The 57,671-nt window shown below is 63.1% G+C and carries 48 protein-coding genes and 2 riboswitches (1 of these 50 running past the window's edge); of the genes, 25 read left to right on the top strand and 23 right to left on the bottom strand.

Translation table 11 applies throughout. The features are described 5' to 3' along the window. The 3 genes from yidD to rpmH form a co-directional block, all read right to left on the bottom strand. A partial coding sequence (gene yidD, locus ACTHN9_RS18005; protein WP_440538131.1) for a membrane protein insertion efficiency factor YidD occupies positions 1 to 210 on the bottom strand: 210 nt, incomplete at its 3' end. A gap of 94 nt (positions 211 to 304) precedes the next feature. Then, on the bottom strand, positions 305 to 766 hold the full coding sequence (gene rnpA, locus ACTHN9_RS18010) for a ribonuclease P protein component (RefSeq protein WP_440538132.1): 462 nt from the start codon (positions 764 to 766) through the stop codon (positions 305 to 307). Between the two features lie 88 nt (positions 767 to 854). After that, on the bottom strand, positions 855 to 989 hold the full coding sequence (rpmH, locus tag ACTHN9_RS18015; RefSeq protein WP_004198824.1) for a 50S ribosomal protein L34: 135 nt from the start codon (positions 987 to 989) through the stop codon (positions 855 to 857). Between the two features lie 446 nt (positions 990 to 1,435). Between rpmH and dnaA the strand changes: the two genes are divergently transcribed. From dnaA to gyrB, 3 genes are all read left to right on the top strand, one after another. Next, a complete protein-coding gene (gene dnaA, locus ACTHN9_RS18020; protein ID WP_440538133.1) occupies positions 1,436 to 3,049 on the top strand; it encodes a chromosomal replication initiator protein DnaA in 1,614 nt (537 codons plus the stop codon). Positions 3,050 to 3,321: 272 nt separating this feature from the next. Then, complete coding sequence (dnaN, locus tag ACTHN9_RS18025) at positions 3,322 to 4,425, top strand: DNA polymerase III subunit beta (protein WP_440538134.1); 1,104 nt, start codon at positions 3,322 to 3,324, stop codon at positions 4,423 to 4,425. A gap of 194 nt (positions 4,426 to 4,619) precedes the next feature. Then, positions 4,620 to 7,091: a DNA topoisomerase (ATP-hydrolyzing) subunit B gene (gene gyrB / locus ACTHN9_RS18030; protein WP_440538135.1), complete on the top strand. Its 2,472-nt coding sequence runs from the start codon at positions 4,620 to 4,622 to the stop codon at positions 7,089 to 7,091. 1,389 nt (positions 7,092 to 8,480) lie between these two features. Here gyrB and ACTHN9_RS18035 read toward each other — a convergent pair. Both ACTHN9_RS18035 and ACTHN9_RS18040 read right to left on the bottom strand, forming a co-directional pair. After that, entirely contained in the window at positions 8,481 to 8,705 is a 225-nt protein-coding gene (locus tag ACTHN9_RS18035) for a hypothetical protein (protein WP_440538136.1), read from the bottom strand. 94 nt (positions 8,706 to 8,799) lie between these two features. After that, on the bottom strand, positions 8,800 to 9,720 hold the full coding sequence (locus ACTHN9_RS18040) for a LysR substrate-binding domain-containing protein (RefSeq protein ID WP_440538137.1): 921 nt from the start codon (positions 9,718 to 9,720) through the stop codon (positions 8,800 to 8,802). 207 nt (positions 9,721 to 9,927) lie between these two features. On the opposite strand from ACTHN9_RS18040, the gene ACTHN9_RS18045 reads away from it, so the two are divergent. From ACTHN9_RS18045 to ACTHN9_RS18060, 4 genes are all read left to right on the top strand, one after another. Then, positions 9,928 to 11,127 (top strand): CaiB/BaiF CoA transferase family protein, encoded by a 1,200-nt coding sequence (locus ACTHN9_RS18045; protein ID WP_440538138.1) that lies wholly within the window; start codon positions 9,928 to 9,930, stop codon positions 11,125 to 11,127. After that, entirely contained in the window at positions 11,124 to 11,891 is a 768-nt protein-coding gene (locus tag ACTHN9_RS18050) for an enoyl-CoA hydratase/isomerase family protein (protein WP_440538139.1), read from the top strand. The genes ACTHN9_RS18045 and ACTHN9_RS18050 overlap by 4 nt, the downstream gene beginning before the upstream one ends. Before the next feature lie 297 nt (positions 11,892 to 12,188). Continuing rightward, entirely contained in the window at positions 12,189 to 13,325 is a 1,137-nt protein-coding gene (locus ACTHN9_RS18055; RefSeq protein WP_440538140.1) for an AAA family ATPase, read from the top strand. A gap of 23 nt (positions 13,326 to 13,348) precedes the next feature. Continuing rightward, positions 13,349 to 13,840, top strand: a complete 492-nt coding sequence (locus ACTHN9_RS18060; protein WP_440538141.1) for a hypothetical protein — start codon at positions 13,349 to 13,351, stop codon at positions 13,838 to 13,840. A 28-nt stretch (positions 13,841 to 13,868) separates the two neighbouring features. Here ACTHN9_RS18060 and ACTHN9_RS18065 read toward each other — a convergent pair whose 3' ends face one another. From ACTHN9_RS18065 to ACTHN9_RS18085, 5 genes are all read right to left on the bottom strand, one after another. Further along, the gene (locus tag ACTHN9_RS18065; protein ID WP_440538142.1) at positions 13,869 to 14,558 is read right to left on the bottom strand and encodes a hypothetical protein; all 690 of its coding nucleotides are present in this window, start codon (positions 14,556 to 14,558) and stop codon (positions 13,869 to 13,871) included. After that, a complete protein-coding gene (locus ACTHN9_RS18070) occupies positions 14,555 to 15,484 on the bottom strand; it encodes a hypothetical protein (RefSeq protein ID WP_440538143.1) in 930 nt (309 codons plus the stop codon). The genes ACTHN9_RS18065 and ACTHN9_RS18070 overlap by 4 nt, the downstream gene beginning before the upstream one ends. Before the next feature lie 232 nt (positions 15,485 to 15,716). Next, complete coding sequence (locus ACTHN9_RS18075) at positions 15,717 to 16,577, bottom strand: PhzF family phenazine biosynthesis protein (protein WP_440538144.1); 861 nt, start codon at positions 16,575 to 16,577, stop codon at positions 15,717 to 15,719. Between the two features lie 91 nt (positions 16,578 to 16,668). Continuing rightward, entirely contained in the window at positions 16,669 to 17,970 is a 1,302-nt protein-coding gene (locus ACTHN9_RS18080; RefSeq protein ID WP_440538145.1) for an MFS transporter, read from the bottom strand. Between the two features lie 64 nt (positions 17,971 to 18,034). Further along, positions 18,035 to 19,534 (bottom strand): M20 family metallopeptidase, encoded by a 1,500-nt coding sequence (locus tag ACTHN9_RS18085; RefSeq protein ID WP_440538146.1) that lies wholly within the window; start codon positions 19,532 to 19,534, stop codon positions 18,035 to 18,037. A gap of 120 nt (positions 19,535 to 19,654) precedes the next feature. Here ACTHN9_RS18085 and ACTHN9_RS18090 point away from each other — a divergent pair, with 120 nt between their 5' ends. Next, positions 19,655 to 20,551 (top strand): LysR family transcriptional regulator, encoded by an 897-nt coding sequence (locus ACTHN9_RS18090; RefSeq protein WP_440538147.1) that lies wholly within the window; start codon positions 19,655 to 19,657, stop codon positions 20,549 to 20,551. A gap of 136 nt (positions 20,552 to 20,687) precedes the next feature. Beyond that, on the top strand, positions 20,688 to 21,077 hold the full coding sequence (locus ACTHN9_RS18095) for a VOC family protein (RefSeq protein WP_440538148.1): 390 nt from the start codon (positions 20,688 to 20,690) through the stop codon (positions 21,075 to 21,077). Between the two features lie 124 nt (positions 21,078 to 21,201). Here the strand turns inward: ACTHN9_RS18095 and ACTHN9_RS18100 are convergent, their stop codons facing one another. Further along, positions 21,202 to 21,969 carry an SDR family oxidoreductase gene (locus tag ACTHN9_RS18100; RefSeq protein ID WP_440538149.1) on the bottom strand — a complete coding sequence of 256 codons (768 nt, stop codon included), beginning with the start codon at positions 21,967 to 21,969 and terminating at the stop codon, positions 21,202 to 21,204. 111 nt (positions 21,970 to 22,080) lie between these two features. On the opposite strand from ACTHN9_RS18100, the gene ACTHN9_RS18105 reads away from it, so the two are divergent. Then, positions 22,081 to 23,016, top strand: coding sequence for a LysR substrate-binding domain-containing protein (locus ACTHN9_RS18105; protein ID WP_440538150.1), 936 nt, complete (start codon positions 22,081 to 22,083; stop codon positions 23,014 to 23,016). A gap of 69 nt (positions 23,017 to 23,085) precedes the next feature. On the opposite strand, the gene ACTHN9_RS18110 is transcribed toward ACTHN9_RS18105, so the two are convergent. Continuing rightward, positions 23,086 to 23,976, bottom strand: coding sequence for a helix-turn-helix domain-containing protein (locus ACTHN9_RS18110; RefSeq protein ID WP_440538151.1), 891 nt, complete (start codon positions 23,974 to 23,976; stop codon positions 23,086 to 23,088). Between the two features lie 200 nt (positions 23,977 to 24,176). Between ACTHN9_RS18110 and ACTHN9_RS18115 the strand changes: the two genes are divergently transcribed. After that, positions 24,177 to 25,598: a cytochrome P450 gene (locus ACTHN9_RS18115; RefSeq protein ID WP_440538152.1), complete on the top strand. Its 1,422-nt coding sequence runs from the start codon at positions 24,177 to 24,179 to the stop codon at positions 25,596 to 25,598. Between the two features lie 146 nt (positions 25,599 to 25,744). Then, positions 25,745 to 26,797: a hypothetical protein gene (locus ACTHN9_RS18120; RefSeq protein WP_440538153.1), complete on the top strand. Its 1,053-nt coding sequence runs from the start codon at positions 25,745 to 25,747 to the stop codon at positions 26,795 to 26,797. A gap of 29 nt (positions 26,798 to 26,826) precedes the next feature. On the opposite strand, the gene ACTHN9_RS18125 is transcribed toward ACTHN9_RS18120, so the two are convergent. Beyond that, the gene (locus ACTHN9_RS18125; RefSeq protein ID WP_440538154.1) at positions 26,827 to 28,071 is read right to left on the bottom strand and encodes an NAD(P)/FAD-dependent oxidoreductase; all 1,245 of its coding nucleotides are present in this window, start codon (positions 28,069 to 28,071) and stop codon (positions 26,827 to 26,829) included. 49 nt (positions 28,072 to 28,120) lie between these two features. Further along, a complete protein-coding gene (locus ACTHN9_RS18130) occupies positions 28,121 to 28,909 on the bottom strand; it encodes an ABC transporter substrate-binding protein (RefSeq protein WP_440538155.1) in 789 nt (262 codons plus the stop codon). A 140-nt stretch (positions 28,910 to 29,049) separates the two neighbouring features. On the opposite strand from ACTHN9_RS18130, the gene ACTHN9_RS18135 reads away from it, so the two are divergent. The 5 genes from ACTHN9_RS18135 (at position 29,050) to ACTHN9_RS18155 (ending at position 34,761) form a co-directional block, all read left to right on the top strand. Then, entirely contained in the window at positions 29,050 to 30,012 is a 963-nt protein-coding gene (locus ACTHN9_RS18135; protein ID WP_440538156.1) for an ornithine cyclodeaminase family protein, read from the top strand. A gap of 60 nt (positions 30,013 to 30,072) precedes the next feature. Next, the gene (locus tag ACTHN9_RS18140) at positions 30,073 to 30,717 is read left to right on the top strand and encodes a helix-turn-helix transcriptional regulator (RefSeq protein WP_440538231.1); all 645 of its coding nucleotides are present in this window, start codon (positions 30,073 to 30,075) and stop codon (positions 30,715 to 30,717) included. 523 nt (positions 30,718 to 31,240) lie between these two features. After that, complete coding sequence (locus tag ACTHN9_RS18145; RefSeq protein WP_440538157.1) at positions 31,241 to 31,684, top strand: group I truncated hemoglobin; 444 nt, start codon at positions 31,241 to 31,243, stop codon at positions 31,682 to 31,684. 77 nt (positions 31,685 to 31,761) lie between these two features. Then, the gene (locus ACTHN9_RS18150) at positions 31,762 to 32,385 is read left to right on the top strand and encodes a methylamine utilization protein (protein WP_440538158.1); all 624 of its coding nucleotides are present in this window, start codon (positions 31,762 to 31,764) and stop codon (positions 32,383 to 32,385) included. Between the two features lie 9 nt (positions 32,386 to 32,394). Then, positions 32,395 to 34,761 carry a putative bifunctional diguanylate cyclase/phosphodiesterase gene (locus ACTHN9_RS18155; protein ID WP_440538159.1) on the top strand — a complete coding sequence of 789 codons (2,367 nt, stop codon included), beginning with the start codon at positions 32,395 to 32,397 and terminating at the stop codon, positions 34,759 to 34,761. On the opposite strand, the gene ACTHN9_RS18160 is transcribed toward ACTHN9_RS18155, so the two are convergent. After that, positions 34,742 to 37,231, bottom strand: coding sequence for a family 20 glycosylhydrolase (locus ACTHN9_RS18160; RefSeq protein ID WP_440538160.1), 2,490 nt, complete (start codon positions 37,229 to 37,231; stop codon positions 34,742 to 34,744). The genes ACTHN9_RS18155 and ACTHN9_RS18160 overlap by 20 nt on opposite strands. A 359-nt stretch (positions 37,232 to 37,590) precedes the next feature. On the opposite strand from ACTHN9_RS18160, the gene ACTHN9_RS18165 reads away from it, so the two are divergent. From ACTHN9_RS18165 to ACTHN9_RS18175, 3 genes are all read left to right on the top strand, one after another. Continuing rightward, positions 37,591 to 38,424, top strand: a complete 834-nt coding sequence (locus tag ACTHN9_RS18165) for a PAS domain-containing protein (RefSeq protein ID WP_440538161.1) — start codon at positions 37,591 to 37,593, stop codon at positions 38,422 to 38,424. Positions 38,425 to 38,434: 10 nt separating this feature from the next. After that, complete coding sequence (locus ACTHN9_RS18170; RefSeq protein WP_440538162.1) at positions 38,435 to 39,700, top strand: MFS transporter; 1,266 nt, start codon at positions 38,435 to 38,437, stop codon at positions 39,698 to 39,700. Between the two features lie 510 nt (positions 39,701 to 40,210). Next, the gene (locus ACTHN9_RS18175) at positions 40,211 to 41,464 is read left to right on the top strand and encodes an ATP-grasp domain-containing protein (protein WP_440538163.1); all 1,254 of its coding nucleotides are present in this window, start codon (positions 40,211 to 40,213) and stop codon (positions 41,462 to 41,464) included. 237 nt (positions 41,465 to 41,701) lie between these two features. Here ACTHN9_RS18175 and ACTHN9_RS18180 read toward each other — a convergent pair whose 3' ends face one another. The 7 genes from ACTHN9_RS18180 to xylF all read right to left on the bottom strand — a co-directional run bounded on the left by ACTHN9_RS18180 (position 41,702) and on the right by xylF (position 50,350). Then, positions 41,702 to 42,874 carry a fumarylacetoacetate hydrolase family protein gene (locus tag ACTHN9_RS18180; RefSeq protein WP_440538164.1) on the bottom strand — a complete coding sequence of 391 codons (1,173 nt, stop codon included), beginning with the start codon at positions 42,872 to 42,874 and terminating at the stop codon, positions 41,702 to 41,704. Positions 42,875 to 42,913: 39 nt separating this feature from the next. Beyond that, positions 42,914 to 44,698, bottom strand: a complete 1,785-nt coding sequence (locus ACTHN9_RS18185) for an IlvD/Edd family dehydratase (RefSeq protein WP_440538165.1) — start codon at positions 44,696 to 44,698, stop codon at positions 42,914 to 42,916. A gap of 16 nt (positions 44,699 to 44,714) precedes the next feature. Further along, the gene (locus ACTHN9_RS18190) at positions 44,715 to 45,605 is read right to left on the bottom strand and encodes an SMP-30/gluconolactonase/LRE family protein (RefSeq protein ID WP_440538166.1); all 891 of its coding nucleotides are present in this window, start codon (positions 45,603 to 45,605) and stop codon (positions 44,715 to 44,717) included. Beyond that, on the bottom strand, positions 45,602 to 46,375 hold the full coding sequence (locus ACTHN9_RS18195) for an SDR family NAD(P)-dependent oxidoreductase (RefSeq protein ID WP_440538167.1): 774 nt from the start codon (positions 46,373 to 46,375) through the stop codon (positions 45,602 to 45,604). Before ACTHN9_RS18195 ends, ACTHN9_RS18190 begins: the two co-directional genes overlap by 4 nt. A gap of 110 nt (positions 46,376 to 46,485) precedes the next feature. Beyond that, entirely contained in the window at positions 46,486 to 47,676 is a 1,191-nt protein-coding gene (locus ACTHN9_RS18200) for a sugar ABC transporter permease (protein WP_440538168.1), read from the bottom strand. Continuing rightward, positions 47,673 to 49,241 carry a D-xylose ABC transporter ATP-binding protein gene (gene xylG / locus ACTHN9_RS18205; protein WP_440538232.1) on the bottom strand — a complete coding sequence of 523 codons (1,569 nt, stop codon included), beginning with the start codon at positions 49,239 to 49,241 and terminating at the stop codon, positions 47,673 to 47,675. The genes ACTHN9_RS18200 and xylG overlap by 4 nt, the downstream gene beginning before the upstream one ends. 80 nt (positions 49,242 to 49,321) lie before the next feature. Continuing rightward, complete coding sequence (xylF, locus tag ACTHN9_RS18210) at positions 49,322 to 50,350, bottom strand: D-xylose ABC transporter substrate-binding protein (RefSeq protein WP_440538169.1); 1,029 nt, start codon at positions 50,348 to 50,350, stop codon at positions 49,322 to 49,324. Positions 50,351 to 50,786: 436 nt separating this feature from the next. Here xylF and ACTHN9_RS18215 point away from each other — a divergent pair, with 436 nt between their 5' ends. Both ACTHN9_RS18215 and ACTHN9_RS18220 read left to right on the top strand, forming a co-directional pair. After that, positions 50,787 to 52,007, top strand: coding sequence for a XylR family transcriptional regulator (locus ACTHN9_RS18215; RefSeq protein WP_440538170.1), 1,221 nt, complete (start codon positions 50,787 to 50,789; stop codon positions 52,005 to 52,007). 65 nt (positions 52,008 to 52,072) lie between these two features. Continuing rightward, positions 52,073 to 53,155: an aldose epimerase family protein gene (locus ACTHN9_RS18220; RefSeq protein ID WP_440538171.1), complete on the top strand. Its 1,083-nt coding sequence runs from the start codon at positions 52,073 to 52,075 to the stop codon at positions 53,153 to 53,155. 40 nt (positions 53,156 to 53,195) lie between these two features. On the opposite strand, the gene ACTHN9_RS18225 is transcribed toward ACTHN9_RS18220, so the two are convergent. Next, the gene (locus ACTHN9_RS18225) at positions 53,196 to 53,873 is read right to left on the bottom strand and encodes a hypothetical protein (protein ID WP_440538172.1); all 678 of its coding nucleotides are present in this window, start codon (positions 53,871 to 53,873) and stop codon (positions 53,196 to 53,198) included. 119 nt (positions 53,874 to 53,992) lie between these two features. Beyond that, a riboswitch (glycine riboswitch) is annotated at positions 53,993 to 54,100 on the top strand. Between the two features lie 18 nt (positions 54,101 to 54,118). Next, positions 54,119 to 54,284: riboswitch (glycine riboswitch) on the top strand. Between the two features lie 91 nt (positions 54,285 to 54,375). On the opposite strand from ACTHN9_RS18225, the gene gcvT reads away from it, so the two are divergent. The 3 genes from gcvT to gcvP all read left to right on the top strand — a co-directional run. Further along, positions 54,376 to 55,494, top strand: a complete 1,119-nt coding sequence (gene gcvT, locus ACTHN9_RS18230) for a glycine cleavage system aminomethyltransferase GcvT (protein WP_440538173.1) — start codon at positions 54,376 to 54,378, stop codon at positions 55,492 to 55,494. Positions 55,495 to 55,581: 87 nt separating this feature from the next. Beyond that, a complete protein-coding gene (gcvH, locus tag ACTHN9_RS18235; protein WP_440538174.1) occupies positions 55,582 to 55,962 on the top strand; it encodes a glycine cleavage system protein GcvH in 381 nt (126 codons plus the stop codon). Between the two features lie 75 nt (positions 55,963 to 56,037). Beyond that, positions 56,038 to 57,671, top strand: the 5' portion of a protein-coding gene (gcvP, locus tag ACTHN9_RS18240) for an aminomethyl-transferring glycine dehydrogenase (protein WP_440538175.1). It continues 1,324 nt past the right edge of the window; 1,634 of the gene's 2,958 nt are visible here — the first part of the coding sequence; it begins with the start codon at positions 56,038 to 56,040; its stop codon lies beyond the right edge, outside the window.

Here is a 57,671-nt window from a genome sequence, read left to right on the forward strand (position 1 = left end):
GGGCGGAACGAGATCGATCCCGCCCTCGGAAAACGGATGGCAGCGACATAAGCGCTTCACCGCGAGGTAACTCCCGCGCGCGGCGCCATGATACTGGATTGCCTCGCGTGCGTAATCAGAACAGGAGGGATAAAAGCGGCACCGGCTGCCGAGCAGGGGGCTGACGGCAACCTTGTACACACGCAGCAGGGCGATCAGGACCGTTTGCATAGCGTTCGGGAGCCGGGCTCCCGCCGAGCGACGACGCGCGTGAAACCAAGGCGAGACGCCGTCGAACCACGCGCGCGCACGTGGACGACGCGTTTCAATCCGGCACCGATCCCGATGACGGCGCGGATGACGGCGATGACGGCGCGGCCGGCACTGAAGGGGGCGACGCCTGGCGCCGCGCGATCTCGCGCGCCACCTTGCCGAGCAGCATCTCGATTTCCGTTTTGCACAGTGCCCTCAACGACGGCGACACCGCGCTCGGTAGCGCGGTCTTGTCCAGCCGGGCGGACAGGCGCAAGAGTACATCCCAGCCGTCGAACTCGGCGCGACGCAGCCGAAAGCTTTCGCGCGCGATCCGTTTGATGAGATTACGCGTTGCGGCGCGCGGGGCAAATTTTTTGCCGACGACGAGCCCGAGACGGGCCGCCTGTCCGGTCGGCCGCGCATAGACGACGAAATGCGTCGAGCGGCGCCACGGGCGCAAACGAAAAACGGATGAAAATTCATCCGTTTTCAGTAGCCTTGCGGCTTTGGGGAAGGCTGCAGGCGCTTGCAACGGAACCGGACCCGATCAGGACGTGCCGCCGGCCGGCGGCACTCGCTAAAGAGGCGAGCGACGGCTACGGCGCGCGTGGCCTTCGACCTTAGATGGCCAGACGCTTGCGGCCCTTGGCGCGGCGAGCGTTGATCACCTTGCGGCCGCCGGCGGTCTTCATACGCACGCGAAAGCCATGGGTGCGCTTGCGGCGGGTAACGGACGGTTGGTAAGTACGTTTCATGTCGATCTCACTTGAGAATGGACCGCGTACGCATGCATCGGCACTAGGCGCGCTTTAAACAACATTAAACGCTAGGCAGGCAATGGGCCGGGGTCGAAAAAAGAGTGTTCGCTTTCGCGGGAACCCGCTATTTAAACCGCTTTTCTCTTGGCCGTCAATACTTTACGTGTATCGGCCGCTGACGCCGATGGTACCGGGCCATGGCCGTGCGCGCATCCGATGCACGATCCGGCCCTGTGGATAACTTCCTGGGTCCGGGCGTTTGGCGGTAGAATCTCGCCTTACTTCAAGAATCCAGCACGCCGCTCCGCTCGGGCCGGCTCGCCGCAAACCCTTGCGGCGACGGGCCGCGGGGCTCGCTCGCTTTGCCGCATCGGGTCCCTTTGCCGTGCCATGCACGGGGAGGGCGGTGGCGAGCGTTCGTGCCTTAAAAAGATATCGCCTTGATGAACGAATTCTGGCAACACTGTTCCGCACTGCTGGAGCGCGAGCTGACGCCCCAGCAGTACGTGACGTGGATCAAACCGTTGGCCCCGGTCGCCTTCGACGCCGCCGCGAACACGCTGTCCATCGCCGCGCCGAACCGCTTCAAGCTCGATTGGGTCAAAAGCCAGTTTTCGGGCCGTATCGCCGATCTCGCCCGCGACTTTTGGCAGGCCCCCGTCGAAGTGCAATTCGTCCTCGATCCGAAGGCGGGCATGCGTCCGAGCGTCGGGGCGTCGTCTGTGCCGCTGCCGCGCGTGCCGGCGTCGGCGGCTGCCGCGATGAGCGCGGCCGGCATGTCGCACGAAGGCGGTGCCGCGAGCGGCGCATCGAGCGTCGGCGCGATGGCGCCGAGATCCGTCAACGGCCTCGGCCGCGCGCAAGCGGCAAACGGTACGAGCGGCACCAACGGTGCAAGCGGCAACGGCACGCTGGACGACGCGGCCGATCTCGACTTGCCGAGCGTCGACGCGCACGAAGCCGCAGCCGCGCGCCGGACCTGGCGTCCGGGCGCGGGTAGCGGGCCGGGCAGCGCCGAAACCGAATCGATGTACGAGCGCTCGAAGCTCAATCCGGTGTTGACCTTCGACAATTTCGTGACCGGTAAGGCCAACCAACTGGCCCGCGCGGCCGCGATCCAGGTGGCCGACAACCCGGGCATTTCCTACAACCCGCTGTTTCTCTACGGCGGCGTGGGCCTCGGCAAGACGCACCTGATTCACGCGATCGGCAATCAGCTACTGCAAGACAAGGCCGGTGCGCGGATTCGCTATATCCACGCCGAGCAATACGTGTCCGACGTGGTGAAGGCATACCAGCGCAAGGCGTTCGACGACTTCAAGCGCTACTACCATTCGCTCGATTTGCTGCTCATCGACGATATTCAGTTCTTCTCGGGCAAGTCGCGGACGCAGGAAGAATTTTTCTACGCGTTCGAAGCGCTCGTCGCCAACAAGGCGCAGGTCATCATCACGAGCGATACGTACCCGAAGGAGATCTCGGGTATCGACGACCGCCTCATTTCCCGCTTCGATTCGGGCTTGACGGTGGCGATCGAGCCGCCCGAACTCGAAATGCGTGTGGCGATCTTGATGCGCAAAGCGCAATCCGAAGGCGTGAGCCTCTCGGAAGACGTCGCGTTTTTCGTCGCCAAGCACTTGCGTTCCAACGTGCGCGAACTCGAAGGCGCGCTGCGCAAGATCCTCGCGTACTCGAAGTTCCATGGACGCGAGATCTCGATCGAGCTGACCAAGGAAGCGCTCAAGGATTTGCTGACGGTGCAGAACCGCCAGATTTCCGTGGAAAACATCCAAAAGACTGTCGCCGACTTCTACAACATCAAAGTGGCCGACATGTACTCGAAAAAGCGCCCGGCCAACATCGCGCGGCCGCGGCAAATCGCCATGTATCTCGCGAAGGAACTCACGCAAAAGAGCCTGCCCGAGATCGGCGAGTTGTTCGGGGGGCGCGATCACACCACGGTCCTGCATGCCGTGCGCAAGATTGCCGACGAGCGCGGCAAGGATGCGCAGCTCAACCACGAGTTGCACGTGCTGGAGCAAACGCTCAAGGGGTGAGCCGAGCGTGAACCGAGCGCGAGCCGGCCCGGACCGCGGTGAGCCGAGCGCGCCTCCTGGGCCCCCGGTTTTGGCGGGAGCGGGGCATTTTTCAGGCACAATATAGGTTTAGCCCCCCGTGCTTCGCGGCGCGAGCGAGGCGGGGATGAAAGCGCGGGAACAACGCGCGGGCAGGATGGCGAAGGCGCGCAGCAAATGCGGGGTATCGGCGCTTTCGTCGAACGAACTGCCGGGTGAGGCGGAGTTTGCCGTCATATCAACGAAGGAACCCTATGCAACTGGTCAAGACCGAACGAGATAACCTCCTAAGGCCGCTGCAAACCGTGAGCGGCATCGTCGAACGCCGCCATACGTTGCCGATCCTCGCAAACTTGCTGATCACCAAGAACGGCCCCGATGTGTCGTTTCTGTCGACTGACCTCGAGTTGCAAATCACCACGCGCGCCGATTTCGGCGTCGGCGACGAATCGGTGGCCACGACGGTCGCGGCGCGCAAGCTGCTCGATATCCTGCGCGCGATGCCCGACGGCCAGGTGAGCCTCTCGCTGGCGGATAAGCGCTTGACCGTGCAATCGGGCAAGAGCCGTTTCGCGTTGCAAACGCTCGCGGCCGACGAATTTCCCACGGTGGCGCAGGCGAAGGATTACGGCGCGAGCTTGACCGTGCCGCAAAAGACGTTCCGCCAGTTGCTCGGGATGGTCTATTTCGCGATGGCGCAGCAAGACATCCGTTACTACCTGAACGGGATGCTGCTCGTCGTGGATGGCGGCCAGCTCATGGCCGTGGCTACGGACGGCCACCGTCTCGCGTTCTCGTCGATGAAGATCGACGGCGATTTCCCGCGCCAGGAAGTGATCATTCCGCGCAAGACGATTCTTGAGCTGCAACGTCTGCTCGAAGACATCGACGATACGCTCAAGATTGACATCGCCTCGACGCAGGTGAAGTTCACGTTCGGCCAGGTCGAACTCGTCTCGAAGCTCGTCGAGGGCAAGTTCCCCGATTTCCAACGCGTGATTCCGAAGGCGCACAAGAACACGTTCGTGATCGGCCGCGACGAACTGCAGCGTTCGCTGCAACGCGCGGCGATTCTGACGTCGGACAAGTTCAAGGGCGTGCGCTGCGTGATCGAGCCGGGCCAGCTCAAGATCATGTCGACGAACGCCGATCAGGAAGAAGCGCAGGAAGAACTCGAGATCGCCTATCAGGGCGACACGATCGACATGGGCTTTAACGTCACGTATCTGCTCGACGTGCTGGCGAATCTGAAGGTCGACATGCTGCAAGTGAGCGTCGGCGACGCCAGCTCCAGCGCGTTGATCACGATTCCCGAGAACGACGAATTCAAGTACGTCGTCATGCCGATGCGCATCTAAAGCCGATCGACACCAAGAACGAACCAAGGGGCGCAGCGCCCCTTTGGCGTTTCTTAAAGGGCGAGCGAAACCCGCCGCCCGTTGCCCGCACCGCTTGCCCGGTGCAAGAAAACCAGCGCCGCTGCCTGGTTTTTCTCGGGCTTTCGACGTATCGCGCGGCACAACCGCAGTGAATGCAGAACCGGAACATATCCATGAGTGAACAGCACAATACGCAACCCGACAACAGCTACGGCGCCTCGTCGATTCAGATCCTCGAGGGTCTGGAGGCGGTGCGCAAGCGCCCCGGGATGTACATCGGCGACACGTCGGACGGCACCGGCCTGCATCACCTCGTTTTCGAAGTACTCGACAACTCCATCGACGAAGCGTTGGCGGGCTACTGCAACGACATCCACGTCATCATCCACGCCGATAACTCCATCTCGGTTACCGATAACGGCCGGGGCATTCCGACCGGCATCAAGCGCGACGACAAGCATGATCCGAAGCGCAGCGCCGCCGAGATCGTGATGACCGAGCTGCACGCGGGCGGCAAGTTCGACCAGAACAGCTACAAGGTGTCGGGCGGCTTGCACGGCGTGGGCGTTTCGTGCGTGAACGCGCTCTCTAGCTGGCTGCGTTTGACGGTGCGCCGCGACGGCAAAAAGCACTTCATGGAGTTTCACCGTGGCGTGCCGCAGAACCGTGTGGTCGAGGAACAAGACGGCGAACGCGTCTCGCCGATGCAGTATGTGGGCGAGACCGAGAACCGCGGCACCGAAGTGCACTTCATGGCCGACGTAGCGATCTTCGGTTCGGTCGAATATCACTACGACATTTTGGCAAAGCGCATTCGGGAGCTTTCGTTCCTGAACAACGGCGTTCGGATTCGCTTGACCGACCAGCGTAGCGGCAAGGAAGACGATTTCGCGCTGGCGGGCGGCGTGAAGGGCTTCGTCGAATTCATCAACAAGACGAAGCAGGTGCTGCACCCGACCATTTTCCACATCAACGGCGAGAAGGACGGCGTGGGCGTGGAAGTGGCGATGCAGTGGAACGACAGCTACAACGAAAGCGTCCTGTGCTTCACGAATAACATTCCGCAGCGCGACGGCGGCACCCACTTGACGGGATTGCGTGCGGCGATGACGCGCGTGATCAACAAGTACATCGGCGATCACGAGATCGCCAAGAAGGCGAAGGTCGAGACGTCGGGCGACGACATGCGCGAAGGCTTGTCTTGCGTGCTGTCGGTGAAGGTGCCTGAGCCGAAGTTCAGCTCGCAGACGAAGGACAAGCTTGTTTCGTCGGAAGTGCGTGCGCCGGTGGAAGAAGTGGTGGCCAAGGCGCTCGAGGAATTCCTGCTGGAAACGCCGAACGACGCGAAGATCATTTGCGGCAAGATCGTGGATGCGGCGCGTGCGCGCGACGCGGCGCGCAAGGCGCGCGAGATGACGCGGCGCAAGGGCGTGCTCGACGGCGTGGGCTTGCCGGGCAAGCTGGCGGATTGCCAAGAGAAGGATCCGGCGAAGTCGGAAATTTACATCGTCGAGGGCGACTCGGCGGGCGGATCGGCGAAGCAGGGGCGCGATCGAAAGTTTCAGGCGATCTTGCCGCTGCGCGGCAAGGTGCTGAACGTGGAGAAGGCGCGCTACGACAAGCTGCTCTCGTCGGAGCAGATCGTCACGTTGATTACGGCGCTGGGCTGCGGGATCGGCAAAGAGGATTACAACCTCGATAAGCTGCGTTATCACCGCATCATCATCATGACCGACGCGGACGTGGACGGCGCGCACATTCGTACGCTGCTGCTCACATTCTTCTATCGGCAGATGCCGGAGATGATCGAGCGTGGCTATATCTATATCGCGCAGCCGCCGCTGTATAAGGTCAAGGCCGGGAAGGACGAGCGGTATCTGAAGGATGGCGCCGAGTTGAACGCGCACATGCTGCGGCTTGCGTTGCAAGGATCGGAACTGACGCCCTCGGAAGGCGCGGCGCCGATCGCCGGCGATGCGCTGGGTGAGCTGGCGCGTTCGTATTTGCTGGCGCAGGGTGTGGTTGAGCGGTTGAGCCGGCTGTATGACTCGCAGGCCCTCGAAGCGGTGATGGACGGCGTGGCGATCGACTTGTCGAGCGAAGCGGCGGCGGAGGCTTCGGCCAAGGCGTTGCAAACCGCGTTGCAGAACAATCCGCTGAAGCCGGAAATCACCGCGTATGCGATGTATGACGCCGTGCGCGAGTTGCGTTCGATCTGTATCGAACGTTGGCATCATGGGAACGTGAAGAAGTCGGTGATCGATGCGGATTTCTTGATCACCGCCGATTATCAGCAGCTTGTGAATACGGCGAATACGTTCAAGGGGTTGATCGGTGCTGGTGCGCTTATCAAGCGCGGCGAGCGGAGTATGGCCGTGTCGGATTTCAAGAACGCGATGCGGTGGTTGATTGCCGATGCCGAGCGCAATGTGTCGAAGCAGCGGTATAAGGGGCTGGGGGAGATGAACCCCGGGCAGCTGTGGGAAACGACGATGGATCCGACCGTGCGGCGGTTGCTGCGGGTGCAGATTGAGGATGCAATTGCGGCGGATGGGATCTTTACGACGCTGATGGGGGATGAGGTGGAGCCTCGGCGAGCGTTTATTGAAAGCAATGCACGGCAGGCGGGGAATATTGATGTTTGAGGTCGATTGTAGATAGCCTCATAACCTGAGAAAAACGGACCCATAAGTTGAGAAACTCATGGGTCCGTTTTTAATGGTGTAGCCATTTGGACGATTCTCAGACATGCAGCGTTCAAGTTGGACGATGCGACCTAGAGGCTCGATGCCCATGCTCGTGAGTCGTTCAATCAGCTCCCCCGAAGATTCCTCCTTGCGCGGACACCACGTCGTCGACTGGCCGCGACGTCGAATCGCCGGTCGTAGGCGTTCCCCGAAGGCGCGCGGTAGCGCGCCGGGGCGGCCACCATCGCCAGGAACATGATGTCGCGCTCACGAGTGGGTGGGCGTTTTTCACCGCAAGGCTCCGGCCCCTTCACGCGCCCCACTCCGATATAAGCAGTCATATATGACCTCTTGGCGCGAATATCGACCCATATTTGACCGTTTTCTACAGCACACTGGTGCCCACCGATGAATGTTATATGGTGGACGAATACGACGCATTAGCCAGTTACGGGTTCAGAACTATGGGCGCGCCGTTTTATGGAAAGATAGACAGAGAGTAGGACCAGTATGTCTATGACGTGAACAAGATCCTTTGCATTGCCCGTGGTCCGCTGCTCCATGAAGCTCATGAGAGGCCAGGTAATGATAGAAACGCTCAACGTCGTTACTTCCCTTAAAGAACTCTGTTCCATCCAGAACCGTTTCGTTCTCCAAAGCCATCGCGTGCAGCGAATGGCAAGAATTCCAAGCGTTACAAAATAGATCGAAGCTAGCACGTCCCTCACCGGTGATGACCCATGACCAAGCATGAGGATAGGCATGCTGATGAACACGATAGCCAAAAATGCACAGCCTAATGCGGCCATACGTAGAAAGAAGGTCGGCATTAACGTTCCCCGATAGTTATCCGCTAGTTTGTGGAGCTGACCACGTAAAGCACGACGAGCGTGTGGACATCCTATCATTGTCAGCGATTCCTGCTCGGTTGTCGAAGGCCCAATCTTGGCCGAGTTCGGAAGCCACCTCCCGCGAATAGTCAAACGCCGCTATGTCGCCGAGGGACAATTCGCTTTAGTCGGCTGGTGAAGCTAGACTGCCAACGACGTAGCGGTTTTGCAGCCGAGCAAACCGACGAGGATCAGGGCGTAAAACAAGCCGCGGCCCGCAGGATCATCCCCAGGTTGTGGCCAGCGCCTCACAGCACGATGCTTTGCTTTAACCAGATGCTCCCCCGTCTCGGCAGGAGCCTCCATTGGCAGAATCGGAAATGTCGGTTTACGGGGTGCTACGCAGCATTAGCGCTCCAGCTGCTGCGAAACGATCTTGAAACCCGGCCCCGCATCGCTACTCGCTGCAACGCATCGAGATCGCACCCGGTGACGGACGCAACGTCCGTCACCAGGCTTAGCCGCGCAGCAATAGGTAGGCAATAAAAGACCCGATAAGCAGGGCGCCGGCACAGTAAAACACGGTCTTATTCCGCAGCACATCAAGCTTGGACGCATACGGTCTATTCTCCCCGTCCAGGTCCCAGTAATCGATACCCGGATCGCCCGTGAGATTGACGACGATCACTGCGGCCGCACTGACGAAGAGCATAAAAAGAACGATCGCTATCGATGTCGCCATATCCCGGTATTCCGCTTAATCATCCACAGATGCATGGCTGCACGCCTTCCACAACCACCCATGCCCCCGCGATTCCGGCCAAAAAACGATGGCATCATTCCGACCTAACCGCCCACTCCCCCCGCCCACCAGCAGCCTTAACCAATTCCACCACCACCGCTTCGACCTTAACCGCTGCATGGCTATGCAACGCCGTATCCCTCGAACACAGCGACAACTCACGCCTAAAGCCACGATGCTCGACCCGAGCGAGCTTAAGCCTCCGCTCATCGAGTTCAACATGCGCCGCAGACCAAGGCAAGACAGTCACACCCAGCCCCGCCATGACGCCCGCAAAAAGCAGCGCCGTCGAACTCGCCTCGAACAGCACGTTACAAGCAAGACCATGCTCACGAAGCGCCCATTCGACCCGTGCCCGTATGCTGTTGGGCGCACTCGGAAGAATCATCGGCATCCGGGCGAGTTCGGCAACTCCGATCGGCTCACTGGGCAAATCGAACGCGGGCCACGCGATGAGATACAGCGCTTCCGAAAGCAAATGTTCCGTCCTAATACCGTGCATCTGAACCGCATCGACAACAACCGCAAGATCGGCGCGCCCACTCGCCACCGCCGCTTGCAAATCGGCACTCGGCATCTCGATTAACTCGAGCACGATGCCGGGATATCGATCGCGTACGGCCCGCGCGAGCGGGATGCCGATCAGGCGAGCGGTGCTCGAGGGAAAACCGACAGCCACCTTACCCCGCGGGTTCTCAGCATCCTGCACCAGTAGATCCCGCGTCCGATCGGCCTCACGCAAGATCTGCAACGCGTGTCGATGCAACGTCCTGCCCGCGGCAGTCGGCGTCACCCCTTGCGCGCTTCGCTCCAGCAGCAGCATGCCAAGCTCGCCTTCCAAATTGCGAATTTGCTGGCTGACCGCCGGTTGCGCGACATGCAACACTTCGCTCGCGCGCGTCACATTTCCGCATTCGACCACTTTGACGAAATATCTCAATTGTCGGAAATTCACGCGATATTTCCTCGGCAGGGCATAAGCAAAAACGATCAGGCGAGCGAAATATCATATTTCAAATCAATGACGCTTCCCATTACTCTGGCCTACACAACCAACGACATTGCTGCGCTTGTCCCACATTTCGTTGGCGTTGGTGCAGAGCCGGTAGCGGAGCAAGGCGACGCGGTGCGCTTTCCGGCTTAACGATAGGGAGTCTTCAACATGCAACGCCCGCTTTCGCAGGATCGCCCGCTTTCCGGCGTCACTGTTTTAGATCTGACTCATGTTCTTTCCGGGCCGTTCTGCACGATGATCCTCGCCGACATGGGCGCTCGGGTCATCAAAGTCGAACGTCCGGGGGAGGGCGACGAGGCGCGCGGATTCGGTCCGTTCATGCAAACGTCGCAAGGGGCATCGTCGGGGTATTTCTTTTCGGTCAATCGCGGCAAGGAGTCCATCGCGCTCGATTTGAAGAATGAACAGGACCGCGACATCCTCGAACGGATGTTGGCCCAAACCGATGTCCTCGTCGAGAACTTCAAGCCCGGCGCGATGGATCGCCTGGGGCTCGGTTGGGAAACGCTTTCGAGTCAGTATCCGCAATTGGTGATGTGCTCGGTGTCGGGCTTCGGCCAAACCGGCCCTTACCGTTCATTGCCTGCCTACGATCTGGTGGTGCAGGCGATGGGCGGCATCATCAGCTTGACCGGGCCCGAAGGTGGGCCGCCGGTTCGCGTCGGGACGTCGGTCGGCGATTTGTGTGCGGGACTTTATGCCGCGATCGGCATCCTAGCCGCGCTGCACGAGCGCGTGCGGACGGGCCGCGGCAGCTACGTGGACATCGCCATGCTCGACGTCCAAGCGGCGATGCTCGAAAATGCCGTCGCACGTTATCAGGTCGACGGCAAGGTGCCGGGACCGGTCGGATTGCGTCATCCGACGGTGAGCCCGTTCGGTGCTTTCCGAGCGAAGGACGGGGCGTTGACGATTGCGGTCGGCAGCGACGCGATGTTCGAACAGCTTTGTCGATCGCTCGGGTGGCCTGAAGGTGGCCGCGATCCCCGGTATTGCACGAATGCCGGCCGTACCGAGCATCTGGCCGAGCTGACGGCGGAAATGGAGCGGCAGTTACAGGCTGCGACCGTCGACGAGTGGCTCGTTCGCTTGAGGGCGGATGGCATCCCCTGCGGACCCGTGAACGACATTGCACAAGTGCTGCGCGATCCGCAACTGCGCGCGCGCGATATGTTTGTCGATTTGCCCGTCGAGGGGGATAGGTCTATGACTGTCGTCGGCACGCCGCTGCGCTTTGTCGGACGAGCCGCGCCCGAGTACCGCCCGGCACCACGGCTCGATCAACATCGCGATGCGTTGATCGCCGAATTCGGCGCGAACAATAACGAAGAAAGGAGTGCAGCATGAGCGAGATTGTCGATACCGGCTGCGTTCGAATCATCCGCCCGGCGCCGCACATTGTGCGCATCGAACTCGACAACCCGCCGATGAACGCGCTCGCGCGCAAGCTGCGAGCGCAATTGCGCGACGCGCTGGCCGCCGTTCGTACCGATGCCGAGGTTCGCTGTCTGATTCTCACCGGTACGGGGCGCGCGTTTTGCGCGGGCGACGATCTCAAGGAGGCCATGGAGCAAGGGCAGGATTTCGCCGATCTGTGCGACTTGTTCAATGCCGTGGAGGATTTTCCGAGCCCTGTGATTGCGGCGGTGAATGGTTGGTGCGTCGGCGGTGGTCTCGAGCTTGCCCTCTGTTGCGACATCCGTATCGCCAGCGAGGAGGCCCGTTTCACCGCGGCGGGCGTCAACGTCGGGCTCATGGCCTCCACGTACCGTTTGCCGCGCATCATTGGGCTAGGTCGCGCCAAGGCCATGCTGTTGACCGGTTCGCCGCACGATGCCCAGACCGCTGAAAGGTGCGGTCTCGTCACGGCCGTGGTGCCTGCGGCGGACCTCGGTACGGCCGCGCTGACATTGGCGAAGACAATCGCATCGCGCGCACCGTTGTCCGAGCGTGCCGTTAAGCGAGCCGCGAACCTGGCGTTCGATGTGTCGCGTGATGAAGCGGACGCCGGCGCGATAGCGGGGTTCGCCGAGTTGGAGCGAAGCGATGATCACCGCGAGGCGCTCGAGGCGTTTTCCAATCGCGGTACCCCGGTCTTTTGGGGGCGGTAGCAGCGCCTGTTTTCGCGGAAGCTTGGTGGCCAGGGGGCTGCGCGGGCGGCACTTAAACGGGTAGCTCGGACGCAACGAGGGCGATTCGCTTCCTATACGGATAGCGCCGTTTGACGCTTGGGCGTAGTCGCTCGAAGAACCGTGTAGTATCAATGGCCGTTTAGGCAAGTCCGCTATAAGCGAGAGACCGAGACAATGCCGGAGAAATCGGATCGTCATCCACGAAGCGCACGACTGGAAGCCGCCGAGGCTGCGAAGAACGCCGCGCGACGCAAAGCGAACGGTTCCGCGAAAACTATGAAGCTTTCCATTCGTCACTTTGCGCATCTCAAAGAGGTCGACCTGACATTCGGCGATCTCACCGTCCTCGTCGGCCCTCAAGGCGCCGGCAAGAGCCTTGCGCTGCAATGGCTCAAGGTAGCCATGGATGGCCGCCAACTCGTCGATGCGCTCCGGGCTGCCGGACATCCGACCGAGCGGCCCGACGTTCTTGTCGATTTGATTTTCGGTACAGGAATGGCGGCGGCCTGGAAAGATGGCAAGACGGAGGTCACCTTCGGTCGCAAGCGACTATCGCCGAAAACCTTTTCGCGTATCGGCGACGGCGGAGAGCGACTCTTTTTCGTGCCTGCGCACCGCTCGATGCTGATTAGCGACGGCTGGGCATCGCCATTTCAGAAGCTCACCTCCGATACACCCGCGGTCGCCCGCATTTTTAGTCAAACCCTATTCGATCGCTTCAGCGGGAAGGATGCCGGCACGCTATTCCCCGTCGACAAAAGGCTCAAACAAGAGATACGAGAGCAAATCGACGCCGCGATTTTCCACGGGGGCAAAGTCGGGATCGAAGAAGATGCGCAACATGCCAGACGGCTGCGGCTAGTTCACGGCGGGATGCACTTACCGTTCATGACGTGGACTGCAGGGCAGCGCGAATTCACGCCGCTACTGCTCGGCCTTTACCATCTCTTGCCGTCCGTTCAATCGCGAAAGCGTGCAGGGACGGACTGGGTGGTCATCGAGGAACCCGAGATGGGGCTTCACCCCCAAGCCGTGACCGCCGTGCTGTTGCTTGTGCTCGATCTGTTATGGCGTGGCTACCGAGTCGTACTGTCGACGCACTCGCCCCATGTGGTGACGATGCTGTGGATGATGCGTCGGATGCAAGAGCACGGTGCGCATGCGCGGCGTGTCTGCGAGGCATTCGGCGTGAGCGGATCGACGACGATGCAGCGTGTGGCGGAGGCCGCGCTGACCAAGGACTATCGCGCGTACCTTATGCACTTCGACCAACAATCGAAAGTTCGCTCGATGGACATTTCTTCTCTCGACCCAGGCTCCGAGGACGAGCGAATTGCAGGGTGGGGAGGATTGACGGAATACTCGTCCCGTTTCGGCGACGCTGTCCGCGAGGCGGTCAACGACTCATGGTAAAAAAAACGACACGCAAGACGCCTGTGAGAAGCGCCCTAGTCGAAACCTCGGAGCTGCTTCCTTCGGTTTTGGATGGACTGGCTGCCGTAGCCGCCGCGCACCGGGAATTATTCGACCACTCGATACGTTCGGCATTCGCCGACAGCCTGGATCTCGATCGCGCCACCAAGCCCGGCCGCGAGGAGGAAAACCGATGGGATTACTTGCTCGGTCATGAGGCGAGTGGCGAGGTAGTAGCGGTCGAGCCTCATTCCGCCAAGGACGGGCATGTCCGTACCGTCGTCAACAAGCAACTCGCTGCGCGAGTTCATCTCAGGAGTCATCTCCGAGACGGCGTGAAAATCCGCAAGTGGATTTGGGTTTCGGCCGGAAAGGTGCACTTCGCCAATACGGAGACGACGACTAGGCTGCTAGATCAGAGCGGCATCGCGTTTGCCGGTACCAAGATCTCGACGAAGCATCTGCCGTCGATCCTTTCGATGACGAATCCGGTGCGGCGTAAAGGCAAGCGGTGATAGACCGCTCGCAAAAACGCCAACCCTATTACCGACGAACTTCCTCGAACGCTTGTTTTTGCGGATTCCAGCCAAACGTCGCCCCCACGCACACACCGTCCTTGACCGCTGGCCCTGCCACGCTTATCCGCGGCGCATCCCCGTCTTTTTCCACCTTCACCGTATCGATTCCCTCTTCGCACAGCATCCCATGAGCGGGGGCGAGACTTTGGACCAGCGCGCCGGTCTTCTTATCCCGCACCTCGATCACCCGGTCGGCCGAGGCGATCGATGGAATGACGAAGTACCAGCGATCCGTGGACGCCGCCTGCGGTATGGGAACCGGCTCGGCGCCATAGGCGCTGTAGGCGACGAGCTTCAAATGGATGGGCAGTTTCTGTCCGGTGCGATAACTGACCCAGGTGCCTCGGTAAGTCTTAGGCGGACTGAGATCGGCCGGCAGCCCGAGCTGAGCCACCGGCAAGCCGCCCGCGTCCAGCTCATCCATGCGGATGTTGTCCGGCTCGTGCGAGATCGTCGGTTTGAGTCGGATGGGAGTACGGTGCCGGTCGTAGAAATACACCCCTGTGGTCACGGTATTGGTGAGGGACAGGTACACCGTGACGGGCTGCTTTCCAATGGTCCCTTGAAACAGGGAGTTGGCATCGGCGATGGACGCATGGAACCCCAGCAGCGTGAGGCCAAACCATGCCACGACGGATTGAGGACGCTTGATCATCGGTTCATCGGTCCTTTAGTGCTGCCGGTGTAGACCAGTTTTGCCGGCGAGGTGAACCGATAGTGGTCCCAGGTCGCAAGACCATTGCGATAGTCGACACCCCACTCCCCGCGAACATCGATCCGGCCACGTGGCAAGAACCAGAGGTCCCCGTTTTCCGCGAGCTTATCGAGTGGGGGAAAGTTGCGGAACTGCCCGTCTAGAAATAGGAAGTAGCTCCGGCTGCCCGTGGTGCGATTGCCGTTGCTATCGGTCTTGAGCCGCGCCGCTCGGAAATCGGTATGCCTATCTCCGTTGTAATTGCCGAATTCCAGCGTATCGGTATAGTCGAACTCCAACTGCAAGTGATCCAAAGTCTGGACCTTCTTCCCCGTCGCGCGATCGTAGACGTCGATCCGATCGACTAGGCCGCCATATTCGCCACGGGCCTTATGCGCGTGTACCCGAAATAGAAATGCACCGCTTTTTCCGGTCTGCAGCAGATCGCCATCGTAGGCCACGTCGGCGACGCTGGGCGCACCGAACATGATCGTCTGCTTGAGTTTGAATGGCGTGCGAACTCGGCTCTTCAGATCCATCCAGTCGCCGGCGAGCTTGCGATCCGTCCAGCTGAAATCGTGCAGCGCCAACATCGCGAACGGCTGGCCCTTCGCGTCTCTTACGTTCAGCGAGAGATCCGACGTCCCCCGCGGACCGTCCGTCAGCGGCGTCTCGTCGAGCGTCAGCAGCAGGCTGCCGTCCGGCTCGAACACGTAGCCGCTCAGGCTGGGACCGTGACTGTCGAGACGCAGGATCAGTTGCACGGCCTCTCCGCCAATGCTGCCTTCTTGCACTTGCGTGTCCACCGCTTGAGCGGATGCCGGGGAGGCCAACCACGGCGCAATACACACCGCCAGCCCGGCGGCCCATTTGGAAATGTTATTCATCGGTAAAGATCGCGGGGGAATGCCCTTAGTTGTAATAGACCGTCTTGTATATCGATTCCGCTCCCTCAAGCAGAACGATTATCGGGTGCCATTATCGTCAACTATGCCGACGACGCAATGCGCGTGTGCAGCTTGAGCGGCCTTTGCGATCGACGAAACGACGTCGTTCACGTTCCGCGTCGATCTTCCCGATCGGGAAGATCACATCCGGGCTTCCCTTCCTAGCATCGCCTCACACATCCACTACCCCGCGCCCCAACTCGATCACACGGCCCCCCACGCTGATCGCGCCACCGACGTCGACCGAAAGGCGCAGGAGGCAAGGCCGGCCGACCGCTTCGCCCTGCGCGACCTGCAAGTTCACCGGCAAATCGCGCTTCTGGGCCTGCAGCCATCCGCCCAGGTTTGCGCAAGCCGAACCCGTGCCCGGGTCTTCCGACACGCCACCGTCCGGCTGTGCAAAGAAATAGCGAGACACCACCTTCCCCTCGTCGGCCGGATCGAAGGCGAACAGGTAGGCGGTTCTCCTGCCGAGGCTGCTTTGCGGCCATTGGTCCAGCCGCGCAGCGTCTAGCCGAGCGCGCCGCACGGCATCGACGCTCTTGAGCGCAACGAGCAGTTGATCCGCACCGGTATCGACCCACATCGGCGACGTCAACAAGTCCTCTTCATCAAGGCCCAACAACGATGCGACCTGCCCATCGGATAACGCACAGGCGGAAGTCTTGGGGGCACCCGTATGCGGAGCCACGAACGTCCACACCTCTGCGTTCGCCCGCACCGGAACGATGCCTGCTTTGAACTCGAGCGTGAGGTCGTCACCCGTCTTCAAGACATCGCGAACCACTTGCGCTGTTCCAAGCGTCGGATGTCCGGCGAAACGCATCTCATAGCCGGTTGTAAAAATGCGCACACGCGCATGCGCTTTATCCGAGGGAAGGACGAACGTCGTCTCGGATAGATTGAATTGGATCGCGAGCGCTTGCATCGTCGCGTCGTCCATCCCGCGCGCATCTTCGAAGACGCAAAGCGGATTACCGCCGAACGTCGATTCGGCGAATACATTCAGCAAGCGAAAAGCGTAGGTTGTCATGGGGGGCGGATCTCGTAGCGATATCGGCGAGGCGATAGGATGCATTAAAACGAGCCGCGCCGCCCAATACCCCGACGCCCTCACTGCCCCGCTACGCCGCGACGCGCCGTTGCACGGTCCCGTGCCTCACCTTGCTAGCCGACGCCAGCGCCGCCAGGCTGATCATCGCGGTCATCATCAAATAGAAGCTCGGCGCACTTCGATTCGCCGTCGCGCTAATGAGCCAGGTGACGACCGTCGGCGTAAATCCGCCGAACACGGTCACGCCGATGTTGTACGCGACGGACATGCCCGTCGAGCGTGTGGCCGTCGGAAAGATCTCCGACATCAATGCGGGCAACGCGCCGAAATAGATCGACTTCAGCAACGCGAGCCACGCCACGAGCGCAAACAGCGTCACAGTGGAAAGATGCGCGATGGTGTAGGCAAACGCCGGATAGACGGTAACGGTCAGCAGCAACCCCACGGCGGTCATCTGCAAGAGCCGCCCGATACGGTCCGACAAGTGTCCCGCCACCGGTGTCACGCACGTCAGAATGACCCCACCCAACATCGTCGCCGCGAAGCTCGTCGATGCGGGCAAATGCAATTCTCGAATCGCAAAGGTCGGCAGGTACTGCAGCAGATAGTTGACCGATGTCGACACGGCAAGCGCACCGGTTGCCACGAGCACCATCCGTTTTTGCGAGCGGAACACGTCGCGAACCGGCGTCTCGGTGCGCACGGCCTCGGTGAAGTCCGGCGCATCTTCGAGAAAGCGCCGCAAGTACAAGCCCACCGGACCGATCAATAAGCCGATAAAAAACGGCACCCGCCATCCCCACGACGCCAACGCCTCATGAGACAGCCCCTTTGCCAGCGCAAAGCCGCACGTCGCGGCCATCAGCGTCGAGAGCCCCTGCGTGGCGAACTGCCAGCTCGCGAGAAAGCCGCGCCGATGCGGCGCATGTTCGATCAGCATGGCGGTCGATGCCCCGAACTCGCCTCCCGCCGAGAACCCCTGAATCAAGCGCGCCGCAAAAACCCCCAGCGGGGCGGCGATCCCGATGCTCGCATACGTCGGCATGAACGCGACGAGCGCCGTGCCGATCATCATGAGGCTAACGGACATCACCAAGGCCGCTTTGCGTCCATGTTTGTCGGCATAGGCACCGAGCACGACGCCGCCGATCGGCCGCACGAGGTACGACGCGCCGAACGTCCCGAACGTGAGCAGCAACGAAGCGGTCTGATTCGTCGTGGGGAAAAAGTGCTTGCCGATGTAGAGCGCGAAAAAGCCGTAAATCGCAATGTCGAACCATTCCAGCGCATTGCCGGCCGAGGTCGCGACGACGATTTGTACAAGGCTCGGCGGCTTGCGTGCCGGGGAGCCCGAAGAAGGACGGGGACTCATCGGGATCCTCGATCGGTGGGCGAGCGATAGGGATTCGGGCGTCGAAGCGCCCGAACGTTCGAACTCAGTGACTGAGCGCGGCGGCGGCAAAGGCGGTCTTCGTCGCCGATGCAGGGGTGCAGGCTTCGCCGCGTGCGCGACGCGCGGCCGCGATGCGCCGGGCGTCTTCGCCTAGATCCCACCAAATGCCCGCCATCACGCCGAGCGCCTCGCGTGCGACGGAGCCGAGCAGATGTTCGTTCGGCGCATGCTGTGAGCAGGCGGGGTAGGAATGCGGGACCCACAGCGTGGGGAGCCCGAGTGTGTCGGCGAACACGTCGTTCGGAACGGTGCCGCCCAGGTTCGGCAGCAACGCCGGCTTTTTACCGGACGTCGTTGCGATCGATGCCAGCACCCAATCGACCCACGGGTCTTCCGGGTCGAGGCGTGTCGCGGCGGCCGTGCGCGTGACGGACACTTGCACATCCGAAAAACCATGACGCACCAAATGCGCGGTCAGATGTTCGGCGGCACGCGCGCTATCGGTGCCGACGACGAAACGCAGTTGGCACGTGGCGCGCGCGACAGGCGGGATCGCGTTGACGGGGGCATCGGGGTTGCCGGCTTTGAACGCCAGAACTTCGAGCGAATTCCATGCGATGACGCGCTCGGTCGGCGTGATGCCGGGCTCGCCCCACTCGGGATCGATGGCCGGGGCGTTTTCGTCGCCGCCGAGTTCGATGTCGGCGAGCGCACGGCGCACCGCATCGGATATCGGTGGCGGGCGTAGCCCATCGACGGCGATCGCGCCGCGGCGGTCGACAAGGCATGCGATCGCGTGCGCGAGCACGATCGCCGGGTTGCGCAGCACGCCGCCCCAATTGCCCGAGTGGTGCGCGCCTTCGCGCAGATCGACGGTCAAATCGAAGTTCACGCCGCCCCGCGAGCCGAGGAAGACGGTCGGACGTTCCGCGCTCACACGCGGGCCGTCGGAGGCGATGAAGACATCCGCCGCGAGCGCTTCGCGCTCGGCTGCGCAGATTTCGTCGAGCCCGGGCGAGCCGATTTCCTCGCCCATTTCGAAGATGACTTTGACGTTGTAGCCGAGCTTGCCGCCGCGCGCGTCGAGCACGGCGCCTAGCGCCGCGAAGTTGATCGAATGTTGGCCTTTGTTGTCGGCGCTGCCGCGGCCGTACCAGCGATCCTTTTGCACCGTGACGCGCCACGGCGCGAGGCTCGCGCGCCATTGGTCGTCGTAGCCGCGCACGACGTCGCCGTGCCCGTAGGTCAGCACTGTCGGCAACGCAGGATCTTCGATTCGCTCCGCGATCAAGAACGGCACGCGCTCGGCGACGCCGTTCGCGACGATTCGGCTCGTAAAACCGAGCCGCGAGAGCGTCGGCGCGATTTCTTCGGCGAGGTAGGCGCGCAGTGCCGCGGCCTGCGCGTCGTTCTGACTTTCGGTGCGAAATGCGATGCGTCGTGCAAGATCGTCGAGGAACTGCCCCGAATCGTAGACCGCATGGGCGCGATCGATCGCCGCTTGGCGTGCTTGAGCAAGATCGGTTGAGGGGCTGGCTGTCATGGCGTGAAGGGCGTGACCTGGGCTGGCTGATGAGACCAGCTTATGAACGCCAAAAATTCGCAGCAATTTCAATTTTTTGGATTAGGCTTGCCGAAACGGCAATGCAACAAGGATCGCCTTATGCTGCATGGAATCGCTTTGGGGTACTTCGTCGAAGTCGCGCGCACAGGCTCGCTGGCGGCTGCCTCGGAGAACTTGCATATCGCGGTGTCGGCAATCAGCCGCCAAATCAGCAAGCTCGAACGGGACGTTGGCGCACCGCTATTCGAGCGGCTGCCGCGAGGGATGGTGTTGACCGAGGCGGGGGAACGGCTAGCCGAGCACGCGCGGCGCACGCTGCTCGAAGCACAGGCCGTGCTCGGCGAAATCTCGGCCGGCGAGGCGGTAGGGGGCGCTCTTGTGCGGATCGGCTGTACCGAGGGCTTCACGCGCTCGCTGCTGCCCGCCGCGCTTGCTCGCCATCGTCAGACGGTGCCGGGCGCGCGCTACGTGCTGCGCTCGGGTACGCCGGCGCAAGTGGAACATTGGGTGTCGATGGGCGAGGTCGATATTGGCGTCGCGTTCTCTAGCGACAGTCATTCGCCACTGCATGTCGCGCATTCGGTTCAGATGCCGGTGCGTGCGCTGCTTAGCGCCGATCACCCACTCGCGTCGCACGCGAGCCTGACGCTCGCGGATCTGCAGCGCTTTCCGCTCGCGCTGCTCGAGCGCGGAACGACGGTTCGGCAATTGTTCGATTTGTGCTGTTCGACCCGAGCAGTCAGGATCGAACCGATATTGAGCAGCAACAATTCGGCGGCGCTGCATGCGTTTGCCGCGCTGACGGGGGCGATTACGCTGGGCAGTTCGGTCGCGCTAAAAGGAATGATGACCGAGTTGTCGCTCGTATGGAGGCCGATCGACGAGCCGATCCTGAACCAGAGAGTGCTGCAGGTCACGACGATGCGCGAAAGGCGGTTGCCGGCGGGTGTGCGCAGCGTGCTAGAAACCATCGTGGCAATGACTGGCGAGGCCTGACCGATGCGCAAGCGTTTGCAGCCCTCGGGCGATCGGTCGAGGGCGAACGGCGCGCGTCGCCGGGCGATTGCAGTCCCCGCCGCATCCACCCTATGATTGGCGTCGCCTTCACCGTTTCACTTCGAGGAAGAAGACGATGATTTCACACGTATGCGTCGGCGTGAACGAGTTCGATCGCGCCTTTGCCTTTTACTCGCCCATCATGGCCGCGTTGGGGCACGAACTGAAATTTTGCGAGAGCGAACATTGGGCCGGCTGGAAGCCAAAGGATCAGCCCCGGCCGCTATTCGTCGTCAACCGGCCGTACGACGGCCATGCCGCGCAAGCCGGGAACGGGCAGATGGTGGGTTTGCTGGCGGCCAGCCGCCAGGCTGTCGACGACGCTTACCACAGCGCACTCGCGAACGGCGGCACATGCGAGGGCGCGCCCGGGCTAAGACCTCAATATCACCCCGACTACTACGGGGCGTACTTCCGCGATCCCGAGGGCAACAAGATCTGCGTTTGCTGTCACGAGCCGGAGTAACCGCAAGCGCTCGCCCCCTCGGCGCGATCGAACGTCATAGGGCATCTGCTGCGGGCGCCGATTGGCCGGCCGTCGCCCCGTTGCGGACAAACGGTGCGAACGCCCGAACCCGTCCAGGCCATCGTTACACCAGCCGTCCGCCACCGTCCACATGCAGGACCTCGCCCGTGATGAAGCCACCGGCAAGTAGCAAACCGACCGCCTGTGCGATGTCGTCGGGACGCCCGATACGCCCCGTCGGCAGCGCCGCGGCGGCCGTTGCCAGGGCCTCGGTCTTGGTGTCGCCGAAGAAGCTATCGAGCAGCGGCGTATCGACGAGCCCGGGCGATACGGCATTCACGCGAATCGGCGCGAGTTCGAGGGCGAGCGAGCGCACGATCGCTTCGATCGCCGCCACGGTACCCGCTAGGATCGCCCCGGTGCGAATGGGCCGCTCGGCCAGCAACCCGGAAGTCAGCACGATGGAGCCCGTCGGGCGCAGCCGGTCCAGGGCCGCGCGCACGATCGATAGCGGCCCGACCAGCCGTTCCTCGACGGCCCGGCGCAGATCGTCGGGCGTACTCTCGCGCAGCGTCTTCAGCGATGCGGTGCCGGCTGTGATCACCAAGTGATCGATATCGGGCAGCGCGTCGAACAGCGCCGTGAACGATGCACTGTCGTGCAAATCGCCGATGCATTGTCGAGCGCCGCCGATCTCGTCGGCCGCTCGTCGCAAGCGCTCCGCATCGCGCCCGACGAGCGTGACTTCCGCGCCCTCGTGCGCAACGTGCCGAGCCACCGCCAGCCCGATGCCGGAAGTACCGCCGACCACCATCACATGACGCCCCGCAAGCAGGGCGTGCCCCGTGGCCTCGGGCGCCGCGGCCGTATGACGAACTATCGTTTCATTCATCGCATTCTCCGATCTGTAGAAAGAGGAGTCGCCATATTCGCGGTGATTCGACGCGAGGTGAACGGGCCTCGGCATGATGATGCTCATCGAATAATTTGATAAATTGCGCGCATGGATCTTCTTCTTGCCATGCGCGTGTTCGTGCGCGTCGTCGAATGCGGCGGGCTCTCCGCCGCCGGCCGCGATCTCGGGTTGGGGCAACCCGCCGTCAGCGAGCGGCTGCGCCAGCTCGAACGGCACTTGGGCGCGCGTTTGCTCGACCGCAATACGCGTTCCGTCAACGTGACCGATGTCGGCGCGATGTTCTACGCGCGCGCGAAAACGGCAATCGAAGCGGCCGACGAGGCGGCCGCGAGCGTGGCGACGTTCAGTCGCCAGTTGCGCGGCACGCTGCGTGTGGCCGCCCCGCACGCGCTCGGCGAATGGCTCGTGCCGCCGCTGCTGGCGACGCTGCAGCAACGGCACCCGGAGTTGTCGATCGATTTGATCCTGAACGATCGTTTCGTCGATCCCGTCATCGAGGGTGTCGATGTGTCGATCCGCGTCGGCCGGTTAGGCGAAGGCGGCTTCGTCGCTCGTCCGCTCGGGCGAGTACGCCGAGCGCTGTTGGCTTCGCCCGCCTATTTGGCCCGGGCCGGCGTACCGGCATCGGCCGCTGCGCTCGGCGCCCACCCTTTCATCCATATCGACGGTCTCGCGCGAGACGGCAAGCTCCATCTCGACGGGCCGGACGGTGCCCCCGTGACGGCGCCGGTGCGTTCGGCCTGGCGCTGCAATCATTGGCGGCCGTTGCTTGCCGCATTGCTCGCGGGCAATGGGATTGGCGTGTTGCACCGGCCGGTGTGCCGAAACGAGTGGGCGACGGGGCAACTCGTGCCCGTGCTGCCCGATCATCGGCTGCCCGACTTGCCCGTGCACGCGATCTATCCGGCATCGCGCCGGGTGCCGGCGAAGACGGGCGCCGTCGTGGCTTGGTTGCAGACGCAACTGCCGGCGTTGCTGGACCAGGACGAGGACGAAGACGATACGGCGCCGGAAACGGCTTAGCGAAAGGCAAGGGCGGCGAGCAAGGCGCGTCGCTTCGATCGCCGGGCGAGGGCGCTCGGTATGCCCGCGTCACACCCAGAGTCGATACGCCCAGAACGATTCGTCTTCGAGGAAACGCTGCGTGAACTCGCTCGGCGAAAAACCCGTGGTGCGTTTCACCGCGCGGCTTAGGTGCGCCTGATCGGCAAAGCCTTCGTCTTGCGCCAGCGCCGCCCAATCCAAAGCTTGCCCCGACTCGAAGCGATCGCGTGCGCTGAAGAACAGGCTTTCGGTCTTGACGAGCGATTGCCACTCGCGCAATGAGCGTCCGCTGTACGCCTTGATGCGTCGCTCGACCTGTCGGGAGCCGTGCGTGCGGCGCCATTCGTGCGCTTGCCAAGCCAGGCGCTCGACCCAATAGCGCCCCGCTTCGCGCAGCGGCGCGAGGACCGAATCGCGGCCCGTGAGTGCGCGCCAGCGCGCGGCCAGATGCCGCTCCAACACGCAGAGCGCCATCGCATCGCTATCGGCGGCGAGGAGCGCGTCGAGAAAGGGCTGCCAGGCGGGTCCCAGGAGCGGTTCGGCCGGCACGATGCGATCTTGAATCGCGCTGAGGTCGAGATCGAATAGCGCCCGCGCCGCATCGGCCTCGAAACAGATCATGCCGCCGCGGCCGCTCTCGCGCCCCCAACTGACCATCGGTCGCGCTTGGCTACCCGACAGCATGAATGCCGACTCGTAGGGGCGCCAGACGGTATGTCCCGCGTTGCATTCGACGATCCCCGCGTCGACCCCATCGAACCATGACAGGCAGACGAGCGGCGAGGCGGGAAAGTGCGAAAGGCGCTGCGCGTCGGTGAGCGCGAAGCCCGTCGTATCGCGGCAGACGAGGGCGAGCATCGCGCCTTGCAAACCGGGCGGTGCGAGGTAAAGCCGCGAATGCGGACGCCGTCCGTCGATCGATGCGAGCGGTGCGCGCATCGAGGGATCGGGGCACGGGGGCGGCTGGGTTCGCGTAGCGGCAGGGAGCATGAGCGCCGAGTATAGGCAAGGGGCCGCCTGTCTGTCGATGTCGTTTGCGTTCAAGACACGGACGTGCCGATCGCCAATGATGCGAAACGAACCACGACACGCTGTGAAGCGCGACTCAGGACACTTTCACACGAAACCGATCGACGCCTATGAACTCGCCCTCCGCGACCCGTTGCCCCTTTCACCGCGATGCTGCACCGCCGGCGCCGCAGCAGCATCCCGCTGGCGTATGGCCGCCCGGGCCGCGTAGTTTCACGGGTTGGCGCCACCTAAGGCGGATGTCGCGCGACATCCTCGGGACGCTGGCCGAATGGCAACGCCAGTTCGGCGATGTCGTGCATCTGCGCCTATGGCCCGAGCATGACGTTATCGTGGCCGATCCCGAACTCGTGCGCGAGTTGCTCGTGACGCACCACGATGCGCTCGTGCGCTGGGAGCGCGCCATCGACGTATTCGCGCAAATCCACGGCAACAGCGTGCTGATTGCCGAGCGCGAGGCATGGCGAGCCAAGCGGCACACGCTGCAGCCGAATTTTTCTCCGAAGGCGGTGCAAGCCTTTTCGCCGACCATCGCCGTGGCCGTCGACGAAGCGCTCGCGCGTTGGCCCGCCGCCGAGAGCGAGGCGCTTTGGCCGATCGAGAGCGCGCTGACGTCGCTCGCGATGGAAGTCATCTTGCGGATGACGTTTTCGAGCGGCGTGGGCGGCGATGCGCACGTGGCCGAACAGGCGATCCGCGTGACGAGCGCGGCGGCGAACGGCGAGTTCTATTGGCCGGCCAGCTGGCCCGACTGGATGCCGTGGAAACGTGCGAAACGCCAAGCGCTTGCCGATCTGAACCGCTTGGTCGAACGGCATCTGCAGGCGCGGTTGGGTATGCCGCTCGATCGCAGGCCCGACGATTTGCTCGGCCGTCTGCTTCGTCTGCACGAAGAAGACCCATCGGCGTGGCCATTGCAGGCCGTGCGCGACGAATGCATGACCACGTTCCTCGCCGGACACGAAACGACGGCGGCGACGCTGAACTGGTGGGCTTGGTGCATGGCGTCGAATCCGGCGGTGCAAAGCGCCGCTCGCGAGGAGGTGCGGCGCGTGTTGCAAGGCGGGGCGCCGACGGCGCAGGCACTGGCCTCGTTGGGTTATCTGACGCAGACGATCAAGGAGACGATGCGGCTCTATCCCGTCGCACCGGTGCTCATCAGCCGGCGCTGCAAGACGCCGTTGAACCTGGGGGGATGGCAATTACCCGCCCGCACGCTCTTCATGCTGCCCGTTTATTTAATGCATCGCGATCCACGGTGGTTCCCCGAGCCGGAAGCGTTCTGCCCGGAGCGCTTTGCACCGGATGCGCCCGAGCTGCCGCGCGGGGCGTACATGCCGTTCGGGACGGGGCCGCGCGTGTGCCTCGGGCAACATTTGGCGATGGCCGAGATGACGGCGATTGCCGCCATGGTGTTGCAGCGCTTCGAGTTATCCGTTTCCGAAGGGATGGCGGCGCCGCGTCCCGTTTGGCAGGTGACGCTTAGGCCCGAGCATCCGTTGCATTTAACGGTCGCACGGATAGGCGACTAATTGGTCTGGCCCGCGCCGTAGAAAGCATGCTGGTTTCAAAATCGACCGATTTCCCGCGCTCGATTAGAATCGCCTCAATCAACAATAAGCGTCCGAGGGCCAGCCGCGCGAACACGACGCGGCTGTTCTTTTTCGCGCATCCAAAAATGAAGCGTAGATATCAAGCCGCGTGTTTCATCCCGCTTTGCCTGGCCTCGGGCCTTTGCATGGCGGGCTACGGAGACGATAGCGAGGCGGCCGAACTCTTGGTCGACCTCGCGACGTTCGAACTGATCTGGGCAGGGATCACGCTCGTCTTCTTTGTGTTTTTGCCGCTCATCTTGCGGCGCAAGTTGTCGTTCGATAGACGATTCGGCTATACGTTGCTCTTTTGGATCGCGCAGATCGCCTATCCGTTCGTTAAAGGCCCCGCTATCGATCTTTTCGGCAAGCCGGGCTCGAGCGTCATCGTCACTGCGTCGAAAACGCCGCTCGTTCTACAAGGCGTCACCTTTCCGGCAGGTAGCCGGGCCGAATACGAACTCCTCGGCTGGGGCTTTTGGCGGCGCAAGCTTGTGGGCGTGACGTCGACGAAGCCCGTCAAGCTCGGGCCGTTGGATATCACGGCGCTGAGCGTGAGAGGCTCGTACGAAGGCGCCGGTACGATCGCCAGTGCTACCTTGGTTCGCCCGACAGTCATCGACGGATGGCCGTGCGATGTCGATGTGACGCTCGAATTGGACGCCGGGGCGCCGCGGCTAGGCGCGTGCGACCTCCATGCTTCGAGGACGCTGGGCAATTTGACTTGGCCCGAAGGCACGGGCGTCCTCAACTTGGATGAACGGGGCTGGTCGCTGAGCTGGCGCGGCAATGAGCCATACCCCAAGCTGCTCGGATTTTCCGTCTCCTCCATGACTGCGGACTACGGTGCCTCGCTGCAATTGGCCGAGTGGAAGGCGCAGGCTTCCGGGCAAGGCGCGAAGCTCGGCGACTATGCGTTCGACGGCGACGTGGGCCTTCGCGTGACATGGGAGGCCCCGCAGGAAATCCGTGTCGCGGGATACGGCAAGAACGTCAAGACGGGGGCGGAAGCCGACTGCGTGCTGACGCGAATCGAAGACCGAGCCTCGCGGCCATGCGATAGTCGCCCCGACAGTCACACGGACAACCCATCCGCCGACGCGAACGCCGCCGAGACGGTAGGCCATAACGACGAATAGCGGCACAGGTGCGAGCGCCGAACGCGCCCTCAGCGAAACCGGTCGGGACGATACGGCGCCGGATCGGTGAAAGGCGCTTCCCCCGTCATCATTTCCGCGAGCAACCGCCCGGTGACGGGGCCGAGCGTCAGCCCGTGGTGATTGTGGCCGAACGCGAACCACAAACCGCGATGCCGCATGGCCGGTCCGATGACCGGGCGCATATCGGGCGTGCACGGACGCATCCCGAGCCAGGGTTCCCGATCGACACGCTCGCCGATCCCGAACGTCTCGCGCGCCAGCGGCTCGACGCGATCCAGTTGGATCGACGTGGGCGGCGCGTTTCGCTTGGCGATCTCGACGCCCGTCGTGAGCCGCAACCGGTTGCCGCGCATGGGGGCCAAGACGTAGCCGCGTTCGCTGTCGACCACGGGCATCGACAGTATCGGCCGCGCTGGGCGGTAATGCATGTGGTATCCGCGCTTCGCGCGTAGCGGGATGCGATACCCCAGCGGTTCGAAGACGAGATCGGACCACGGGCCGAGCGCCACGACGACCTCCTTCGCATCGATCGCGCCGTGCTCCGTTCGCACGGTCCACGTGCGATCCGAAGCCCGCAACGTCGCCGCCTCGCCGATCAGGATGCGGCCGCCGTCGCATTCGAACAGCGCGGCATAGCCTTTGACGAGCGCGCTCGGGTCGAGCACGCTCTTCGGATCCACCCAATGGATCGCGCCGCAGATATCGGCGCCGATAGCCGGCTCGCGAGCGCGAAGTGCGGCACCGTCGAGAACGTCGGCGCGTAGGCCGTGTTCGGCGGCGGCCTTCCGCGCATCTTCCGCTGCGTGCGCGAACGCGCGCGGCGTGCGAAACGCTTCCATCCATCCTCGCGCATGGACGAGTTCGGCGAGCCCCGCGCGCGCGATGAGCGCGTCGTGCTCGGCGACCGATCGACTAATCAACGGCAACATATCGCGCGCGGCGCCATCGAGCCGGCGCGGCGCCGATTCCCACCAGAATCGAGCGAGCCAAGCCGCGTAGCCGGGCAACGCTTTGTAGTCCCAGTACAGGTCGGTCGAACGATTGCGAGCGTAGCGAAAGAGCGTGCCGAGATCGCGCGGAAAGCCGTACGGCACGACCGAGGAGCGTTCGATCAGTCCCGCATTGCCGAAGCTCGTTTCCTCGCCGGGCGAACGTCGGTCGATCAAGGCGACCCGGCGGCCGCGCGCTTGCAGATGCACGGCCGCCGACACGCCGACGATCCCCGCGCCCAACACAACGACGTCAAAATCCATGGCGTCCATGCCTTCCGATGCGCGATGCCGGGGCAATCCCGGCACCGCGTTATTTAGCGATGATGTCGCGCTTGAAGTACTTTTGCGAAAGCTGCGAGAGCGTGCCGTCTCGCTTTAGTGCATCGAGGGCCGCGTTGACCTTCGCGAGCAAGGCCGTGTCGCTCTTGCGCAAGCCGAAGCCCGTGCCCTCGCCGAGCGTCGATGGATCCCGCAGCGGTTCGCCGACGATGTCGAACCCGGCGCCGCTGGGCTTATCGAGAAATCCCTCTTGCGCCGTCTGCGCTTCTTGCACCGCGGCGTCGAGGCGCCCCGAGGCGAGATCCGCATAGACCTGATCTTGGTCCTGATACGACACCACGTCCACACCGGCGCCCGCCCAGTGCTTCTTCAGGAAGTCTTCCTGCGACGAGCCCTGCAACACGCCCACGTGCTTGCCCTGCAGGCGCTTCGTATCGGGCAGCAGGCCCGAGCCGCGCTTGGCGATCATGACGATCGGAACGACATAGATCGGCCGCGTGAACGCGATGCTTTCCTTGCGCTTTTGGGTGATGTTCATCGCGGAATTGATCACGTCGAACTTGCGCGCCTGCAGCGCCGGGATCAACCCGTCGAACGCGTTTTCGACCCACACGCATTTCACTTTCATCTTCGCGCACATCGCGTTGCCCACATCGATATCGAACCCGACGAGCGCGCCCGACGGCGTCTTGCTTTCGAATGGGGGGTACGCGGCCTCGATGCCGAAACGCAAGGTGTCGGACGACTGCGCGAATGCGGTGCCGGCCGTCACAGCGACGACGGCGAGGACGGCGGCTAGCAGAGTGGGCTTCAGCTTCATGGCGGAGATTCCTGTCGTGGATGACCGATACGGCGGCGGCGATGGAAGACGAGACGGCGTCGTATCATGTAGACTACGAGTCCAATATAGACTATTTTGGATCAATCGGTCTAGTCGCCGAAATTCCGGAGAGGAAAGTCATGAAACCTGCTTTGCCGCTCGTCGTCGATGAGCAGACGATTCGCGAGGTGCTGCCCGCGCTCGACATCCAAGGTGCGCTTAGCGCGATGTTTCGCGCGCTGGCCGTCGAACAAGCCGTGCAACCGCCGCAAACGCTCACCTTGTTCCCGCGCGATGCGGGGGATTTCATTACCTATCTGGGTGCGTTGGCCGAGGAGAAGGTTTTCGGTGCCAAGCTGTCGCCTTATTTGGTGACGGGCGCCCGGCCGATCGTCACGGCATGGACGACGCTCATGTCGATGGAAACGGGCCATCCGCTGCTGCTGTGCGACGCCGGCTTGCTAACGGTCGAGCGCACGGCGGCCACGACCGCCGTCGCCGTCGATCGGCTGGCGCGCAGCAATGCCACGCGGCTCGCGTTGATCGGCACGGGGGCGGTCGGCCTCGCCCACCTGCGGCACGCGGCGGCGTTAAGGCCTTGGCAATCGATTCGGGTGTTTTCCCCGGACCTCGTGCGCGACGAAACCAAACGCGCCGCCGTGTCCGCGGCGCATGAGCGAGCCGTGGCCTGCGCAAGCATCGAGGCCTGCGTCGAGGATGCCGATGTCGTCATGCTTTGCACGTCTTCAGGTCGCCCGGTGCTGAAGCGCGAGTGGCTGACGAAGCCCGCCCTCGTCACGTCGATCAGCACGAACGTCGCGAATGCCCACGAGATCGAGCCGGCCTGGCTGCTCGACATGGATGTCTACTGCGATTATCGGAAGACGACGCCGGCCAGCGCGGGCGAGATGAAGCTCGCCGTGCAGCACGGGTGGTCGCCGGAGCGGATCGTGGGCGATTTGCCCGACCTCGTCACCGGAGCATGCGAGACGCCGGCCTATGAGCGGCACGCGTTCTTCCGGTCGATCGGTCTCGGTCTAGAGGATGTCGCCATCGCTCACGCGCTCTATCGGCATTTGGGCGATAAGCAGTCGCTACAATGACGCAGCGCCGCCCGTCTCGCCCCGAGACGGCGGCTACCGTTCGAACTCGCTTCCATGACGATGCGCAAGAAGAAACCGTCCCCCGTTACAGACTTGCTGCTGTCCCGCTACGCGCCGATCGCGGACAGTATCGCCGCGCTGTTCTTTCCCTATGCCGAAGTCGTGATCCACGATCTACACGATCAGACGGTGCTCTATCTCGCGAACAACTTGTCCAAGCGCGAGATCGGCGACGATTCGGCACTCGAGGAGATCGATCGAGCTGCCCGGGAACGTGTTATCGGCCCGTACGAAAAGCTCAATTGGGATGGGCGCCGGATGCGCTGCGTGAGCAATGTCCTGTTCGACGACGAAGGCAAGCCCGCCGGCATGATGTGCATCAACTTCAACATTGCCGTATTCGAGGACGTGCGCTCGACGCTCGACTTGTTCATCAAGGGCGCGGGCGTGGTGGCGCAGCCCGAGGAATTGTTCCGCGACGATTGGCAGGAGCGCATCAATACTTTTTTGCATGCGTGGCTGCAAGAGCGGCAATTGGGCTTGAACGGGCTCACGCGCGAGCATCGGCGCGAGATCGTCGAGGCGCTTTATGCGGAAGGCGCGTTTCGCGGAAAGAGTGCGGCCAACTATGTGGCGAACGTCTTGGGGATGGGGCGGGCGACCGTCTATAAGCATTTGAAGCAGATGAAGGCGGGGGCGAACTAAGTCCGGGGTTCTCATTCGGCCGGGCCCTCCGCACGTAAAGCCGCAAGGCGGTGTTGTCTGCCGAAATTAACTAAGCTCTTAATCGATCCGGTGGTGGAGAAGTGCGGGTCGATTGGCACAATCGGTCGCCCTCCCTGCCAGTCCGACATAGCGCTTTCGGACCCACGGCCGCGCGCCGCGTGCCGCGTGCCTGCTCCAGAATGGCCGATTCAGGGCTTTCCCCGTCTTCAAGACAATCGGTGCACGGCCGATAACGCAAAAGAACGCCGGATAGGCGCAAGTCGTTCTATCTTAGATAGCGCCAATTGGCTCGATTCAGTATCGACCGCGCTTTACCGCCGTAGCCAAGTCGCATAACAACACCGTCACGAAAGCGCGACAAAGCAGCGGCGTGCCGTTTCCGTTACCGATACGAGGCCGCCGGTAGGCCAGGAACACCCTTTTTGAAACGTCGCGCCGGACGACATTTCAGTGCGCCGCCGTGCGTAAGACGCCGACGCCCATTTTTTAGCGAGATGCTCCCATGCTCACGCTTGCCCGTTTATGTATTCCTGGTGCGCTGGCGGTCGCAGCGCTCGTGGCGACTTTCTCGGTGCCTGCATTCGCCGATGATTCGCTTTATCGGCAATTCGGCGGTAAAGCGGGCATCGAGCACGTGATCGACGATTTCTACGATCGGATGCTCGACGATCCGCGGACGAAATCGTTTTTCGACGGCGCGTCGATTCCCCGTATCGAGAAGCTGCTCAACCAGCAATTTTGCGCGCTAATGGGCGGGCCCTGCGTCTATACGGGCCGCTCGATGAAACGCGCGCACGAGGGGTTGGGCATCGACGGCAAAGCATTTGCCGCGGGTATCGAAGATTTAAAGCTGGCGATGCAGAAGAACCACATCCCGGTCGATGCTCAGAACAAACTGCTGGCCAAGCTCATGCCGATGGCTCGCGATATTCAAGATCGCCCCTAGCGAGGGAGCGGTCGCGCAGTAAGGCGGAGGGCGCCAATGTGCGTCGCCTGCCCCGGGGGAACGATATGTGCATTTGGATGCGAGCGTGGCTCGCCGGACTGTTCGCCGCCATCGGCTACCTGCACGTCGCTAGCGCGTGCGCGGAGCGGTTGCGCGTGTCGGTGGTCGACCAAGCGGGGGCACCGGTGCCCGATGCCGTCGTCTATGCCGCGCCGGTCGACGCACACGCCGCAGCCAAAACCAAAGCGACGTCGGGCAAACGGCCGCAAGCCGTCATCGATCAAATCAAGCGGCGCTTCGTCCCGTTGGTATCGGTCGTGCAGGCAGGCACCGCGGTTTCCTTTCCGAACCGCGACAATATCGAGCACGACGTCTATTCGTTCTCGCCGGCGAAGCGGTTCGAACTGCACCTTTATCACGGGATCCCGGCGCGGCCCGTCGTCTTCGACAAGCCGGGCCTCGTGGTCATGGGTTGCAACATTCACGATCAAATGATCGCGTACTTGCTGGTCGTCGATACGCCTTGGTTTGCGAAGACGGATGCACAAGGGCAAGCGTCGATCGAGAACGTTCGAGACGGCGCCTATCGGCTGACGGTTTGGCACTATCGGATGGCCGAACCCGAGCACCCCCCGTCGCAAGACGTGACGGCCGGGGGCGGCGCGCCGGCGTCGTTCGCGCTGCAACTCGACAGCGAATAGGTGAGCGCTATGCGATTCAAAAGCCTGCGCACGAGGATCGCCTTTGTGGTGGTGCTGCTGATGTTGGCCGCGCAAGCGGCGGCGTATGTCGTGATCAGCTCGGTGATCGAGCGCAATGCCGTGAGCAACGCCGAACAGCAGCTTGCCGTCGCCGAACGCGTCTTTCGGGAAGTGCTGCGCACGAACGGCGAGAAGCTGATGCAGGCGGCCACGGTCGTCGCGGCCGATTTCGGCTTCCGCGAGGCCGTCGCCACGCATCACGAAAGTACGGTCGTGTCGGCGCTGAGGAACCATGGTAGCCGCATCGACGCCGATATCGTGATCCTGGCCGACCTCGACGGTAAGCCGATCGCCGACAGCCGGGGTTACGTGCGCACGAAAGAAGTCTTCCCGTTTCACGCGTTGATGCGAACCGCGACGCATGGGCGCGAGCGCTCGGCGATCGGCGTGATCGACGGTCGGCTGTATCAACTCGTCGCGGTGCCCGTCAAAGCGCCGCTGCCCGTGGCGTGGGTCGCGATGGGTTTCTTGATCGACGACAGGATGGCGCGCGAAATGGCGAGCCTCACGTCGCTCGACGTTTCCTTTCTCGAGCGGCAGCCCGACGGGCGTTGGCTCACGCTGGCCAGCACGCTGCCGGCAAATCGGATCGCACACGCGAAACCGGCCGATGGCGTCGACGATCGCTACGCGACGCGCGCGATCTCCCTGACGTCGACAGGCGCGCCCGTGGTGGTTGTGCTTCAGCGTTCGCTGACGGCCGCGATCGCGCCGTTTCATCGGCTGCAATCGGCGCTCCTGGCCATCACGTTGTGCGGCGTGTTGTTGTCGATCGCGGGCAGTATCCTCACGGCGAGAAGCGTGACGCGGCCTATCGCGGCGTTGATCCATTTTGCGCGCCGAGTCGGCTCGGGCGACTACGCAGAGCCTATCGCGGTCAAACACGAGGACGAAATCGGCGAGCTTGCGCAGGCGTTCAACCGCATGCAAGAGGGCATCTCCCGGCGCGAGCACCGGATCACGGAACTCGCCTACACGGATCGGCTGACGGGCTTGCCGAATCGGGCCATGTTCAGCGACCGGCTGCAGCAGAGTATTGCCGAAGCGTTGCCGCAACAGCGCGCGTTCGGCGTCATGATGATGGACCTGGATCGATTCAAGTACGTCAACGACACGCTAGGCCATCCGATCGGCGATTTGCTGTTGTGCGAGGTGGCGCAGCGGTTGCGCGCGACGCTGGCGCACCACTGCGGTCTGGTCGCCCGCTTGGGTGGCGACGAATTCGCCGTGCTGTTGCCCGACGACGATATCGTCGGCACCGAGCGCGTCGCCGTGCGGATACTGAAGGCGCTCGAACAGCCGATCTCGATCGAGGGACAGCCCGTCGACGTCGGCGCGAGCATCGGCATCGTCACGTTCCCCGATAACGGTGCTGACATGAACGTCCTGCTGCGGCGTGCCGACATCGCGATGTATGTCGCGAAGCGGTCGAATTTGGGCGTGGCGCGTTATGAGGAGCAGCACGACAACAGCAGCGCCGAGCGCCTCTCGTTGATGAGCGAACTGCGGCGTGCGGTCGAGCAGGATCAACTGCTGCTGTTTTACCAACCGAAGGTCGATCTCTCGACGCATACGGTGAAGTACGTGGAAGCGTTGGTTCGATGGAATCACCCGGCGCGCGGCTACGTCTCGCCCGACCAATTTATCCCGTTCGCCGAGCAGACGGGCTACATTAAAGCCATCTCCTATTGGGTGGCCGACAGGGCGATTCGGCAATGCGCGGCTTGGCGCGAGGCGGGCATCGAATTGGCCATCTCGGTCAATGTATCGGCGAGAGAGCTGATTCAATCTTCGCTGCCCGATACGTTCGCCGCGCTGCTGCGCAAATACGATGTGCCGGCCGACCTGTTGTGGATCGAGATCACCGAGAGCGCGATCATGGACGACCCGAACCGTGCCATCGAAACGCTCGATCGATTGCATGCTTTGGGGATTCGCCTTGCCGTCGACGATTTCGGAACCGGCTATTCGTCGTTGTCCTATTTGAAGCGCATGCCGGTGGACGAGTTGAAGATCGATAAATCGTTCGTCATGGGCATGACCGAGAACCGGGACGACGAGATGATCGTTCGCTCGACTATCGACCTTGCGCACAACATGGGGCTCAAAGTGGTCGCGGAAGGCGTGGAAACGCAAGCCACCTTGAAGCGGCTTGCGGATCTTCGCTGCGATCTCGCGCAAGGCTTTCATTTGAGCCGGCCGTTGCCGCCGGAGCAGCTCGAAGCCTGGCTCGAACGCTGGCACGAGGCGCAGGACGAGCGATTGGGCGGTCGCTCGCCGAGGCTTTCGGCAACCTCTACTCTCCCGTCAACGTGAATGTCGGCTGACGGTAGCCGATGCCGGCGCGCGCGAGCTTCGGCAGTTCGCGCGCTTTTAGGACCGTTGCAAAGCCGGCCCAATCGCGATTGAGGGCGGCCACGTCGACATGATGCGTGACGCCCAGCTCGTACGTCACGCCGGCCGTGTACGGCAGCTCCCAGTCGGCCTCGTGCCACGCGCGTTCCGCGAGCGCCAGCAAGCGCGGGTACACCATGTACTCGAGCAAGCGATCGTTGCGCATCACTTCGCCCCAGGCTTGTCCTTGCATGCCGTGGATCCGAGGCGCGTCGCCCGTGCTCGTGACCGAGAAGGGCGCACCGTTGCGGTCGCCGAACACTTCCGCATTTTGCGGCAGGTTCTCCGGGGCGAACGAGAAGACCTTGTACTCGTCGGTCGCATGCGAGCCCCAGTAATAGCCGCGTTCATGCGGGTTCAGCGTGTAGGGGAAGTCGAAGTAGAGATAGTCCGGCAGCGCCAGCACCGGTTCGAATCCCTTCGCACCATAGGTGCGTGCACTATCGGCTGCGCCCCAGAACACCGTATCCCAAATCGATGCGATGACGTGACGCGTGGAGAAGTCCGACGCGCCGTTGGCACCGCTCAGCCCGTCCTCCCACGCTCCCATCGTATCGATCCCGTTCGCGGCCACTTGCGCGCTGACTTGCTTGGCCAACCGCGTCGGCAATTCGTCGATCGATTTGATTTCGCCTCGTTGCACGAGTGCCATGCAGGCTGGCGAGCGTGCCCACGGCTTGTCCTGGATGGCGAGGTTGACGCGGCCCTTATTCGGATCGGTGCCGGTAAGCGGCTGGAAGCCGCCGCCGAGGAAGATGTTCTTCGCTTCGTCGCCGCCGAATTGCCAGGTGCGCAGCGGAACCTGCGCATCCGCGTACATCGATGCAATCTCGTGGATCACTTTAGCGGTGAAGTTCAGCGTGCCCGGCACGCACGGGTTGATATCGCTATGGCGGTCGTAGAACTGCACCGTGGTGACGTTCGTCGCGTCTTGCGGATCGAGTAGGCGGTACTGCCCCGCCTCCTGTTCGCGGCCCTCGGCATGCAAGCGCCGATAGCGCGCCTCCATCGACATCACGGCTGCGCGTGCGTGGCCGGGCATGTCGATTTCGGGGATCACTTCGACGAAATGGTCGGCCGCGTAGCGCAGCAACTCGACGAACTGATCGCGCGTGAGATAGCCGCCGCCCGATTGGTTCTCGGGGCCGGAGGCCAGCTCGGGCAGGAGGCAATGCGTCTCGCTCGGATCGAAGCAGCGACGGCCGCCGACTTGCGTCAGCTCGGGCAACCCGGGAATCTCGATACGCCAGCCTTCATCGTCGGAAAGATGCAGGTGTAGACGGTTGAGCTTGTACGCGCTCATTTGATCGATGAGGCGGCGCAACGTGGGCGGGTGCTTGAAGTTGCGCGCGAGGTCGACGTGCATGCCTCGGTACGGGAAGCGTGGCGCGTCTTCGATGCGCATCGCCGGAATGCGTCCGCCGCCGACGGGCGCCAGCGAGAACAGCGTCTGGACGCCGTAGTAGACGCCGGCGGGATCGTCGCCTTCGATGAATGCGCCGCGCGGCGTGATCGTGAGGCGGTAGCCGCCCGGGATGGCGATGTCGACCGGTAGGCGCTGCGGGGCCACGACGCCGACGACGGGCGTGCGCGAATCGTCTAGCCCGAGTGTTTGCGCGCGATCGCGCAATGCATCGAGCTGCCCCGGAGAGAGCCCCGCCAGGTCGAACTGCACGCCGTGCAGGGCGAGCGAGCCGCCGAGCGTGCTTTCGCGCTTCACGCTCGGCAACGCGCGATAGGCGATCGGCTGCGCGGCGACGGGCGGTGCGTTGCCCGTCGAATTGCTCTGTGCGTCTGCCGGCAGCGAGACGACGTAGCGGGTTTCGTCGTCGGTGTCGTCGAATGTCAGGATCGCGGGCGCGGCGCCGTCCACGGCGACGAACGGGCGCGGCAGCAAATCGCTGTAGCGCAGATACCAGTACTCGGCCACGAACGGCAGCGTCGCGCTTTGCCCCGGTGCGAGGAAGAGTTTGCCCGGCAGCGGCGTGAGCGAGTACAGATCGCCCGTCAAGTGCTGCAGGGCGAAGTTGGGATTGTCGAGCTTGAGGAGCCGGCGAATGCTGTGCAGATAGAGCTTCCAGCCGCCGGCCCAGATGGGTTTGTTGCCTTGATTCGTGAGGATCAGGTGTCCGGTGGCACAGGCTGCGCCGTCGGCGCCGAGATCGGCGCAGGGCACGCCGGCCGCGTTCGCGTGATTGTTGTCGATGGCGACGCGCAGCGCGAGGCTGCTTGCGAGCAGTGCCGTGAGGGCGGCGGGACTTTTGACGGGGGTGTCGGCGGCCGGTGCGGCCGGGTTCGAGACGGTAAGCGGGGCCGGTTTGGCCGCGGTCGACAGGATCGCCGCCGCCGCGGCTAGCAAGCCGACGCGCAAGGCGCGCGCAATTCGATTCATTCGATGCTCCTCGGAAAAAAACGGCGATACGACGCCGCAGGGATACGTCGCTGCGATCGGGTCTTTCAAGGAAGCTTTCGTGCTGGGAGGAGGCGAATCTCAAAAGCGAGCGCCTCCCGGGCGACCGGGCGAGACGGCGTGATGCCGGTCACGAGAGGAGCTTAGGTGGTCTATGATTGGTATTCAAGTGGCATTAAGTGGATCGGGAGTGGGATCTTGGGGGTTCCGATGGTCTGAGAAGTGTCGCTTCGTGTCGCGATCGCCCCCTCGCCTTGGTAGCTTCGCGCTGAACCCGTGTTGTCGATGGATGTTGGACAACTCGATGCTGGTGCGCGACGAACAACGCAAGGAGAACGAAGGTGACGGATCGCGAACGGAGAGGATGCCTGACCTCGGGGCATGACGCCGTGAAGTTGTATCGAGGCAAGCAGGCCGGTGACGCCCCGAAGGTCGTCATCGGGGCGGGGCCTCTCGTGCCGCCTGCGGTATCGAGTTCATTGCTGGTTCCGAAAATGAAAACCGACAGTCTGATCGCTAGCTTGATCGAGAGTTTTCCGGTCCCCGCGAGTTTTAAGGAGGCCGACACGGGCCGATATGTCGTTAGCAACGCCCACAACTCGCGTCAACTCGGTATAGAAGATCCCATGGATTTGGTTGGGTTGACGATCAACGATGTGCGCCTGCGTCAACCGGAGTGGGGGGCGCAATACGCGCATGCAATCGAAGCACTCGATTTCCGCGCACGTGACAGCAAGTCTCATGTTATCGGCAAGCATCATTTTCTCGACGATAACGGCGAGGTTCGGTTCGAGGAGATGCTCAAGTTTCCCGTGCTCGGTGCCGCCAAGAACGTATTGGGTATCGTCACCTACCGTCATGACATCACGTCGGCGCTCGGTCCCAGCGCGCTTTATTGGATGTATCGAAAATTCTATGACGCGGATAACGCGATCGGGAGAGCCATGGCGTGTCTGCGCGTCGAGCGATTCTTCGTTGCGCCGCCAACCGATGCGCAATTTCGAATATTTCTCATGAAAATGGAGCGAATGTCAAATAAGGAGATTGCCCATTCCGTCGGTTCGTCGGTTAGGACGGTGGAGTGTCACCTGAATGCGCTGCGCAATAAAATTGTCGATGGAGATCTGAGTGGAATCATTTCGATCTTAAAAAAAGGAGGGGCCGATGCGGTCTAGATTCGATTCGATGGCGAAAATCGCGTTCACGGCAAACCTTTTCGAATGGTATGCGTTCTCGCTCACCGCATTTATGGCGGTCGAAATTGGCCGGCTCTTCTTCCCAGTCGAGAGTGAGAGGGCTGCGCTGCTGCTGAGTTTTTCGGTGTTCGCGGGCAGTTATTTAGCGCGCCCGTTCGGCAGTGTCTTGTTCGGCATATTGGGGAATCGATACGGCACGGCTACGGCGCTCAAACTGAGCATGGTCGGGATGGCGGTTCCGGCGTCATTGATCGCGTTTTTGCCGACCTACGAAACGGCGGGGTACCTAGCGACGGCTGCGCTCGTCACGCTAAAGGTGCTGCAAGGATTCGCCGCAGGCGGCGAGACGCCGTTGAGCGGGTACTTCGTCTCGCTGAATGCTAAGGATGAAAGGCGCGGGCTCTACTGCGCTTTGGTTGTGATCAGTAACTTCCTTGGGATGCTGCTGGCGTCGGGAGTCGTGTTCGTTCTACCCTACTGCGCCGCTATGCTGTCATGGCTACTGGGGGAGCGCGCTGCGGGATATTCAACGGAAACATGGCGTTGGCCGTTTTTGCTTTGTATTCCGTTATCGTTATGGATCTATTCGCTTAGAGCGTCGATTGTCGCGGTTGCGGGCGAGCGAGTCGGCAAAGCGACAGAGGCGCGATCGGTGTCGCCGTTGATCCGCGCGCTGGTGCTGGTCGCGTTCATGGAGGTATGCATTTATACGGTGTTCGTCTGGTTGCCGAGCTATCTGCAAACCTATCTGGGTGTGCCGGGTTTCGATGCGCGTTCGACAAATGTCATTGCGTTGCTGATCTTTTGCGGCTCGATGCTCCTCGCAGGATACGCTGCCCGCCGCATACACGCCTCGCATCTTGTGTTGATCGGTGTCGGATCGTTGGTCTGTAGCAGTTATCCGCTCTTTACCTTGTTTCAACGCGGAGATTGGTTTTCATTGTTGTTCGCGCAGACGGTTTTTGCTGTCGAGCTGGGCTGTGTGGTCGGTGTCATATTCATTGTGCTTGCGGATTTGTTTAAGGACAATTGGCGCAGCTTTGGAATGGCTACGACCTATTCAACCTCCACGGCGATCTTTGGCGGGACGGCGCCGATTGTGGCTACCTACTTGATCAAGACCTCGCATCTTGTTACCGCGCCAGCGCTTTACATCATCGTGTTCGGTGTGGTGGCGCTGCCCGTTGCGTATGGTATTTCGATGCGACGGCGAAAGACACCGACCTTGATGGCTACACCTGGCCGGGGCACTTAACGGCAAGCAGGACGATGCTCATGCGGCTGATACCTATGGCATTGCCGCCATCCTCTTGACGCCATCCTCGTCGAGATCGGAGCATCGTCCTCGAAGCTAAGCCGACGCATTGCAGCATATGATGGCTGCCTTCATCGGAAGGATAGAGAAATATAACGAATGATGAATCTCAGGAGCGCCCCTCGGGTGGCTACTCCGTGCTTTCTACGGATACGCATCCCTCGTCAACCCTAGAGAATGCGGTTTGTGCGCGGTGCACGCCGGTACACACGGCAGCCGTATGAGAGGCCCTTGCGTCTGCGTTTCATGTGGCTTTTCATGCAGGGTGACCCGCAGCATCGGAATCGATGCACGCCGCAAAGTGAGCAGTATTTCGTCGTTTACCGCGGTTTGTAATGGAAAGCGCTTTCGATAGTCTGGGCGATAACGATGCTGCTCGCCTGGAGAAAATCCAAGGGACGCGATGCTTACCGAATTGGCGACGCAACCTCAACTTACGTGAGAACAAGGATGAAGCAAAAATGCATTGTATTCATCGAGGCAAGCACAACCGGAGCAGGCGAGGTCGCGTGCGCTTACGCCAAGCGCGCCGGCCTGGGCGTCATATTGATGAGTCGCGAGCCGGGCCACTACGACGAGCGGATTTTGAAGCATTGCGATATCGCTATTGCGGTCGATACCGCTTCCGCACTCGCGGTTGTCAAAGGCGTAGCGGACATCGCTAGCGATTACGCCATCGCCGGTGTCGCGACGACTAGCGGCTTGCACGTCGTGCAAGCGGCCATACTCGCCGCGCGACTTGGCTTGCCTGGGAATCGCCCCAGGGCAGTCGCGACGATGAAGAACAAGTTCAGGATGCGGGAGGCAATCGGACGGATAGCGCCCGCGCTAAACCCGGCGTACGCACTGGAATACACATTCGAGGGAGCTTATCGATTTGCGAAGGCCGTCGGGTTTCCTGTCGTCGTGAAGCCATCGACGGGCAACGGTCGCTCGTACGTCAGAAGGGTCGGCGATGCCGATGCGCTGCGCACGTACTTCGAGGCGTGCCCACACTGGGCGGTCGACTTATCGGGGCAAGATTTCGCGACTGGCGTGTTGGTCGAAAAAGCAATCGGCGGCACGCATTACGCTCTCGAGCTATTGCGCGCAGTCGGCGGCGAACTGCTACCGATCGGTGCGTTCTCAAAGAGGATTAGCGGCGAGGAAGCCGGCAACTTTACGAAGATCGGTGCGAGCTTCCCCGCTTGCGCGAGCGACACCGAGCGGCTCGTCGATGCAGTTGCGCCTGTGGTCGATGCGCTTGGTTTCGAGGTCGGTGCGATCGAGATCGACTGCAAGATCGTCGATGGTCAAGTGAAGATTCTCGAAATAAATCCGTGCCTCGTCGACGACCAAATGGGCAGCCACATGATTGAGGTGGCGACGGGCCAAAACCCGGCACATGCCGTTGTTGACATTGCGTGCGGCCAGCCGCTGCGCTGGGTGCCGACGCGCAACCGCGGTGTCGCGATCCATCGGTTGACGATGCCGCGTGCCGGATGCTTCCAAGGCATTGCCAATGCAGAGGACCTGAAACGGTGTCGGGGTGTTGAAGCGATCAACGAGTTGGGCGTCAAGGGATGTTGGATCGAGAGGGTCCAACCGAACCAGCAAGTCGTCGGATCCGTCGTCGTGTCGCACGCGTACGCGGACGAAGCGATGATGCTCGCAATCAAACTGGCGGCGAAAGCCGACATTCGCGTCGAGTGCGCTCGGGCGTAGAGATGAGTCCCGGCGACTCAAACACTATTGATCCGACGCGTTTCGATCAATTCGCCCCGTTTGCCGAATTGCCGCGCATGGTTCGGGCGCAGTGGACGAGCAATTGCCCCAACGGGTGCGCGCGCGCAAGGCCAAGCCGACGAACGCATTTTGACTCCATGGGGAAGACCACGCCTGCGAATCGCAATAGGCGCGTAGTCTTCCCTGCATCGACCTAAGCGGCTAACCGAACCCCGCTCAAGCCAACACCCCTCGCCGAGCCAAATTCCGATACAACGCCCGCACACCGAACTGCCAGGGCGCGATTTCGGTCGATAGCCGCACCGTATTGACGAGCGCACCCAATGCCGGTGTCGAGATCGTCACCACGTCGCCGAGATGGTGCGTGAACCCGCCGCCCGCCGCATCGCGGTCTTTGATCGGCGAGAACATCGTGCCGAGAAACAGCATGAAACCGTCCGGGTACTGGTGATGCGCGCCGCAGGTTTGCGCCACCAAATCGAGCGGATCGCGGCTGATCTCGCGCATGTGGCTCACGCCTTCGAGCACGAAGCCGTCTTCGCCCTCGATCAGCAGCGACACGCTCGCCTCGCGAATCGTGTCGACTGTGAAACCGTCGTCGAACAAGCGCACAAACGGGCCGATCGCGCACGACCCGTTGTTATCTTTCGCCTTGCCGAGCAGCAGCGCCGAACGGCCTTCGATATCGCGTAAGTTGACGTCGTTGCCGAGCGCCGCGCCGACCGTTTTCCCCGCCGCATTCACGGCCAGCACGACCTCGGGCTCGGGATTGTTCCAAGCCGACGTCGGGTACAAGCCGACGTCGGCGCCGAACCCCACCGCCGACATCGGCTGCGATTTCGTAAAGACCTCGGCGTCCTCGCCGATGCCCACTTCCATGTATTGCGACCACGCGCCCCGGCGTTTGAGTTCTTCTTTGAGCCGCATCGCAGCGTCCGAACCCGGTCGAATCTTCGCAAGGTCGGTGCCGATCAACGAATGCAACGACGCGCGGATATCGGCCGCCCGGCCGGGATCGCCGCCGGCTTGCTCTTCGATCACGCGTTCGAGCAAACTGACAGCGAACGTCACGCCGCAGGCCTTGATCGCCTGTACGTCGCACGGGGCGAGCAAGCGCGCAGCAACCGCTTCCTGCGGCTGCGCGGCGGCGCGCATGAACTCATGGGCGGACCCCAGCAATTCGCCCGGTGCCGAGCGGGCGACGGCGGCCGCGTTGTCCCGATCGAACAGGTCGCTCGTGGTCGGCGCGCTGGCCGTGATGTCGAACACTTGCCCCTGGCGTACGACGACGACGGACGGCCCATTGTGGGGCGCGCCGCGCCAAACGCGGCCGACGAGCAGGGCGCGGTCGAGATCCGAGGGCAGATAGGCGGCGGGATCGATAGGCATGACGATCAGGTCTCGCGATAAAAAACAGTGAAGTGGGTATCAGTGCGAATGGCGCGGATCGCCGCGCGTTTCGACAACCTTTAAATAAAGCGTGGCGGGCTCTAAACAGCCGCCCGTCGAAAGCTGCCCGACGAACTGGCGGTAAAGCTCCTGCCAGGGCGTTTGCGATGGCGGTACGCTGGGGGCGACTTCGTCGCGACGTCGCGCGAGTTCGGCTTCGTCGACAAGCAGTTCCACGCGCCGAGCGTTCAAATCGACGCGGACGCGATCGTCGGTGCGCATCAAGGCCAAACCGCCGCCGGCCGCCGATTCGGGCGACATGTTCAGGATCGACGGGCTCGCCGAGGTGCCGCTTTGGCGTCCGTCCCCCATACACGGCAACGACGTGATGCCGCGTTTCACGAGCGCGGCCGGCGGTGCCATGTTGACGACCTCGGCGCTGCCCGGGTACCCGAGCGTGCCGCACCCGCGCATGACGAGAATGCAGCGTTCGTCGATGGCTAGTGCCGGATCGTCGATGCGGGCTCGATAATCCTCGGGCCCGTCGAATACCACGGCGCGCGCTTCGAAAGCGTTCTCGGCACCCGGTTCGCTCAGGTACGCCCGCCTAAATGCTTCGCCCACCACCGACATCTTCATGATCGCGCTGTCGAAGAAGTTACCCGACAACACGATGAACCCCGCGCCGTGTTTCAACGGTTCGTCGTACGAACGAATGACGTCGCCGTCGGCCTCGGGCGCTTCGCTCGCGATCTCGGCGATCGTGCGCCCCGACACCGTCGTACATTCGCCATGCAGCAAGCCCGCTTGCGCCAATTGCCGCAAGACGGCCGGTACGCCCCCCGAACGGTGGAAGCTTTCCCCGAGATATTCGCCGGCCGGCATGCAATTCGCGAGCAGAGGGACATCGGCGCCGAGCTGCTGCCAATCGTCGAGCGACAACTCAACGCCCATATGGCGCGCAATGGCGATCAGATGCGGCGGGCAATTGGTCGATGCCCCCAGTGCCGATGCGACGACGATTGCATTTTCGAACGCTTCGCGCGTGAGGATGTGCGACGGCCGGATATCGTCGCGCACGAGTTCGACGATGCGTTTGCCCGTCGCATAAGCCATCTGCCCGCGTTCGCGATAAGCGGCGGGGATCGAGGCGCAGCCGGGCAGCGACATGCCGAGCGCTTCGGCCAAGCTGTTCATCGAGAGGGCGGTGCCCATCGTGTTGCAATGCCCGATCGAGGGCGAGGCCGCCGCGGTCAGCCGCATGAAGCCTTCGTAGTCGATGTCGCCGGCGGCGAGCAAGTTGCGCGCATGCCAGATGACGGTGCCCGATCCCACTCGCTTGCCTTCGAACCAGCCGTCGAGCATCGGGCCGCCCGACAACACGATGGCAGGTAAATCGACCGTGGCGGCGGCCATGAGGCACGCGGGCGTCGTCTTGTCGCAGCCGGTGGTCAGCACCACGCCGTCGAGCGGATAGCCGTGCAGAATTTCCACGAGCCCGAGATAGGCCAGATTGCGATCGAGTGCGGCCGTCGGCCGCCGGCTTTGCTCGGCCAGCGGGTGAACCGGAAACTCCATCGGAATGCCGCCCGCGTCGCGGATACCGGCTTTCGTGCGCGCGGCCAGCTCGATGTGATGGCGGTTGCAGGGCGCGAGGTCGCTACCCGTTTGCGCAATGCCGATGATCGGCCGGCCCGATTGCAGCTCCTCGCGCGTGAGGCCGTAATTCATGAAGCGTTCGACGTAGAGCGCCGTCATATCGGCGTGCGTCGGGTCGTCGAACCAGTTTTGGCTGCGCAGCCTGCGCGGGGAAGTCGGTGACATGGGGGGCGATCTCTCCTTATCGGTGCGCGTGCACGAGGCCGCGCGTCAACACGTTTTGCGGCAGGCCGGGGACGGGCGCGCGGAACGTGAACAAGCCGCCGGCCAGCGTTTCGCGTTCGCGTTTGGCTTCGCTCAATCCTTTCATCGCAGTCGTGACGTAGGCGGTGCGCAAGTCGTCGCCGCCGAACACGAGCTTCGTGATGTTCGAGCAAGGAAACGCGACGGTATCGATCTGCTTGCCGTCGTGTCCGTAGCGTTCGATGCAGCCGCCGCCGAAAAGTGCGACCCATAGGCAACCTTGTGCATCAACGGCCATGCCATCGGGGTACGCCGAGCCTTGCACTTTGACGAACGCGCGCTTATTCGACAGCCCGCCCCGCTCGTCCACGTCGGAGGCGTAGATCGTTTGGCCACGCGTGTCGGTGTGATAGAGGGTACGGCCATCGGGGCTCATCGCCGGGCCGTTCGCGATGTCGTAGCCGTCGTCGCGCCGCTCGATCCGGCCTTCTTCGTCGACGCGATAGATTGCGCCGGTCGGCTCGGTTTCATCGTCGTGCATCGTGCCGAACCACAGGTAGCCGCGCGGGTCGGCAAAGCCGTCGTTCAAGCGATTGGCGGCCCGGTCGCGCTCGGCGTCCGCCAGTTTGTCGAACGTGCCTGTGCGGGCGTCGAATCGGTAGAGTCCCTTGCGCAACCCGCAGACAAAGACGCCATCGTCGGGCGTCGGCACGATAAAACACGCCTCGCTAGGCGCCGGCCAGGTCATCGTCTCGCGCGTGTCGGCCACGTAGCGGTGCACGTGTTTGCGCTTGATGTCGACGAAATAAACGGCTTTCTCGCTTTTGCTCCACACCGGCCCTTCGCCGAGTTCGGCGCCCAAGGGCCAGATACATTCGGGTGAAATCATGAGGATGCTCCGTACCACCCCGCATCGACGAAGTATTCGCGTCCCGAGCATCGCGAACCGTCGTCGGATGCGAGAAACAAGGCCATTCTTGCGACATGCTCGGGCTCGACCCGCTCGGGGAGGCATTGGTCGGCCACGAGCTTCGCCTCGCTGTCGGGCGATTGCCACAGCTTCATCTGTCTCGGCGTGCGCACGGCGCCCGGAATGATCGCGTTCACGCGGATACCGTAGGGGCCGAGTTCCCGGGCCAGGCCGCGCGTCATGCCTTCGATGCCGGCTTTGGCCGTCATGTAGATCGACAGGTTCGCGAGTGCGACGTGCCACGAGATCGAGCCGAAATTCAGAATCACTCCGTGTCCCGCAGCCTTCATGCCGGCTGCCGCGTATTGCGCACAGAAAAATTGGTGACGCAGATTCACGGCGATGCGCTCGTCCCAGTAGGCGGGCGCGATCGACCCGAACGGATGGCGGTCGTCGTTGGCCGCGTTGTTCACGAGGATATCGATCTTCCCCGCTTCGGTGCAGATCGCCGCGAATACGCGCTCGATCGAGGCGATATCGCGCAAATCGCAATGATGAAAGACGGGGCGATGACGACCCTCGCTCAGCCGGTCGGCCAGTGCCTCGGAATCCGCATCGGCGATATCGAGAAAAAAGACGCGCGCGCCTTGCGCACAAAACGCTTCGACGATCGCGGCACCGATGCCGGTCCCGCCACCCGTGACGACGACGGATTTGTCCACCAAGCTGGGAAAAATGGCGTACGACATGCGAAATTCCAATTTTGAAGAAATTGCCGGCCATGCCGAAATGCGCTTTGGCTATTGCGCCGCAGCAGGCCGGATTTGCGCGACTCGTCCTGGCTTTCGTCTCAGCGCCTTCAGCGCCGATTCGTGCGCGAGACCACGTCGATCCAGACGGCCAGGACTAGGATCGCGCCTTTCGCGATCATCTGCCAGTAGGCGTCGACATCGAGCATCGACATGCCGTTATCGAGACTGGCCATGACCAGGGCGCCGATCAGCGCGCCGTAGACGGTGCCCGACCCACCGCGCATCGACGTGCCGCCGATGAAGCAGGCCGCGATCGCGTCGAGTTCGCCCATGTTGCCCGCCGAAGGCGAGCCGGCGGCGAGCCGCGCGGTATTGACGATGCCGGCGAACGCGCACATGAGTCCCATCAACGCGAAGATGGCGAGCTTGACGCGGTTCGTGTCGACGCCCGATAGGCGCGTGGCTTCGAGGTTCGAGCCGACCGAGTAGATGCGACGGCCGAACACGGTTTGCGTGGCCACCCAGGTGAAGATGCCGAGCAAGAGCAGCACCAGCAGGACGGGGACGGGAATGCCGCCGTAGTCGTCGAGCGTGGCCACGAACGCGAAGATGACGACGCCCGCGCCGACGATCTTCACGACGTCTTGCCAAAGCGCCGGGACCGGCAGTTCGTAGCGGCGGCGGTTGCTGCGCTGGCGCGCCGTGACGTAGGCGAGCACGGCGAACAGCAGCAACGCGAGCGCATTGCCCGCCAGGCGTGGCAGATACCCTTGGCCGATGAACACGAAGCGGTCCGATACCGGCGCGATCGTGGAGCCGCCCGTGATGCCGAGCAAGATGCCGCGATAGGCGAGCATGCCGCCGAGACCGACGATGAACGAGGGCACGCGCCGATAGGTCGAGAGCCAGCCGTTGAACAAGCCGGCGGCGACGCCGAGGACGAGCACCACGGGAATCGTCGCTTCGATGGGCCAGTTGCGATTCGCGTCTAAGATGGCCGCGATGCCGCCGAGCAGCCCGAGCAGCGAGCCGACCGACAGGTCGATCTCGCCGGCGATGATCACGAACACCATGCCGCAAGCGAGCATGCCGCTGATCGCCATCTGCCGCAGCAAATTCGACAGATTGCGCGGCGTGGCGAATGCGCCGTGCGTGAGGAAGGTAAAGAACAGCCAAATCAACGCGACGGCCAACAGCAACGCGAGAATCTTATAGCGCGCGAACCATTGGCGAATGCGGTCGGCGCCGGCCGGCGACGCGGCGCTGGCCGCTCGGGCGGGGGAAAGGTCCGGTGTCATGCTTCGAAGGTCTCGTGGTGTTGAACGGCCGCGGCGCGCTTCACGGGCTCGAGCGCGGCCGAAAGAATGGCTTCTTGGGTCAGGCCCTCGCCCGCGAAATCGCCGCGCAGCTCGCCCTCGCCCATGACGAGGACGCGATCGGCGAGCCCGAGCACCTCGGGCAGCTCCGACGAGACGACGACGATGGCCATGCCTTGTTTAGCCAGCGCGAAGATGAGCTTGTAGATCTCGTACTTCGCGCCGACGTCGACGCCGCGGGTGGGCTCGTCGAGAATCAGTACCTTGGGCTCGGTCAGCAGCACGCGCGTGAGCACGGCCTTTTGCTGATTGCCGCCCGACAGGTTGGCGATCGGCAGGAACGGGTGCGCGGCGCGCACCGAGAGCCGCTTCATCGATTGGTGGATCGTGTCGAGTTCGGCGGCGGCATCGATCGCCCCGCGTTTGACGAACCGCCGCAGCACCGCCAGCGTGATGTTGTGGCCGACGCCCAGATCGGGCACGATCCCGTGCGCCTTGCGGTCTTCGGGCACCATGCCGATCCCCGCGCGGATTGCGTCGCCGGGCGAGCGCACGGCGAGGGGGCGGCCGTCCATGACCACCGACGCCCGGTAGGTGCCCGGATACGCACCGAAGATCGCCTGCATGAGTTCGGTGCGGCCGGAGCCGACGAGCCCGGCCACGCCGAGAATTTCGCCGCGGCGGATGCTGAACGAGACGTCGTCGACGCGTTTGCGGCGCGGATTGGTCACATCGAAGCAGGTCACGTTGCGCGCTTCGAGCACGGTCTCGCCGATCTCATGCGGCTCGCGCGGAAAGAGGTTCGTGATCTCGCGGCCGACCATTAACGCGACGATGCGCGAAGGCGGCATCGCGTCGATCGGCGCCGTTTGCACGTGGCGTCCGTCGCGGATGACGGTCACGGTGTCGCACACCGCTTCGACTTCCTCGAGCTTGTGCGAAATATAGATACAGGCGACGCCGCGCCGTTTGAGATCGCGCACGATCTCGAGCAGCACGCGCGTTTCGGCGGCTGTCAGCGAGGAGGACGGCTCGTCCAGGATCAACAGCCGCGCCTGCTTGTTCAGCGCCTTGGCGATTTCGATCAACTGCCGGTGCCCGCCGCCGAAGTTCATCACGGGTTGGGCGACGTTGATCCCTTCGATGCCGAGTTCGCGCAGCAAGGCATCGGCGCGCTGGTGCATCGCCGCGTAGTTCATGCGAGCGCCCGGCAGCGTGATCTCGTTGCCGAGGAAGATGTTTTCGGCAACCGACAGCTCGGGCACCAGCATCAACTCTTGATGGATGATGACGATGCCGGCGCGCTCGGTATCGCGCACGTTCGATGCGTGCAGCGGCGCGCCGTCCCAGACGATTTCGCCGTCCCAGGTCCCGTGCGGGTAGACGCCCGAGACGATTTTCATCAACGTCGATTTGCCCGCGCCGTTTTCGCCGCACAAGCCGAGGCATTCGCCGGGACGAACCGACAGATCGATGCCGTCGAGCGCCTTGACGCCCGAGAACGTCTTGACGATGCCCCTTAACGACAGCAAGGGTTCTTTCTGCATCATGCGTCTCGTTCCTTGTTCGATGCGCGAAGCGCGACGCGCGTCGCTCGCCGAGGCGAGAGACGCGCGCCGTCCCAGCGTTATTGGCCCGAGAGCTGCGCTTGCGTGTAGAAGCCGTCCTTGACGACGACGTCGACGTTCTTCTTGGTCAGCACGATCGGCTGCAGCAGCACCGTATCCACCTTTTTCTTGCCGTTGTCGTACTGTGCGTTGTACGCCGGCTTGCGCCCTTGCGCGAGATCGACGGCAAGCTGCGCGGCTTGCGTTGCGATGAGCTTGATCGGCTTGTAGACGGTCATCGTCTGCGTGCCCGCGATCACGCGTTTGACCGCGGCGAGATCGGCGTCTTGCCCCGAAACCGGCACTTTGCCCGCGAGCTTTTGCGCGGCCAGCGCCTGGATAGCGCCGCCGGCCGTGCCGTCGTTGGACGCGACGATCGCGTCGATCTTATTGTTGTTGGCCGTCAGCGCATCCTCGACGATACGCAGTGCCGTAGCGGCGTTCCATTCGGGCACCCACTGCTGGCCGACCACCTTGATGTCGCCGCGGTCGATGGCCGGTTGCAGCACCTTGAGCTGGCCTTCGCGCAGCATCTTGGCATTGTTGTCGGTCGGCGCGCCGCCGAGCAGGAAGTAGTTGCCCTTCGGCTGCGCGTCATAGACGCCCTTGGCTTGCAGCTCGCCCACCTTCTCGTTGTCGAACGAGATATAGGCATCGACATCGGCGTCGAGGATCAAGCGGTCGTACGACACGACCTTGATGCCGGCCTTCTTCGCCTCGGCGACGACATTGCCGAGCGTCTTCGAATTGAACGGCACGATGACGATGACGTCCACGCCGCGCGAGATCAGGTTTTCGATTTGCGAAATCTGACGCTCTTCGCTGGCGTCGGCGGACTGCACGGAAACGGTCGCGCCGAGCTTTTTCGCCGCGTCGACGAAGTAGTCGCGATCGCGCGCCCAGCGTTCGACGCGCAGATCGTCGATACAAAACCCGATGACGGGATGATCCTTGCTCGCGTGGGCGAGGGGCGCGGCGAGCGTCAAGCCAGCCAAAACCGCGCTCGCGATAAACGAGCCTAAAATGGAACGCCGCTTTGCGAATGCCATGTCTCCACTCCTGTCTTATATGTTGGGATTTCGAGCGTCGCCTCGTTTGCCGACGATGCGGTGCGTGCGCGCGGCGACTCGCGCAACGCGAGCGGCAATGCGTATGGCCATTGCCGGTGGCGCGATGGACCCCGAGCGGTGCGCTCGGCCGGTCGTCGGAGTGCGGCCATGGTGCAGCGGCGGCGGGCCGGCCACAATTGCGAAATTGCGCAGCGGGACTAACGTTTCTTGCTGGCGCGCCGCGAAGGTCGCGGCAGGCGGGTCATTCGCGCCTAGAATCGCGAGACCGGATAAGCAAACCCATGCGCGGGCGAACGTTCGATGCCGAGCGTCGAGTGTCGAGTGTCGAACGTTGTGCGACGCGTCATGAACGATTAGGAGACGACACCATGTGCGAAGGGCGGCTGGCGGCGCGAATCCGCGCTTGGGCGCGGCGATGACGAGGGCGAGCGCCCCCGCGCCGCAAAAGGCGCATCGCATCGCATTGCTGTTCAATGCGAACAAGGTGTACGACCGCGAGATTATCGCGGGCGTGGGCCAGTACCTGCTTTCCACGCGCGTGAGCTGGAACTTGTTTCTCGAAGAAGATTTCCGTTGCCGCCTCGGCGGCATCGAGCGCTTCGACGGCGACGGCATCATCGCCGATTTCGACGATCCGCTCGTGTGCGAGGCGCTGGCCGATTGCCCGCTCCCGGTGGTGGCCGTCGGGTCTTCGTTCGAGGATCCGTCCCACTATCCGGACAACGTGCCGTATATCGCCACCGACAATCTCAAGCTCGTTTCGCTCGCTTATACGCATTTGATCGGCGCGGGCTTGCGGCATTTCGCGCTCTATAGCTTGCCGCTGTCGAACGAGCATCGCTGGGCGAGGCAGCGCGAATTGGCGTTCGCCGGGCTGCGTGAGGCGGATGGGCTCGCGCCCGAGCAGATCGACGCCGAGATCTACCGCGGGCTGTCGACGAGCGCGCCCACCTGGAATCAGGCGATCGAACAATTGACGCAGTGGCTCCAGGCGCTGCCCAAGCCGGTCGGCATCATCGCGGTGACGGACGCACGGGCGCGGCAGCTGTTGCAGGCCTGCTTGATCGCCGGCATTCCGGTGCCCGAGGACGTCGCCATCATCGGCATCGACAACGATCCGCTCACGCGTACGCTGACTCGCATTCCGCTGTCGTCGGTGATACAAGGCACCGAGGAGATGGGCCGAACGGCTGCGCACATGCTGCATCAAATGCTGCATGGCGCGCGCTTTCCCGGACGCCGGATCCTCGTGCCGCCCGTGGGCATCAACGTGCTCGAATCGACGAAGCATCAGCCGCTGGCAAGTCCGTATGTCGCGCGCGCGAGGCATTTCATTCGGCAATACGCCTGCCAGGGGATACGCACCGAGCAGGTGGCCGATTACGTGGGGGTGTCGCGCTCGTCGCTCGAAGAGCACTTCCGGCGCGAACTGGCTTGCACGGTGCACCAGGAAATTCTTCGGCAAAAGCTCGATGCGGCCAAGGCGCTGCTCGCCAAGCGCGACGTATCGAGCGCCGATGTGGCCGTGCGTTGCGGCTTCAAATCGGTACAGTATCTGCACGCGGTGTTTCGCCGCGAACTCGGCTGCACGCCGCGCGAGTATCAGGACCGTGCGAGCGCGAGCGCTACGGTTTAAATCGACCGGTCTCCGGCCTCTTTAGCGAATTCCGACCTCCTCCGATCTCTTGACTTCACAGCCCTATGATCAGCACTGCTAAGTTGTCGCACGAACCGTGGGGCGCGCTGCCCGACGGCCGCACCGTTCACCTGTTCACGCTGCGCAACGCGCACGGCATGCGCGTATCCGTCAGCGAACTCGGTGCGACGCTCGTTTCCTGGCACGCGCCCGATCGCTCGGGGCGGCTCGGCGACATCCTGCTCGGGCACGACGCGCCCGTGGATTACTGGGAGGCCAAGACCTACATGGGCGCACTCGTGGGCCGCTGGGCGAACCGCATCGCCGGGGGGCGCTTTACGCTCGAGGGCATCGCCTATTCGGTCGATCGCAACGAGGGCGAGAATTCGCTGCACGGCGGATCGACGGGTTTTCATCGTGCAGTCTGGCAGGCGCGCGAGGAGGAAGGCGCCCTCGTGATGACGCTCGATTCGGAAGAGGGGGATGCGGGCTTCCCCGGCAACGTACACGTTGAAGTGCGTTATACGCTCGATGACGACGGCGAATTGACGATCGACTATCGCGCGAGCACGGACGCGACGACGCCGCTGAACCTCACGAGCCACGGGTACTTCAACTTGGCTGCGCGGGCCGGCGCGGACGTCAAAGGGCACGTGCTGTCGATCGACGCGGATGCGTTTTTCGAAGTCGACCCGACGCTGATTCCGATCCGGCAGGCGGCCGTGGCCGGCAACGCGTTCGATTTCCGCGAGGCGGCGCCGATCGGCGCGCGGCTCGAATGGCCGCACGAACAGCTTTCGCTCGCGCGCGGCTTCGATCATTGCTACGTGCTGCGCGAGCCCGATGGCGCCGGGCATCCGGAGCGGTACGAGCGGCCCGTGCGTGAAGTGGCGCGCTTGTACGATCCGGCCAGCGGACGAGCGATGACCGTCTCGACCGATCAACGCGGCTTGCAGTTGTATACCGGCAACTATCTCGAAGGCGTGCAGGGGTGCGACGGGACGGTGTACGGGCGGCATGCGGGCGTGTGTCTCGAAGCCGGCGGCTTCCCGAACCAAATCAACATGGCCGACCGCGAGGACGTGATCTCGCGCGCCGATAAGCCGTATCGGCAAGTGACGAAGTATCGCGTTGGCGTGCTCGACTGAATTCGGCTACGCGGCCTGTCCGCCTTCGCGTAAGGGACCGCTAAGACACGCACTCATACCGCCCCACTTCATGCTCGGCATGCACGCCGGGATGCCGGCGTGTGGCCTCCCACAGCGGCGAGGCGCTGACCTTGCCGTCGTGCCCGTGATGCCCGCGTGCCGCCGCGCGTCGGTGCGCCTGCGCCTGCGTCCAACGCGCGAAGTTCAACACGTGGGCTTCGTCGCGCGTGGCGAAGAAATTCGCTGAAATGAGGCCGTCGGGCGGCTCGGCATCGCCGTTCAGCGCCAGCATGACTTTATCGATCCAACTCGTTTGAATCACGCCGCTCGGTTTCTCTAGCGATTGCCGGACGACGACCAGGCATTCCCCAGGACCGCTGCGGCCCGAGGTCCAGCCGCCGGCCGGGACGGCAACGTCGACCCACTCGGGCACGGCCTCGCCCCCGAGCGGTTCGATTGCATGCGCGATCGCGTCGACGACGGTGCGCTCGGCCGCCTCGAAGCGGCTCACGCGCCAGGCGGCGATGAACAGCAGCGCGTTGGCGTCGACGTCGCGGTAGACGTCGGCAAGGGTGCCCGTCGGAACGGCACGGGCACGTTCGATCAGCATGGGCCGCGCGCGCTCGAGCGCGTGGCGCGAGGCGAAGGTAACGCGGCCCGCGGCGAGCAGGCGAATATCTTGATCCGTGGGGCAGAAGCGGTTCGACAAAGGCGACATGAGCTAATCCTCCTCGATAGCATCTACGTTACCTCGTCTTGGCCATGCTTGCCGCATGCATGACTCGCGCACGTTGACCGCCGCTCATTTGACAACACCCTTACGCTCGCGTAAATTTCGCGCACGCGTCGGGAGAGCGCGCTCGCGGTAGGGTTTTTGCCTGCCGGGAACGCCGCCGAAGGGGCACACCCAGAAACTCTCAGGCAAAAAGGACCGACCGCGTCGAAAGGCTTGCCCAGGCAGGTCTTTCGCACTCTGGAGAGTGGCGGTAGTTCGCAGCGGCGCACGGGGCAAAATCGGCACGGCGCGCGCGGGCAAGCCGCCCACCGAAGGGGCGCGCGCATCGAGCGGGGAAACGGTATTCGTCCTCGCAAGCGCAATCTCTCAGGTACCGAGGACAGAGGGGTCATGCATCGCATTCGCTGTAGGCATCGCGCCTCGGGAGTGTGGGTCGGCATGGCCCTTTTTCGTTTTCGCGAAACCTTTGCGCGCCGAGGCTCCAATGACCGAACTGCAACACACCCCCCTGAACGCCGCTCACCGTGCCCTCAACGCGCGCATGGTCGATTTCGGCGGCTGGGACATGCCCGTCAACTACGGCTCGCAAATCGACGAACACCACGCGGTGCGCACCGATGCGGGCATGTTCGACGTCTCGCACATGTGCGCGGTCGATTTCGCCGGGGCCCAAGCCCGCGCGTTTTTCGAATACGCGATCGCCAATAACGTCGGCAAGCTGCAAACGCCCGGCCGTGCACTCTATTCGTGCATGCTGAACGAAGCCGGCGGCGTCATCGACGACCTCATCGTCTACTTTTTCTCCGACGACTTTTTCCGCGTCGTCGTCAATGCAGGCACGGCCGAGAAGGATCTCGCCTGGTTCGAGCGGTTGAATGCCGAGCGCGGGTTCGGCCTCGCCATCACGCCGCGGCGCGATCTGGCGATCGTCGCCGTGCAGGGCCCGAACGCGCGCGCGAAACTCTGGCAGGTGCTGCCTTCGGTGCGCGAAGCTACCGAGCCGCTCAAGCCGTTCAACGCGGCGCGCGTCGCTGCCGCGCCCTACGGCGAGCTGACGATCGCGCGCACCGGCTATACCGGTGAGGACGGCTTCGAGATCATCGTGCCGGCCGAGCACGTCGTCGCGCTCTGGCAAGCGTTGCAGGCAGCGGGCGTGCGGCCGTGCGGGCTGGGCGCGCGCGACACGCTGCGCCTCGAAGCCGGCATGAATCTGTACGGCCAGGACATGGACGAAAGCGTCTCGCCGCTCGATGCCGGGCTGGCTTGGACCGTGGATCTGACGAGCGCACGGCCGTTCGTCGGCCGCGCCGCGCTCGAGCGCGACGGTTCGCGTCAGGCATTCGTCGGCCTCATCTTGCAAAAGGAAAATGGCAAGGCCGGCGGCGTGCTGCGGGCGCACCAGAAAGTCGTGACGCCCCATGGCGAAGGCGAAATCACGAGCGGCACGTTCTCGCCGACCATGCAGGAATCGATCGCATTCGCGCGCGTGCCCCATGGCGTGCACCCCGGCGACGTCGTGCAAGTGCTGATTCGCGACAAGGCGCTGCCCGCAAGCGTGGTAAAACTGCCGTTCGTGCGCAGCGGCAAGGTGCTCGTCGCCTAAACGCGGCCCTCGCGCGAGATGTCGATCCTTACGGCTTCGTTTCAACCGATTTCTTATTCCTTATTCCTATTTCACTAGGAGCATCACATGAGCAACGTCCCGGCCGATCTGAAATACACCGACGAACATGAGTGGGTCAGAACCGAAGCCGACGGCACGGTATCGGTGGGCATTACCGATCACGCGCAAGCGACGCTCGGCGACATCGTCTTCCTCGAATTGCCCGAAGTCGGCAAGGACATCAAAGCGGGCGACGCCGTCGGCGTCGTGGAATCGGTGAAGGCCGCCTCCGACATCTATGCGCCGGTGACGGGCCAGATCGTTGCCGTCAACGAGGCGATCGTCGACACACCCGACGAAGTCAATTCGGATGCCTACGGCGCCTGGCTGTTCAAGGTGAAGCTCGCGGATCCGGCCTCGATCGGCAGCCTGCTCGACGCCGCCGCCTACGAAAAGCTCGTCGGCTGATTTTTCCATTCGTTTTTGCCGCGCGGCGCTCAACGTTTTCACGCCGAACCGCCGCGCACCACAAGCTGCCCTACCATGAAGCTCGAACACCCGGATCGTCTGATGAACCGCACCCCTTTCTCGCTCGCCGCGCTCGAAGTGCATGACGCCTTCGCCGAGCGGCACATCGGCCCGGACGGCGCCGACCAGCACAAGATGCTGGAGGTGCTCGGTTTCGAATCGCGCGCCGCGCTGATCGATGCGGTGATCCCGCGTGCGATCCGCCGTACCGATCCGCTGCCGCTCGGCCCGTTCGCCGAGCCGCGCAGCGAGGCCGAGGCGCTCTCGCGCCTGCGCGAACTCGCGGATAAGAACGAGGTGTTCCGCTCCTACATCGGGCAGGGCTACTACAACACGCACACGCCGGCTGTCATTTTGCGCAACGTGCTCGAGAATCCGGCTTGGTACACGGCCTACACGCCGTACCAACCCGAAATCTCGCAAGGCCGGCTCGAGGCGCTGCTGAACTTCCAGCAGATGATCGGCGATCTGACCGGGCTCGAAATCTCGAACGCCTCGCTGCTCGACGAAGCCACGGCCGCAGCGGAGGCGATGACGCTGCTGCAACGCGTCGGCAAGTCGAAGTCGAACGTGTTCTACGTGGCGGACGACGTTTTGCCGCAGACGATCGAAGTCGTGCGCACGCGCGCTGAGCCGATCGGCATCGAAGTGCAAGTCGGCCCGGCCGACGGTGCCGCCAGCGCGAACGCGTTCGGCGTGCTGCTGCAATATCCGGGCGCGGGCGGCGAGGTGCGCGACTACCGCGCGCTGGCCGAAGCCGTGCATGCGGCGGGCGGCCACGTGGTGGCGGCGGCCGATCTGCTCGCGCTCACGCTGCTCGTGCCGCCGGGCGAATGGGGGGCCGACGTGGCCGTGGGTACTTCGCAGCGCTTCGGCGTGCCGGTCGGCTTCGGCGGCCCGCACGCGGCCTACATGGCCGTGCGCGACGAATTCAAGCGCCAGATGCCGGGCCGGCTCGTCGGCGTGACCGTCGATGCCCAAGGCAAGAGCGCGCTGCGCCTTGCGCTGCAAACGCGCGAGCAGCACATCCGTCGCGAGAAGGCGACCTCCAACGTTTGCACGGCGCAGGCGCTGCTCGCCATCATGGCGAGCATGTACGCCGTCTACCACGGGCCGCAGGGCTTGAAGACGATTGCCCAGCGCGTACACCGCATCGCGGCGCTGCTCGCCGCCGGCGCGAAACAGCTCGGCTACACGCTCGTCAATGAAACGTTCTTCGATACCCTGACGATCGAAACGGGTTCGCGCACGGCTGCCGTGCACGACGCCGCCAAGCGCATGCGGATCAACTTGCGCCGCGTGAGCGACACGCGCGTCGGCATTTCCGTCGACGAAACCACGAAGCGCGCCGATCTGGCCGATCTGCTGTCCGTATTCGCGCACGCGGCCGGTGCGATCGACGTGCCCCATGTCGATGCGCTCGATACGGCGCTCACGCGGGCCGAGGAGCAGGGCCAGGGCGGCGATTCGGCCGCGCTGCCCGCGACGCTCGTGCGCAAGAGCGCGTACTTGACGCACCACGTCTTCAACCGCCACCACTCGGAAACGGAAATGCTGCGCTACCTGCGCAGCCTCGCCGATAAAGACCTCGCGCTCGACCGCTCGATGATCCCGCTCGGCTCGTGCACGATGAAGCTGAACGCCACGTC

This window comes from Trinickia sp. (assembly GCF_051953405.1).
Lineage (GTDB): Bacteria > Pseudomonadota > Gammaproteobacteria > Burkholderiales > Burkholderiaceae > Trinickia.

Bases quoted from the DNA above. Each gene is read 5' to 3' on its own strand.
- ACTHN9_RS18035 (WP_440538136.1), bottom strand. From the start codon at position 8,705: ATGGCGACATCGATAGCGATCGTTCTTTTTATGCTCTTCGTCAGTGCG.
- dnaA (WP_440538133.1), top strand. From the start codon at position 1,436: ATGAACGAATTCTGGCAACACTGTTCCGCACTGCTGGAGCGCGAGCTG.
- ACTHN9_RS18150 (WP_440538158.1), top strand. From the start codon at position 31,762: ATGCGAGCGTGGCTCGCCGGACTGTTCGCCGCCATCGGCTACCTGCAC.
- dnaN (WP_440538134.1), top strand. From the start codon at position 3,322: ATGCAACTGGTCAAGACCGAACGAGATAACCTCCTAAGGCCGCTGCAA.
- ACTHN9_RS18185 (WP_440538165.1), bottom strand. From the start codon at position 44,698: ATGTCACCGACTTCCCCGCGCAGGCTGCGCAGCCAAAACTGGTTCGAC.
- ACTHN9_RS18080 (WP_440538145.1), bottom strand. From the start codon at position 17,970: ATGAGTCCCCGTCCTTCTTCGGGCTCCCCGGCACGCAAGCCGCCGAGC.
- ACTHN9_RS18200 (WP_440538168.1), bottom strand. From the start codon at position 47,676: ATGACACCGGACCTTTCCCCCGCCCGAGCGGCCAGCGCCGCGTCGCCG.
- gcvT (WP_440538173.1), top strand. From the start codon at position 54,376: ATGACCGAACTGCAACACACCCCCCTGAACGCCGCTCACCGTGCCCTC.
- ACTHN9_RS18095 (WP_440538148.1), top strand. From the start codon at position 20,688: ATGATTTCACACGTATGCGTCGGCGTGAACGAGTTCGATCGCGCCTTT.
- ACTHN9_RS18045 (WP_440538138.1), top strand. From the start codon at position 9,928: ATGCAACGCCCGCTTTCGCAGGATCGCCCGCTTTCCGGCGTCACTGTT.
- gyrB (WP_440538135.1), top strand. From the start codon at position 4,620: ATGAGTGAACAGCACAATACGCAACCCGACAACAGCTACGGCGCCTCG.
- ACTHN9_RS18225 (WP_440538172.1), bottom strand. From the start codon at position 53,873: ATGTCGCCTTTGTCGAACCGCTTCTGCCCCACGGATCAAGATATTCGC.
- ACTHN9_RS18055 (WP_440538140.1), top strand. From the start codon at position 12,189: ATGAAGCTTTCCATTCGTCACTTTGCGCATCTCAAAGAGGTCGACCTG.
- ACTHN9_RS18215 (WP_440538170.1), top strand. From the start codon at position 50,787: ATGACGAGGGCGAGCGCCCCCGCGCCGCAAAAGGCGCATCGCATCGCA.
- xylG (WP_440538232.1), bottom strand. From the start codon at position 49,241: ATGCAGAAAGAACCCTTGCTGTCGTTAAGGGGCATCGTCAAGACGTTC.
- xylF (WP_440538169.1), bottom strand. From the start codon at position 50,350: ATGGCATTCGCAAAGCGGCGTTCCATTTTAGGCTCGTTTATCGCGAGC.
- ACTHN9_RS18050 (WP_440538139.1), top strand. From the start codon at position 11,124: ATGAGCGAGATTGTCGATACCGGCTGCGTTCGAATCATCCGCCCGGCG.
- ACTHN9_RS18075 (WP_440538144.1), bottom strand. From the start codon at position 16,577: ATGACAACCTACGCTTTTCGCTTGCTGAATGTATTCGCCGAATCGACG.
- ACTHN9_RS18220 (WP_440538171.1), top strand. From the start codon at position 52,073: ATGATCAGCACTGCTAAGTTGTCGCACGAACCGTGGGGCGCGCTGCCC.
- ACTHN9_RS18170 (WP_440538162.1), top strand. From the start codon at position 38,435: ATGGCGAAAATCGCGTTCACGGCAAACCTTTTCGAATGGTATGCGTTC.
- ACTHN9_RS18100 (WP_440538149.1), bottom strand. From the start codon at position 21,969: ATGAATGAAACGATAGTTCGTCATACGGCCGCGGCGCCCGAGGCCACG.
- ACTHN9_RS18155 (WP_440538159.1), top strand. From the start codon at position 32,395: ATGCGATTCAAAAGCCTGCGCACGAGGATCGCCTTTGTGGTGGTGCTG.
- ACTHN9_RS18180 (WP_440538164.1), bottom strand. From the start codon at position 42,874: ATGCCTATCGATCCCGCCGCCTATCTGCCCTCGGATCTCGACCGCGCC.
- ACTHN9_RS18085 (WP_440538146.1), bottom strand. From the start codon at position 19,534: ATGACAGCCAGCCCCTCAACCGATCTTGCTCAAGCACGCCAAGCGGCG.
- ACTHN9_RS18120 (WP_440538153.1), top strand. From the start codon at position 25,745: ATGAAGCGTAGATATCAAGCCGCGTGTTTCATCCCGCTTTGCCTGGCC.
- ACTHN9_RS18130 (WP_440538155.1), bottom strand. From the start codon at position 28,909: ATGAAGCTGAAGCCCACTCTGCTAGCCGCCGTCCTCGCCGTCGTCGCT.
- ACTHN9_RS18160 (WP_440538160.1), bottom strand. From the start codon at position 37,231: ATGAATCGAATTGCGCGCGCCTTGCGCGTCGGCTTGCTAGCCGCGGCG.
- ACTHN9_RS18065 (WP_440538142.1), bottom strand. From the start codon at position 14,558: ATGATCAAGCGTCCTCAATCCGTCGTGGCATGGTTTGGCCTCACGCTG.
- gcvH (WP_440538174.1), top strand. From the start codon at position 55,582: ATGAGCAACGTCCCGGCCGATCTGAAATACACCGACGAACATGAGTGG.
- ACTHN9_RS18070 (WP_440538143.1), bottom strand. From the start codon at position 15,484: ATGAATAACATTTCCAAATGGGCCGCCGGGCTGGCGGTGTGTATTGCG.
- ACTHN9_RS18105 (WP_440538150.1), top strand. From the start codon at position 22,081: ATGGATCTTCTTCTTGCCATGCGCGTGTTCGTGCGCGTCGTCGAATGC.
- rpmH (WP_004198824.1), bottom strand. From the start codon at position 989: ATGAAACGTACTTACCAACCGTCCGTTACCCGCCGCAAGCGCACCCAT.
- ACTHN9_RS18140 (WP_440538231.1), top strand. From the start codon at position 30,073: ATGCGCAAGAAGAAACCGTCCCCCGTTACAGACTTGCTGCTGTCCCGC.
- ACTHN9_RS18125 (WP_440538154.1), bottom strand. From the start codon at position 28,071: ATGGATTTTGACGTCGTTGTGTTGGGCGCGGGGATCGTCGGCGTGTCG.
- ACTHN9_RS18195 (WP_440538167.1), bottom strand. From the start codon at position 46,375: ATGTCGTACGCCATTTTTCCCAGCTTGGTGGACAAATCCGTCGTCGTC.
- ACTHN9_RS18135 (WP_440538156.1), top strand. From the start codon at position 29,050: ATGAAACCTGCTTTGCCGCTCGTCGTCGATGAGCAGACGATTCGCGAG.
- ACTHN9_RS18115 (WP_440538152.1), top strand. From the start codon at position 24,177: ATGAACTCGCCCTCCGCGACCCGTTGCCCCTTTCACCGCGATGCTGCA.
- ACTHN9_RS18090 (WP_440538147.1), top strand. From the start codon at position 19,655: ATGCTGCATGGAATCGCTTTGGGGTACTTCGTCGAAGTCGCGCGCACA.
- ACTHN9_RS18175 (WP_440538163.1), top strand. From the start codon at position 40,211: ATGAAGCAAAAATGCATTGTATTCATCGAGGCAAGCACAACCGGAGCA.
- ACTHN9_RS18145 (WP_440538157.1), top strand. From the start codon at position 31,241: ATGCTCACGCTTGCCCGTTTATGTATTCCTGGTGCGCTGGCGGTCGCA.
- ACTHN9_RS18110 (WP_440538151.1), bottom strand. From the start codon at position 23,976: ATGCGCGCACCGCTCGCATCGATCGACGGACGGCGTCCGCATTCGCGG.
- ACTHN9_RS18190 (WP_440538166.1), bottom strand. From the start codon at position 45,605: ATGATTTCACCCGAATGTATCTGGCCCTTGGGCGCCGAACTCGGCGAA.